This is a genomic window from Nocardiopsis xinjiangensis YIM 90004 (assembly GCF_000341145.1).
In the GTDB taxonomy this organism is placed as follows: domain Bacteria; phylum Actinomycetota; class Actinomycetes; order Streptosporangiales; family Streptosporangiaceae; genus Nocardiopsis; species Nocardiopsis xinjiangensis.
In genome coordinates this window covers 57,672-115,342 of sequence record NZ_ANBE01000011.1, presented here as the reverse complement: position 1 = coordinate 115,342, position 57,671 = coordinate 57,672, and the positions used below count along the sequence as shown (strand labels likewise).

49 protein-coding genes, 2 pseudogenes and 1 riboswitch (2 of these 52 cut by a window edge) are annotated in these 57,671 nt (G+C 70.0%); of the genes and pseudogenes, 32 read left to right on the top strand and 19 right to left on the bottom strand.

Features of this window, described 5'->3' with window-relative positions; all coding sequences use genetic code 11:
* From D473_RS0107805 to D473_RS28010, 8 genes and pseudogenes are all read left to right on the top strand, one after another.
* Window positions 1–180, top strand: the 3' end of a protein-coding gene (locus D473_RS0107805) for a hypothetical protein (protein WP_017608520.1). The gene continues 783 nt to the left of window position 1, outside the view; only the last 180 of its 963 coding nucleotides appear in the window; its start codon lies off the left edge, out of view; the stop codon is at window positions 178–180.
* 98 nt (window positions 181–278) lie between these two features.
* Window positions 279–2,105, top strand: a complete 1,827-nt coding sequence (locus D473_RS0107800; protein WP_241474727.1) for a DNA/RNA helicase domain-containing protein — start codon at window positions 279–281, stop codon at window positions 2,103–2,105.
* 191 nt (window positions 2,106–2,296) lie between these two features.
* A complete protein-coding gene (locus D473_RS0107795) occupies window positions 2,297–2,728 on the top strand; it encodes a hypothetical protein (protein ID WP_017608518.1) in 432 nt (143 codons plus the stop codon).
* A pseudogene (locus D473_RS28030) lies at window positions 2,728–3,216 on the top strand (caspase family protein); the annotation flags it as partial. The gene D473_RS0107795 and the pseudogene D473_RS28030, both read left to right, overlap by 1 nt.
* A 19-nt stretch (window positions 3,217–3,235) precedes the next feature.
* The gene (locus tag D473_RS28025; RefSeq protein ID WP_026126714.1) at window positions 3,236–4,144 is read left to right on the top strand and encodes a hypothetical protein; all 909 of its coding nucleotides are present in this window, start codon (window positions 3,236–3,238) and stop codon (window positions 4,142–4,144) included.
* 274 nt (window positions 4,145–4,418) lie between these two features.
* Window positions 4,419–4,661, top strand: a pseudogene (locus tag D473_RS28020) (AAA domain-containing protein); the annotation flags it as partial.
* A 293-nt stretch (window positions 4,662–4,954) separates the two neighbouring features.
* Entirely contained in the window at window positions 4,955–5,347 is a 393-nt protein-coding gene (locus tag D473_RS28015; RefSeq protein ID WP_026126713.1) for a hypothetical protein, read from the top strand.
* Window positions 5,308–6,453, top strand: coding sequence for a DEAD/DEAH box helicase (locus tag D473_RS28010; protein ID WP_026126712.1), 1,146 nt, complete (start codon window positions 5,308–5,310; stop codon window positions 6,451–6,453). Before D473_RS28015 ends, D473_RS28010 begins: the two co-directional genes overlap by 40 nt.
* Before the next feature lie 178 nt (window positions 6,454–6,631).
* Here D473_RS28010 and D473_RS27625 read toward each other — a convergent pair whose 3' ends face one another.
* Window positions 6,632–8,068, bottom strand: a complete 1,437-nt coding sequence (locus tag D473_RS27625; RefSeq protein ID WP_026126711.1) for an MOSC domain-containing protein — start codon at window positions 8,066–8,068, stop codon at window positions 6,632–6,634.
* Between the two features lie 268 nt (window positions 8,069–8,336).
* Here D473_RS27625 and D473_RS0107765 point away from each other — a divergent pair, with 268 nt between their 5' ends.
* A complete protein-coding gene (locus tag D473_RS0107765; RefSeq protein ID WP_017608515.1) occupies window positions 8,337–10,511 on the top strand; it encodes a WD40 repeat domain-containing protein in 2,175 nt (724 codons plus the stop codon).
* Window positions 10,512–10,626: 115 nt separating this feature from the next.
* Here the strand turns inward: D473_RS0107765 and D473_RS0107760 are convergent, their stop codons facing one another.
* Together D473_RS0107760 and D473_RS0107755 are read right to left on the bottom strand one after the other, a co-directional pair.
* On the bottom strand, window positions 10,627–11,340 hold the full coding sequence (locus tag D473_RS0107760; protein WP_017608514.1) for an SWIM zinc finger family protein: 714 nt from the start codon (window positions 11,338–11,340) through the stop codon (window positions 10,627–10,629).
* A 101-nt stretch (window positions 11,341–11,441) separates the two neighbouring features.
* Window positions 11,442–12,173 (bottom strand): TetR/AcrR family transcriptional regulator, encoded by a 732-nt coding sequence (locus tag D473_RS0107755; protein ID WP_017608513.1) that lies wholly within the window; start codon window positions 12,171–12,173, stop codon window positions 11,442–11,444.
* Between the two features lie 247 nt (window positions 12,174–12,420).
* Here D473_RS0107755 and D473_RS28005 point away from each other — a divergent pair, with 247 nt between their 5' ends.
* Genes D473_RS28005 through D473_RS0107745 form a run of 3 tightly spaced genes read left to right on the top strand, consistent with a single transcriptional unit; the run spans window position 12,421 to window position 14,202 of the window.
* On the top strand, window positions 12,421–13,047 hold the full coding sequence (locus D473_RS28005; RefSeq protein WP_241474726.1) for an ATP-binding cassette domain-containing protein: 627 nt from the start codon (window positions 12,421–12,423) through the stop codon (window positions 13,045–13,047).
* Complete coding sequence (locus tag D473_RS28000; protein WP_241474725.1) at window positions 13,044–13,412, top strand: hypothetical protein; 369 nt, start codon at window positions 13,044–13,046, stop codon at window positions 13,410–13,412. Before D473_RS28005 ends, D473_RS28000 begins: the two co-directional genes overlap by 4 nt.
* The gene (locus D473_RS0107745) at window positions 13,405–14,202 is read left to right on the top strand and encodes an ABC transporter permease (protein ID WP_033352929.1); all 798 of its coding nucleotides are present in this window, start codon (window positions 13,405–13,407) and stop codon (window positions 14,200–14,202) included. Before D473_RS28000 ends, D473_RS0107745 begins: the two co-directional genes overlap by 8 nt.
* Before the next feature lie 255 nt (window positions 14,203–14,457).
* Here D473_RS0107745 and D473_RS0107740 read toward each other — a convergent pair whose 3' ends face one another.
* The gene (locus D473_RS0107740) at window positions 14,458–15,603 is read right to left on the bottom strand and encodes a hypothetical protein (RefSeq protein WP_017608511.1); all 1,146 of its coding nucleotides are present in this window, start codon (window positions 15,601–15,603) and stop codon (window positions 14,458–14,460) included.
* Window positions 15,604–15,965: 362 nt separating this feature from the next.
* Window positions 15,966–17,243, bottom strand: a complete 1,278-nt coding sequence (locus tag D473_RS0107735; RefSeq protein WP_017608510.1) for a cation:proton antiporter domain-containing protein — start codon at window positions 17,241–17,243, stop codon at window positions 15,966–15,968.
* A gap of 208 nt (window positions 17,244–17,451) precedes the next feature.
* Here D473_RS0107735 and D473_RS0107730 point away from each other — a divergent pair, with 208 nt between their 5' ends.
* Together D473_RS0107730 and D473_RS0107725 are read left to right on the top strand one after the other, a co-directional pair.
* On the top strand, window positions 17,452–17,820 hold the full coding sequence (locus tag D473_RS0107730; protein WP_017608509.1) for a cupin domain-containing protein: 369 nt from the start codon (window positions 17,452–17,454) through the stop codon (window positions 17,818–17,820).
* Window positions 17,821–17,860: 40 nt separating this feature from the next.
* A complete protein-coding gene (locus D473_RS0107725) occupies window positions 17,861–18,550 on the top strand; it encodes a DUF1028 domain-containing protein (protein WP_017608508.1) in 690 nt (229 codons plus the stop codon).
* A 6-nt stretch (window positions 18,551–18,556) separates the two neighbouring features.
* Here the strand turns inward: D473_RS0107725 and D473_RS0107720 are convergent, their stop codons facing one another.
* The gene (locus D473_RS0107720) at window positions 18,557–19,453 is read right to left on the bottom strand and encodes a GntR family transcriptional regulator (protein WP_026126710.1); all 897 of its coding nucleotides are present in this window, start codon (window positions 19,451–19,453) and stop codon (window positions 18,557–18,559) included.
* A gap of 136 nt (window positions 19,454–19,589) precedes the next feature.
* Between D473_RS0107720 and D473_RS0107715 the strand changes: the two genes are divergently transcribed.
* A complete protein-coding gene (locus D473_RS0107715; protein ID WP_017608506.1) occupies window positions 19,590–20,375 on the top strand; it encodes a MerR family transcriptional regulator in 786 nt (261 codons plus the stop codon).
* 292 nt (window positions 20,376–20,667) lie between these two features.
* Here the strand turns inward: D473_RS0107715 and pdxA are convergent, their stop codons facing one another.
* The 4 genes from pdxA to D473_RS0107695 form a co-directional block, all read right to left on the bottom strand.
* Window positions 20,668–21,708 (bottom strand): 4-hydroxythreonine-4-phosphate dehydrogenase PdxA, encoded by a 1,041-nt coding sequence (pdxA, locus tag D473_RS0107710; protein WP_017608505.1) that lies wholly within the window; start codon window positions 21,706–21,708, stop codon window positions 20,668–20,670.
* Window positions 21,705–22,895: a four-carbon acid sugar kinase family protein gene (locus D473_RS0107705; RefSeq protein WP_017608504.1), complete on the bottom strand. Its 1,191-nt coding sequence runs from the start codon at window positions 22,893–22,895 to the stop codon at window positions 21,705–21,707. Before D473_RS0107705 ends, pdxA begins: the two co-directional genes overlap by 4 nt.
* Window positions 22,892–23,926 (bottom strand): 2-keto-3-deoxygluconate permease, encoded by a 1,035-nt coding sequence (locus D473_RS0107700; protein ID WP_017608503.1) that lies wholly within the window; start codon window positions 23,924–23,926, stop codon window positions 22,892–22,894. Before D473_RS0107700 ends, D473_RS0107705 begins: the two co-directional genes overlap by 4 nt.
* A 201-nt stretch (window positions 23,927–24,127) precedes the next feature.
* Window positions 24,128–26,440: a HelD family protein gene (locus tag D473_RS0107695; RefSeq protein ID WP_017608502.1), complete on the bottom strand. Its 2,313-nt coding sequence runs from the start codon at window positions 26,438–26,440 to the stop codon at window positions 24,128–24,130.
* Window positions 26,441–26,793: 353 nt separating this feature from the next.
* Between D473_RS0107695 and D473_RS0107690 the strand changes: the two genes are divergently transcribed.
* The 5 genes from D473_RS0107690 (at window position 26,794) to D473_RS0107670 (ending at window position 33,021) form a co-directional block, all read left to right on the top strand.
* On the top strand, window positions 26,794–29,052 hold the full coding sequence (locus D473_RS0107690) for an anthranilate synthase component I (protein ID WP_017608501.1): 2,259 nt from the start codon (window positions 26,794–26,796) through the stop codon (window positions 29,050–29,052).
* Between the two features lie 29 nt (window positions 29,053–29,081).
* Complete coding sequence (locus tag D473_RS27620; protein ID WP_017608500.1) at window positions 29,082–29,222, top strand: GPGG-motif small membrane protein; 141 nt, start codon at window positions 29,082–29,084, stop codon at window positions 29,220–29,222.
* Between the two features lie 174 nt (window positions 29,223–29,396).
* Window positions 29,397–30,194, top strand: a complete 798-nt coding sequence (thyX, locus tag D473_RS0107680; protein ID WP_017608499.1) for an FAD-dependent thymidylate synthase — start codon at window positions 29,397–29,399, stop codon at window positions 30,192–30,194.
* A 263-nt stretch (window positions 30,195–30,457) separates the two neighbouring features.
* Window positions 30,458–31,519, top strand: coding sequence for a DUF2382 domain-containing protein (locus D473_RS0107675; protein ID WP_017608498.1), 1,062 nt, complete (start codon window positions 30,458–30,460; stop codon window positions 31,517–31,519).
* Window positions 31,520–31,635: 116 nt separating this feature from the next.
* Window positions 31,636–33,021 (top strand): flavin monoamine oxidase family protein, encoded by a 1,386-nt coding sequence (locus D473_RS0107670; RefSeq protein WP_017608497.1) that lies wholly within the window; start codon window positions 31,636–31,638, stop codon window positions 33,019–33,021.
* A 25-nt stretch (window positions 33,022–33,046) separates the two neighbouring features.
* On the opposite strand, the gene D473_RS0107665 is transcribed toward D473_RS0107670, so the two are convergent.
* Window positions 33,047–33,847, bottom strand: a complete 801-nt coding sequence (locus D473_RS0107665) for a hypothetical protein (protein WP_017608496.1) — start codon at window positions 33,845–33,847, stop codon at window positions 33,047–33,049.
* A gap of 128 nt (window positions 33,848–33,975) precedes the next feature.
* Between D473_RS0107665 and D473_RS0107660 the strand changes: the two genes are divergently transcribed.
* The 3 genes from D473_RS0107660 (at window position 33,976) to D473_RS0107650 (ending at window position 37,112) form a co-directional block, all read left to right on the top strand.
* Window positions 33,976–35,841 (top strand): carbon starvation CstA family protein, encoded by a 1,866-nt coding sequence (locus D473_RS0107660; protein ID WP_017608495.1) that lies wholly within the window; start codon window positions 33,976–33,978, stop codon window positions 35,839–35,841.
* Window positions 35,842–35,943: 102 nt separating this feature from the next.
* Complete coding sequence (locus D473_RS0107655; RefSeq protein WP_033352958.1) at window positions 35,944–36,195, top strand: cory-CC-star protein; 252 nt, start codon at window positions 35,944–35,946, stop codon at window positions 36,193–36,195.
* Complete coding sequence (locus D473_RS0107650; protein WP_017608493.1) at window positions 36,186–37,112, top strand: ArsA family ATPase; 927 nt, start codon at window positions 36,186–36,188, stop codon at window positions 37,110–37,112. Before D473_RS0107655 ends, D473_RS0107650 begins: the two co-directional genes overlap by 10 nt.
* Window positions 37,113–37,180: 68 nt before the next feature.
* Here D473_RS0107650 and D473_RS0107645 read toward each other — a convergent pair whose 3' ends face one another.
* Complete coding sequence (locus D473_RS0107645) at window positions 37,181–38,347, bottom strand: RNA-guided endonuclease InsQ/TnpB family protein (protein ID WP_017608492.1); 1,167 nt, start codon at window positions 38,345–38,347, stop codon at window positions 37,181–37,183.
* Window positions 38,348–38,560: 213 nt separating this feature from the next.
* On the opposite strand from D473_RS0107645, the gene D473_RS0107640 reads away from it, so the two are divergent.
* From D473_RS0107640 to D473_RS0107610, 7 genes are all read left to right on the top strand, one after another.
* Window positions 38,561–39,289, top strand: coding sequence for a CDP-alcohol phosphatidyltransferase family protein (locus D473_RS0107640; protein ID WP_051042986.1), 729 nt, complete (start codon window positions 38,561–38,563; stop codon window positions 39,287–39,289).
* 153 nt (window positions 39,290–39,442) lie between these two features.
* Window positions 39,443–42,001 carry a mannose-1-phosphate guanyltransferase gene (locus D473_RS0107635; RefSeq protein WP_017608490.1) on the top strand — a complete coding sequence of 853 codons (2,559 nt, stop codon included), beginning with the start codon at window positions 39,443–39,445 and terminating at the stop codon, window positions 41,999–42,001.
* A 617-nt stretch (window positions 42,002–42,618) separates the two neighbouring features.
* A complete protein-coding gene (locus D473_RS0107630) occupies window positions 42,619–43,161 on the top strand; it encodes an FHA domain-containing protein (RefSeq protein ID WP_017608489.1) in 543 nt (180 codons plus the stop codon).
* 159 nt (window positions 43,162–43,320) lie between these two features.
* The gene (locus D473_RS0107625) at window positions 43,321–43,791 is read left to right on the top strand and encodes a bifunctional nuclease family protein (RefSeq protein ID WP_026126708.1); all 471 of its coding nucleotides are present in this window, start codon (window positions 43,321–43,323) and stop codon (window positions 43,789–43,791) included.
* A gap of 431 nt (window positions 43,792–44,222) precedes the next feature.
* Entirely contained in the window at window positions 44,223–44,711 is a 489-nt protein-coding gene (locus D473_RS0107620; RefSeq protein WP_083917926.1) for a MerR family transcriptional regulator, read from the top strand.
* Between the two features lie 166 nt (window positions 44,712–44,877).
* Window positions 44,878–44,968: riboswitch (glycine riboswitch) on the top strand.
* Window positions 44,969–45,062: 94 nt separating this feature from the next.
* The gene (gene gcvP, locus D473_RS0107615) at window positions 45,063–47,957 is read left to right on the top strand and encodes an aminomethyl-transferring glycine dehydrogenase (protein WP_026126706.1); all 2,895 of its coding nucleotides are present in this window, start codon (window positions 45,063–45,065) and stop codon (window positions 47,955–47,957) included.
* A gap of 151 nt (window positions 47,958–48,108) precedes the next feature.
* Entirely contained in the window at window positions 48,109–49,365 is a 1,257-nt protein-coding gene (locus tag D473_RS0107610) for a tetratricopeptide repeat protein (protein ID WP_017608485.1), read from the top strand.
* A gap of 63 nt (window positions 49,366–49,428) precedes the next feature.
* On the opposite strand, the gene D473_RS0107605 is transcribed toward D473_RS0107610, so the two are convergent.
* From D473_RS0107605 to D473_RS0107590, 4 genes are all read right to left on the bottom strand, one after another.
* On the bottom strand, window positions 49,429–49,617 hold the full coding sequence (locus D473_RS0107605) for a DUF5999 family protein (protein ID WP_017608484.1): 189 nt from the start codon (window positions 49,615–49,617) through the stop codon (window positions 49,429–49,431).
* A 214-nt stretch (window positions 49,618–49,831) separates the two neighbouring features.
* Window positions 49,832–51,199 carry a threonine/serine exporter family protein gene (locus D473_RS0107600; RefSeq protein ID WP_017608483.1) on the bottom strand — a complete coding sequence of 456 codons (1,368 nt, stop codon included), beginning with the start codon at window positions 51,197–51,199 and terminating at the stop codon, window positions 49,832–49,834.
* A 493-nt stretch (window positions 51,200–51,692) separates the two neighbouring features.
* Window positions 51,693–52,388, bottom strand: a complete 696-nt coding sequence (locus tag D473_RS0107595; RefSeq protein WP_026126704.1) for a LuxR C-terminal-related transcriptional regulator — start codon at window positions 52,386–52,388, stop codon at window positions 51,693–51,695.
* 88 nt (window positions 52,389–52,476) lie between these two features.
* Window positions 52,477–53,280: a RecB family exonuclease gene (locus D473_RS0107590; protein WP_017608481.1), complete on the bottom strand. Its 804-nt coding sequence runs from the start codon at window positions 53,278–53,280 to the stop codon at window positions 52,477–52,479.
* Between the two features lie 139 nt (window positions 53,281–53,419).
* Here D473_RS0107590 and D473_RS0107585 point away from each other — a divergent pair, with 139 nt between their 5' ends.
* Window positions 53,420–54,553, top strand: a complete 1,134-nt coding sequence (locus tag D473_RS0107585; protein ID WP_017608480.1) for a site-2 protease family protein — start codon at window positions 53,420–53,422, stop codon at window positions 54,551–54,553.
* Window positions 54,554–54,572: 19 nt separating this feature from the next.
* On the opposite strand, the gene D473_RS0107580 is transcribed toward D473_RS0107585, so the two are convergent.
* Together D473_RS0107580 and D473_RS0107575 are read right to left on the bottom strand one after the other, a co-directional pair.
* Window positions 54,573–55,046 (bottom strand): hypothetical protein, encoded by a 474-nt coding sequence (locus D473_RS0107580; RefSeq protein ID WP_017608479.1) that lies wholly within the window; start codon window positions 55,044–55,046, stop codon window positions 54,573–54,575.
* 27 nt (window positions 55,047–55,073) lie between these two features.
* A complete protein-coding gene (locus D473_RS0107575) occupies window positions 55,074–56,345 on the bottom strand; it encodes a helix-turn-helix domain-containing protein (RefSeq protein WP_017608478.1) in 1,272 nt (423 codons plus the stop codon).
* Between the two features lie 251 nt (window positions 56,346–56,596).
* On the opposite strand from D473_RS0107575, the gene D473_RS0107570 reads away from it, so the two are divergent.
* Complete coding sequence (locus tag D473_RS0107570) at window positions 56,597–56,902, top strand: hypothetical protein (protein WP_017608477.1); 306 nt, start codon at window positions 56,597–56,599, stop codon at window positions 56,900–56,902.
* A 24-nt stretch (window positions 56,903–56,926) separates the two neighbouring features.
* On the opposite strand, the gene ppgK is transcribed toward D473_RS0107570, so the two are convergent.
* Window positions 56,927–57,671, bottom strand: partial view of a polyphosphate--glucose phosphotransferase gene (gene ppgK, locus D473_RS0107565; RefSeq protein WP_026126703.1) — the 3' portion only. 5 nt of this gene lie beyond the right edge of the window; 745 of the gene's 750 nt are visible here — the last part of the coding sequence; its start codon lies beyond the right edge, outside the window; it ends in the stop codon at window positions 56,927–56,929.

Here is a 57,671-nt window from a genome sequence, read left to right as displayed (position 1 = left end):
GAGCATGGTTACGTCTACGTGGACGTAGAAGGCCACATCCATGCCTCGAACAAAGCTGCCGGCCTGGATCTGACTACGGCGGCCCAACGGATCAGCGGGTGTTGCTCCGCGTTCTCGGGCAAGAGCGCTGAGTACTTCGCCTGGCACCAGTACAACATCGCCGGCATGGAAGAGAGCTGATGCCGGAAGCCTCCGGAACACCTCTGAGGTATGTCCATTCCGGTCGTGTGGGGGAGGTGGCTGGAGAACTTCAGCGACCCGACTTCATCAACTGTTGTGTGGCCGCTTACCATCGGGCGGGTTTTGGTCATCCGGGAGAAGCAGAGGTCCGTAGCTGGAACAGAAGTTGGCCTCCGCTCCTGGACGCTCTGGTTCGTGCAGGGTTGCAGGACCTGTGGATCTACCTGGAATTCGTTACCCCGTCCGGGGACAACCGATTCGATGCTCTCCTGCTCGGGCAACGTGGAGAGAAGGATCTCGTCTCCTTGGTCGTGGAACTCAAACAGTGGACCGAAGCCCGTCCCCTCTCCGGCGGCCGTGTCCGCTTACCCTGGGACGGAAGTGTCAAGCCCCATCCCGTTGTGCAGGTCGCCGGCTACACCGGCTTCCTCACACGCTGGTTCGCGTCGGAAGAACTGGAACTGGATGTCCGGGGGCTGGTCTACCTCCACGAAGCCGATGAGGGACAGGCCGAGGTCTTTCGTGGGCTCAGCCACGGGCCGTACGGTTGTCCCGTTCTCAGCGGTGAGCAGCTCTCCGAGAGCACGAGTGAGGACGAGCTTCGAGCACTGCTGCTCTGCTCCGATGTTCGGGCACCCGGCGATGAGGCCGTGAAAACTTTCGAGGCCTCGCCGTGGCGTCCGGACCGAGAGCTCCTCACCACGGTGGCCGACACCATCGAGCGTCGGCCCTCGTTCGCTCTCATAGGAGACCAACAGGCGGCGTTCCTCGAAATCAGAGCACGAGTGGCTGAAGCATCTTCCAGCGACCGTAGGAGTATTGTCCTGGTTCAAGGCGGGCCCGGCAGTGGCAAGACCGTCTTGGCGGTGAGATTGCTCGGTAGCTTCTTCGAGAGCGGTGAACACACGGCTCTTTACCGGACGCAGTCAGGAACACTCACAGGAAATCTCCGCAAGGTCACGAAGAGCGTGCACGGGGCGCAGCAGATCTTCGGAGCACCGTGGACAGGGGTGCCCAAAGAGGTGGATCTCGTCATCCTCGACGAAGCGCACCGTCTGGAACGAAGCCGTGGTGGGTTCGCAAGCTTGGTCAACGGAAATTATCGCAATGCTTCGGTCGTGGTGGTTTTCCTGGACGAGCGGCAGCAAGTACGCCCCTACGAAGGTTTGGAGGCCGCTGAGGTCCAACAGGTCGCTGAACGGTCAGGGATCGATCTCATCACCCATGAACTGCGTGGGAGTTTTCGCTGCAACGGATCCAGGAGGTTCGCCACATGGGTGGACGACCTGTTGTACAGCGACCCTGAACCCTGGCAGGGTGACGACTACGATCTCGGTTCCGTCGGCGACCCCTCACAGATGGAGCAGTGGCTGCAAGAGTGCCTCCAGAATCACCATTCCGCACGTATCAGCGCGGGATACTGCTGGAGCTGGTCGCGGCCGGCACCAGGCCTGAACCTTCCGGGTGTGAACATCGAATGGTTCGACCCGCGAACCGGAGAGAAGCGTCATTTCGCGAAGCCGTGGAACCTGAGGAAGGAGCAGCACGGGGAGAACGGGGAACCCCTCGCTCCGGCCAGCCAGTTCTGGGCCACCGACCCGGGCGGTGTTCACCAGATCGGTTGTGTCTACACCGCACAGGGGTTGGAGTATCAAGGGGCAGGTGTCATCTTCGGACCGGACCTCGTCCGGCGCGAAGGTCAGTGGATTGCCGACCCGAGACAGAGCCAGGACCCAGTAATGCGCTCGCTGAATTCCCAGGAGTATCTCCCGTTGGCCAAGAACATCTACCGGGTGCTCATGACTCGTGGGATGAGCTCGTGCCGGTTGTACTCCACGGACGAAGAGACCCAAGCTTTCCTGGCTTCATTGGTTCCCATGGCATCCACGTGGCCTCAGGGAGGTGTGCCAGGCAGCTCCCAGTAGATACTCGTGCATGTCCGTGACCCCGTTTTCCTCTCCGAGCTTCCTTCAGGGGCAGTTGACGACAGTGGCCGGAAACGGCCACACAACGACGAAACGGCCCGTGGGTCAGGGGCTTTTGGTAGAACCGGCGGTGCGAAATGTCGGTAGGCAGCGCAGCTGACGACCGTGCTGCCAGGGCGGAAAGTGCACAGGTGGATCCGGTGGGCGAACTGGTGGCCAGAGTCGAGTTCGAGGACGACGTCACAGCAGGCGAGGCCGACCGGCACACCAGGGACCTGGTCCGACAACTCGAACGCCTCGATGTCGACGATGTGCGTATGGGCGAGGCCGAAGCCGATCCAGGGACCCGTACCGGTGGCCTCACGGCGATCGCTGGGCTGGTACTCGTCTCGGGGCTCGCGATCCGTCACGTACTCACCCCTCTGGTCAGGCTGATCGGGGTCTGGCTCGAGAGCTCCGGCCGGAAGTCGGTCACGATCGAGAAGGACGGGGCCAGGATCACGGTGGCTGGCCCGGTGAAGGCCGAGGACGTGCAGGCCTACGTGCGCGCGCTCGACGAGTCGGCCGAGCCCGAACGTGCCTGTCGAAGCCAAGAACTGAGCGACAGCGGGGACGGGCGCTGATGCGTACCGCGATCCTGTTCGGAGTCAACGACTATGAAGACCTCGAGAACCTGACCTCGTCCGCAGCCGACACCACGAAGATGGAGAAGGCCCTCCGGGCCAACGGCCACTTCGACGACGTCATCGTGCGCATTAATCCCGGCCGCACCGATGCGATGAAGGAGCTGGAGGGCGCCCTCGACGCGGGGAAGCCGAGTGACCTCCTGTTCGTGGCCTTCTCCGGGCATGGGCTCAAGGACAAGCGTGGCCGCCTCCATCTCGCCTTTCGGGACACACGCCACAAGCACCTGGAGAGCACGGGGATCTCCTCGGAGGCCCTCAAACGGATGCTCGAGGACTCCCGGATGGACAACAAGGTGCTGCTCCTCGACTGCTGCCATGGGGATGCTTTCGCCGACGGGTTCGCAACCCGGTCGGGGCAGGACGAGGGCCTGGACTTCGAACGGCAGCTCGACAACGGTGAGGGAACCTACGTGCTCGCCGCCTCCGGGGCCCTGGAGAAAGCCCGTGAGGGGGGACAACAGCAACGGCGTGCGTCCCTCGCCGTTCAGCGCCGCTGTGGTCCGGGGGCTCTCGGGCGCGGCATCCGATGCCAACGGCGACGGGTGGATCGACGAGCTCGACCTCTACCAGTACGTCCACCGGGAGGTGGACCAGCTCGGCACCCAGCGGATCATGGGATTCGGCTTGGGGCTCAGGGGACCGCTGGTCCTGGCACGGCACACCGGGTCGGCCACGGCGGCCGCCCTTCTGGGACAGATCCAGGACGCACAGGACCGCAACACCGGCACGGATGCCGTGAACGAGGGGAACGCAAGGGACGGTAACCGTTCCTACAGGGCCGGCCGGGCGTACGGAACGAACGCGGATGAGGACGACGGGACCTGGCGATGGGACGCGCTACTGGACTACTACCGTGACTGTCTCCGGCGCCAGAGCGTGCTGCAACAGCTGCCCGACGCCGATGGCCGCGAGGTGGCGGCCTGCAACATGGGATCGGAACGCCTGCTCAGTGGCGCGTCGGAACGCTGGGCCCTGCACGGGGTGGCGGACACCTTGGCGCGGGCGGCCGAGAGGGAAGGAAAGCCCCTGCGCTACGGCTACCCCGCTGTGGTGTTCTCTCCCGCTTCGTCAGGCAAGAGGAAAGCGCGCACCAAGGTGGCGCCGCTCTTCGTCATGGACGTAGAGGTCACCGAGAAGGAAGGGCAGCGTTCCCTCACCCCGGTCGGCGAATCCGAATTGAATCGCGAACTGCTGGTATCGGCCGAGGAATTGGACGAGAGCGCCATCGAGGACCTGGTCGACTGGTTCCGGGCCGATTGGGGGCGGCAGTGGTGTCTCCGGGCTGGCCGACAAGGCACGGTCGGTCTGCGAGCTGGTGGCACTGGACCGCGTCGACGACCTGGTGGCCGGTGAACTGAACGACAGCTTGGACGTAGGGCGTGCGGCCCGCAAGAGTGCCCAGAACACAGCGGTGTTGTACAAGGCAGACACCGCCGCTGCCGCTGTCAAACAGCTCCTCGGCGATCTGGACCATCGAAGCAGAACGGGTATCGCCGTCGACAAGATCCGTGAGACCGCATTGGGCAGTTTCTCCGCCCCGCTGCCCGCGGATGCTTCCGCCGCCCCCGCGTTGCCCGTAGTGACCGGTCGCAGCAACACGGCCCAGGAAGAGGTCCTCGACTCGGCCATGAGCCGAACGCTGACCGTGGCCACCGGCGCCCCTGGCACCGGTAAGAGCGAATTGATCACCTCCGTGGTCACCACAGCGATCGCCGACGGGCAGTCGGTCCTCGTGGCTTCCACCAACAACACCGCTGTGGACGAGGTCGTCCGAAGAGCCAACGAGCTGCACGCCGACGCAGACCTGGTCATCCGCACCGGTAACAGAGAGGAACGAGGAAAGGAACCGGCGATCCTCGACCGCCTCCTCTCGGCTCGCTGGGAGCACACCGATCCCACAACCTCGAAGGAGAACCTCGCCATGCACCGCAGGCGCCTGGAGCGAGCACAGGGCGAGCTGCACAGCATCGGTGAGTCCGAGCGCCGTCTGGCGGTCCTGGCGGGGCCGCGGGCCAAGGAGATCGACACCTGCCCAGCGGGATCGGACCCGGCAGTTTCGCAGGCGGGCCCGGGCTCCGTTCCTGGGCACACAGGGCCGAGCGCGCTTTGGAGAGCCGGTGGACGGGCTGGTGGCACCGATGGCGCATCCGCCGGAGCCTGGGTGTGGAGGGCACTCGCGCCGAGCTGTCCGCCCTGCTCTCCTTTCTCACCACTGAGCAGGAGTGGCGCACGCTGCGGTCCGGGCTCGAGGGCAAGGACGCCCCGGAGCAGATCAGTGAACGTATGCGGCAGGTACGCGAACAGCGCCGAGAGGACAGCCGCGCCTACCTCGTGTCCCGGGTGGCCCAGGTGCTTGGGGTGGGACGCTCGGTCCTGGATCAGCGCCTGCGCAACCTGGAGGCCGGGGGCACCGGTTGGAAAGGCATGCGCCGGCTCGTGCGGGTGGCGCGTGCCTGGGGCACCACATCCCGTTCGGTCCGAGGGGTTTCCCGCCCGATGCGGCCCTGTTCGACCTGGTGGTCGACGAGGCCAGCCAGTGCACCGTCTCCGATCTGATCCCGCTGCTCTACCGAGCCAAGCGTGCGCTGGTCATCGGCGACCCGAACCAGCTCCAGCCGGTGCATCCGCTCGACCCCGACGAGGACCGCAGGATCCGAGCGACCCACCAGTTGAGGGAACAATGGCTCGAAGACCGTTCCTTGATCCACAGCGGCTCCTCGGCCTACCACGCAGCTGCTTCGGCACTGGCCGGCTCCGGGGGAGAGGTGCTCTGGTTGGACGAGCACTACCGTTGCCACCCCGACATCGTCACCCCGGTCAACCGGCGCTTCTACGCAGGGCGTCTGGCGGTGTGCACCTGGACCGCCGACCTGGCCGTGGCCCCCGATCGGGCGGTCCGGTGGCTCGACGTCCAGGGTCGTCCTGAACGTCCCGACGGCCGTTCCTGCAGTAATCCCGAGGAGGTCGACCAGGTCGCCGAGCTGGTGGACGAACTGGATCGCACGTTGCCCGAAAATGCCGACATCGGTGTCGTCTCGCCCTTCAGAGCTCAGGTCAGAGAGATCGAGCGCAGGCTGGGTACCCGAGTGGGAGACCGTATCCGAGTGGGGACGGCCTACACGTCCCAAGGCGGTGAGCGCGACGTCATCGTGATCTCGCCGGCCGCCGCGCAGGGGGTCAAGCGTACGACCGGTGACTGGGCGGCCCGGCAGCAGAACCTGTGGAACGTCGCGGCCACACGGGCCTGGGCCGGGCTCTATGTGGTGGGTGACCGGGAATACTGGAGTGAGCGGGACGGGCTGCTTCGCGACCTGGCACATGGTGCCGACAGGGCGGACGGGCCGGGCCTGGCCGAGCCCCGTGCGCGGCTGTTCGAGGCACTCGGTGACGCGGGGGCACAGCCGCGGGTGCGGGTAACTCGGGGCGGCTACACCTGCGACCTGCAGATCAGTACCCCGTACGGGGACACGGCCGTCTTCGTGGACACGGCGGGTGGCGGCGACCCCGGCGCCCTCGATCCGGGGCGGACTTTGCAGCGCTCCGTCGATGAGGCGGTCCTGTTCGAGCAGATGTCGGGTCTACGGACGGTGATGAGGGTTCCCGCTTGGCGCTGCTTGGCCGAACCCAAGGCGGTGTGCGACGAGTTGCGCGTCGGCGGGTGAGAGGGCCCGGTCCCCTCCATATGCCATGCGAACACCGCTGGGGCGGGCTCTCTGTGTCCGGGCTCCCCTGAGCGTACGAGAGGCATGGTTTGTGAGACAGACACACGGGTCTGCGGTCACAGGCGGTGCTCGGCACCCATCTCCGCTCGAGGTCGATTCGCATTGGATTTTCGCCGGCTCAGGACGTTCGGCCGGAGCGGGCGGCTTCTGCGGGGTCGGTGTGGAGTACGTGGACGCCCTCTACGGAGGAGATCACGATCGTGCCGTCGGTGGTCACCTGCAGGTCGTGTACCCGGAGAGGCACCGGCCAGGGAAGGACGACCTTCTCGGGGGTCTCCGTGTCCAGGAACAGATAACCCAACTGTCCCGGGACCTCGGGGGAGTGCTCTGGCTTTCGGGCCAGGACGGCGACCGGGCGGCCGCCCCACTCGGTCACCCGAGACACGACCGTCAGCACTTCCTCCACACCCCAAACGTCCCGTGAAAAGACCGGCTCCATCTCGGGCAGGGTGAGGATGCTCCCGGCCTCGGCGAGGTAGGTACGTCCGGCCGCGCGGGCGATCTCGACGTTCCGATCCTCGGGGACCCCGTTATGGAGACGGATCTTCCCCACCCAGGATCCGTCCTCCGCGCTGTAGACGTAGACGAAGGGCGCGTTGATGACGGAGAAGTCCTCGGTTCCGAATTCGACGACCTCCTCGGTGCTGGCATGGGCCAGATAGCCGTGCCGCAAAGTGAGGCGTTCGCTGACCTCTGTGTAGCGGAAGTGTGCATCGACGAGACCATCCCCGACCGGTTCGCCGGTGGCCAGATCCACCGCCCACCACTCACATTCGTAACCGATCCCGTCCTCGTGCAGGAAGAGCAGGTCACGGCCGCCGTAGCGGCCCAGAGCCAGCTCACAATCGTCGAGGCGCAGCCTCTCGCCCGCGTGGGGCAAGGGGAAGGTCTGCAGAACGGAACCGTCGCGCAGGTCGGCGATCTTCAGGGCCCCGATCACGGTGAACGCCAGGACCGGTTCGGGGCCGAGCGCGGGGAGGTCGCTCAAGTGGACCGGGTGGTCGAAGGAGTGCACGGGACTCAGAGCCCGGCAGGTCCTCAGATCGAAGGCGATCGCCCGGTAGAGGTCACGAGCCGGACCGGTTCCGCGTTCGGTCTCGAACGTGACCAGCAAAATGTCCTGGACCCGTTGGAGGCGCGCCTCACCCCGATCCGCGCCGAGCAGACGCATCTCCCGGATCGTGCTCCCCCGGTCTGCTTCGGTTCTCCGGCACATCGGTCTCCCGCCCTTCTCCTCGTTCTGGGGCAAAGGCCCAGGGGGACCGAAGAGCCCTTGGCCCGAAGGCACCCGGCCCATCGAGGACAGGCCCAACTCCTCCCGCCGGCGCGGGTGGTGCTCGGACGGGTGGACGGACACGGCCTTGTCCGGACCGCCGTGATGAGGCCGATCAGCCTGTTCATCGCCGGTGACGTGGTGTTGCTCGACCCGGACCGGTTCGCTGAGGGCGGTCTTGCCGCTCGCGCCGGACCAAGAGTCTCCGGTGTCGTCGTCGAAACGCTGGACCGGGCCGACGTGCACCGAAACCACCCGGGCGCGGGGCAGGGGATCGGCCATGGTCACCGATCGCCGTCACGAACACAGGAACGAGGCCATGGTGCTACACACGAGATCACCGCCTCGCACCAGGCCCGGTGTATCGCCTCCACCTAGCTCTTCACCGCAGCCCTTCTCGCCCAGGGGAGCGGACAGATGGTACCCGGAAAGCGGCGACAACGGTGAACCGAACCGGGAGAAACCGGCAGAACAACCGTGGGTGGCCGGAATCGGCCACCGAGCCGGGGATTCGTGGTCTCCTGTGACCGTTAACGTGCCGAATGTGGACATGCCCGAACACGCTCACGACCACGCCGCCCGGATCAGGGACTACGCCACCCTGGTGGAGCAGGTCGCCACCCGGGGCCCGCAGACGGTGGCCGACGAGATCGAAGCCCAGGTGCCCGGAGGAAGCGACCTCTCCTCCCCGCCGGGGCATCTGCGGTGGCTGTTGCTGAGCCACGCCCACCTGCTCGTGCGCCCCCACGGCCGGGACGAGGTGGCCTGTGTCCTGTACGACCTCCTCGCTCCACGGCCCTCGGTGTTCGCGTGGCTGACCGGTGTGGAAGAGGCGTTGCCCCCGGTGCGATTGAGCGCCCGGGGGCCGACGGGGGTACCGGACGACACCCGTCTCGTACGGATGCTCACCGGTCACCGCGCCCCGGTGCGCTCGCTCGCGTGGTCCCCCGACGGCGGACGCCTGGCGACCGTCGGCGCCCACGACGCCTCCGTGTGGATCTGGGACCCGCACGACTGGAGCCGGCAGGAGCGGCTCGACATCACCGGTGCCGCCCTTGACCGGGCAGTGTGGAGCCCCGACGGACGACGGCTCGCGGTGCTGGGCGAGAGCGACCGCTTCCCCGACGTGGGCGAGACCGAGGCGGACGACATCCACGGATGGAAGAGCCGCGTCGAGCACGTACGCATGGTGCTGGTCTTCGACACCGAGACCTGGAAAGAGATCGCCGCCACCCCCACCGCGCCACGGTGGGGGGCCGGGGACCGTCCGGTCATCGCCTGGTCACCCGACTCCCGAACGCTCGCCATCGGAGAGGACATCGGCGTACGCCTGTGGGCGGTGCAAGCACGAGAGCAACCGGCCTGGCTCGGCCCGGTGCCGGACGTACGCAAGATCCTCGACCTCGACTGGCATCAGGACGGGACCCTGATGGCACTGGCGCAGAGGGAACAGCACCTGGACGCGGGGAGACCGTCGGTACCGGCGAGCATGGTCGTGACCTGGCCGGCCCCGCACACCGATCCGGAGTTTCGGAGCTGGCACGAGGGCTTGCCCGGACGTCCGTACACGGGGCTGCGCCGACACCCCGACGGCGTGCGGGCCTGCCTGTTCGCCGGGCGGGGACCGGACCTGTGCGAACCCGACGGCCCAGGAATGCTGTGGCAGCGCAGCCGTCTCGGCCATCTGGGTCCCCAGACCAAGGCGGTGGAGTGGTCCCCCGACGGGCGCAGGCTGGCCGAGTTGCGCTCCCGCCACCAGGGATGGGCCGACATCGTCCTCTGGGACACCGACCGGGACCAAGAGCCGTCCGTGTCCGCACGGATCGACTGCGCTCCCGAGGAGACGACGGCGCTGGCGTGGTCACCCGGGGGAGACCTGTTGGCCACGGGCGGGGTCGGCGGGGTACGCCTGTGGAGACCGGAAGCGGGAAAGCGCCATCATGGTGGTTTCGACACGCGGGTCACCACACCCGTGTGGAGCCCCGACAGCGCCCACGTGGCGGTCTTCTCCCCGGTCACCGACGAATGGTTCGTGCTCGACGCCCGCGACCCGATCGATGCGGCACCGCTCGGCCGGGAGTGCCCCTTCCCCCGCCGCGACCCCGGGACGGAGAAGGAACTGATCGAGGTCGCGCGCCATGAGGGAAGGGACTACGACCTCTACACGAGCATGTACGGCCGCCATGTCCCCGATGCGATCAGCCCCGGGCAGGAGCTGTACGCCCTGGCGGGGACCGGCGCCCCCATCAGGGTCTTCGACCTGCTGGCCGGCGGTAGCCGCCAGTTGGGGGAGGAGGGGCCCGGGGGCCGGTGGGTGCTGCTCCGGTTCTCCCCGGGAGCGGACCGGTTGGTCAGCCTCCATCGGCGGACCCTGGACCGCGAAAGCGGCGGGGCGTGGGAAGAAGAGATCGTGCTGACCCTGTGGGACGTGGCCACGGGTCGGTGGAGGGCCCGTGAACGGATGCGGCAGGACCGCGGGTCGCAGACCCGGCGGGTGGATCACCCACGCGCCCTCGCCGTCAGCCGTACACACCTGGCCTGGTGCGGAGGGGACGGAACGATCGCCCTGCACGACTTGGCGACCTTGAAACCCCTGAGCCGCACGAGGACCACCGGGGCCACGACAGGTCTGGCGTTCTCACCCGACGAGAGCTCGCTCGCGGTGGTCGGCGAAGGCGGGGTGCGTGTGGTCGACCTGATCGGGGGCGAGGGCCGGCGCCAATGACTCCGCCCGGGGCGGCAGAACGAGGGCGGGAAGCCGGATCACCGAGGGCCGGCTCAGCGCCCGGCCGGGCCCTCGGCCGGGCGCAGACATGCCTCATCCGGAGATCAGAGGTGCCTCACTGGGCGATGGGAGCGCCGACAACGCTGTTTGCTCCCGCCTCGCTCTCGTACAGCTGGTCCAGGGCGGCGGCGATCTCACCCTCCAGGTCCTCGACGAAGTCTTCCGCGTCCTCGGTGTAGGCGCACACGGCCTCGAAGAGCTCAGCGGCGGCCTCGGCCCGGCCGCCCTCCTCCAGCATGCGCACCGTGTCGGCGGCGGTGTGCACGGCACGGGCGTAATCGGCCGCCTGTTCCTGGGGTACCGGTTCGGACACCTCCAACGCGCTCTCGAACAGAGTGGTCAGCGTGCCCGTGTCCCCGGACGCCACTGCGGCCCGGACCTCCAGGTCCAGGGTCAGGGCGGGGGAGTGCTCGGTCTCGGCCAGCAGGAGCCCCACGAGGCTCTCCTGGTCCAAGGAACGCAGGTGGGCGGCGATCTCGGGTACCTGGGGAGCCCGCTCACCGTGCTCGCGCTCGAAGAGGTGCACCAACCCCACCGCGACGACGTGTTTGCAGCAGTGGCCCTCCAGAGCCCAAGGGCAGTCGCAGCCCCAGGAGAAGTCGCCTTCATCGGTGATCTGGACGCGGTAGCGGGCCGTCCCGCTCACGGTGGCGTGTACCCGGCCCTGGCTGAAGCGTCGGCCGCACACACGGTCGAGGTAATCCAGCGCGCGGTCGAAGGAGGGCTGTCCGGCGATGTCGAGCAGGTGTTCACGCGAGAGTTCAGGCATGGCCGAAGTCAACCAGAAGTCCCGGGCCGCACCGAACGGGAGCCGTTGCTCAACCCTCGCCCGGGCACGCTCGCCGAAGGCCAGGCCTGTTCCGGGCGGGTCTACTCGGAGGCATCGGTCTCCACCGAGCTGTCGTCGAGCAGGCGTTGTACCTGTTCCACGGTAGGCAGTAGTGAGGTGTCGCCGGGCCGGCCCGTGTCGCCGGTCGAGTCACCGAGGAGCCGTCGCATCCCCAGGCGCAGCAGGGACCCGTCCACCGAAGCGACACCGCTGAGCGCGAGGACGGACACACCCTGCTCGAGCGCGGCCATGAGCTGGGCGACCTCATCGCCCGCCAGTGCTTCGTCCGGTGCTCGGTGGTCGCTTGCGACACGCTCGTAGGCATCGAGCAGTGTCCGGATCCGGATGCGCAGCGCAGGGACGAGCGTGTCGTCCCGGGCGGCGGTGGTGATGAATTCCAGCGTTGCCAGTTCGAACCCGCGCACCAGTTGCTCAGCCCGGTCCCGGTCACCGGCGACCTCTGCCGGAAGGGGGGCCCTGTCGGCCCCGGTGCTCCCGGCGGGGGCCAGAGGATCCCAGTCCTCACCACGCAGCGTGCTCAGGTTGTGGTCCAGCACTGCGAGAAACAGTTCGGCCTTGCCACCGAAGTTCGAGTAGACCGCTCCTTTGGAGAAACCGGCTGTGTCGGCGATCTCCTCCAACGAAGCGCCGTGGTAACCATCACGGCTGAAGTTCATCAACCCCGCCTCGATCAGAGCGTTGCGGGTCTGCAGCTTCTGCTCGGCACGAGTCCGTCGTCTCCGTCGTGCGGGCGTCTGCCGATGTTGGTCCATGCCCCGCAGCCTAGTACCGCACCAGCCAAGGTTCGCTCCGCCGCGGTCCTGACCGACACAGCACCGGCTCTCGGCGCGATGCTGCTCAGCGATGCCTCAGCTCAGTACACCCGCTTCGAGGCCCCCGCAGGGCCTTTCCGTACTGAGCGACCCGTCCATTTACGTACTTCCGGCATAGGGATACTTTTGTCATCTGGATACTGCTGGTATCTCAAATCTGGGCAGCGAAGCAGCTACGGAGATCACGATGGGTGACGCGATACTCGAGGTCGAAGACGTGACGCGGCGGTTCGGCCCGGTCCGTGCGAACGACGCAGTCAGCTTGCAAGCCAGGCCCGGCGAGGTGGTCGGACTGCTCGGACACAACGGCGCCGGCAAGACCACCCTGGTTTCCCAGCTGGTCGGGCTGCTTCGGCCCGACAGCGGGTCCATCCGGGTCGTGGGGGTCGACGCTGATGAACACCCTGCTACGGTGCGCCGCTGCGTGGGGCTGCAGGCTCAAGCGCAGGCGCCTTTGGACGGGCTGACGCCGAGAGAGGCGATCGAGATCGCCGGGCGGCTGCGCGGCATGTCCCGCGTGGCCGCCCGGGAGGCCGCCGAGCGCATGGCCGATGAACTGGACATCGGAGAGTGGTTCCACCGGAGGGCCGGGCCGGACGGTGGGGGGATCTCCGGAGGGGTTCGTCGCTTGACGGCGTTCGCCATGGCAGCGGTCGCCCCCGTGCCGCTGGTCATCCTCGACGAGCCGACCAACGACGTGGACGCGGCNCCGCGCCCCGCCGTAGGCGGCTGTGGAGCATGGTCCGCCGGCTCGGGGACGAGGGTGCCGGGGTCCTCCTGGTCACCCATAATGTCGCCGAGGCCGCACATGTGATGGACGAGCTGGCGGTACTCGACCGCGGTCGGGTGGTCGCTTCGGGAACACCGGCCCAGTTGCGCGCGGCCGAGGGCGGGGAGCTGCGCCTCGAACTCTCCCTGCCGCCGGAGGGTGAAGATCCGTCCGAGCTCCTCGGCGAACTGCCCGTCCGGTTCGCTCGCCGTGCCCGAACAGGGCATCGGGTGTTGTTGACCCTTGCCGCCTCCGATGCCGCGCGCGCGGTCGCCTGGGCCACCGCGCTTCGCACCGCCGACCGAATCGAGGGATACGCCCTCTCACCGATCACGCTCGAGGACGCCTATCTCGCAGCCACGGCTGAGGGTGGGGCGGCTCCGAGCCGTGAGGAGCCCGCCCATGCCTGAAACGAGCGTGCGTACGCAACCCGAACATCGGATGCTCACTGTTCCTGCGCGCGCCGGTATGGGGACGACGGTCTGGACCCTGCTGCGTTGGACGATGGCCCAGACCGGGGCGATGCTGCCGCTCTTCATCGTGGTCCAAGCGGCCATCGCGGGAGCTGTCGTCGTCGGGTTCGGTCTCCTCATCCCCGATATCGACACGCCCACGGCGGAACTGTTGTCCACCGGGGCCCCCACGATCCTGATCCTGGTGATCGGCTTGGTCCTGTGCCCGTGGGGCGTGGCCGCTGCCCGCACCAGCGGCACCCTCACCTACCAACGGGCGCTACCCGTGCCGCGACCACTGCTGCTGGTGTCCGATCTGATCGTCTGGCTGGTCATCGCACTTCCGAGCATCCCGGTCACGGTGCTGGTGGCGCGCCTGCGCTATGGGATCGAGTATTCGATCGATGGGCCGTTGCTGGTGGGAGCGTTCGTGCTCTCCACGGTCATGGCCGTATCGGTGGGGTATGCAACAGCGATGCTGCTGTCGCCGATGCTGTCGCAATTGGTCAGCCAGGTGATGGTGTTCTTCGTCATGCTCTTCTCACCGGTCACCTTTCCGAAGGACCAGCTTCCCGACTGGTTCCGGGCCGTCCATGAGGTACTCCCCTTCCAGGCCGCTGCCGATCTGCTGCGCGCCGGCCTGCTGTCGGACGGATTCGAGCCGAGCGGTCAGGCCTTGGTGGTCCTTCTCGTTTGGTGCCTGGTGGGGTTGACCATCAGTGTTCGAGCCATCATCCGGCGTGCTTAGGGGGCCTTCGACGCGTCGTTGGCCGGCGCTGGAGGAGGACGAAGCTCTGGCGAGGACCGACAGCGCGAACCGGAACGGCCGCTGGTCCAACCCCTGAGTGCGAAGCTTCCGGCAAGCGTGAACGGGAACGTGCCACCGGGGCCGGAGGGGCACTCGGAGCGTCTCACGGACGACCGAGCCACTCCGCCCCGCAGGGCGGCACCGGCATGGACGGTTGCTGGACGGGACACCACGACCGGTCACGTCCAGCGCCCCTCACCGCTCCGGGTAGCCGGCCCAGAAGAGCAGTTCCTCCGGCGGATCCAGGGGCGGCAACGCCGGATCTGCGGCACCGTTGTGCCAGTCGTGCGCCCGGACCGCCTCGAAGCACAGGCGCCACCAGCGCCCACGCTTCTCGGCTTCGGAAACGTCGGGCAGCCCGCGGGTCAACTCCCGGGCCACATCAGAGACGACGGCGAGGTTGTGCGCATGCGCGGCCTCGGCGCTGCCCTCCTGTCCGAGCACGGAATAGGGCCGCCCGACCTGCCCGTGCCCGCGTTCCTCGCCCCACCTCAGGCAGGGCTCGCAGCAGCACCGTCCCAGGCCTTCCAGATGCACGGTCGCCGTCGGCCCGGCCAGGTAGGTGAGCAGGCGCCGGTGCAGGATCCCGGGCCGGACGGGAGAGGCCGGCGGGAACGGCTCACCGGGGTAGGGCTTCGCGTCGACGGCGGTCGTGGTCTCGTCGAAGGAGACGAAGGAGGCGCCGTGGGCCAGGGCATCGAGCGCCGCCAGGCCGGGGCCGAGTACGGCGGTGTCCGGGCTCTCGGTGACAACGCAGCGCAGCGCCCGGAGCCGCTCGACCGAGTCCACGGGGCTGTGTTCGGCATCCAGGACCAGGGCCTTGGGGATCCGTACCGAGTCCAACAGCGCCGCCAGGACCTGCGCGCCCGTCGCCGTCAACCAGCCCGGTCCCAGGGGGACGGCGAGCACCAGACGGTGCGTGCGGACGTCCTCCACCAGGCGCACCGCTTCCATGAGCGCCTGAATCCCGGCCTTGTCGCAGGTCAGGAGTCCGGTCGGGGTCAGAACGAGATCGAAGGGAGCGGACCACCGGTCGAGCTCGGCCAAAGCCCGCGGGGGATCCCCTTCGGGGTTGAACAGGCTCGGCGGGGTGAAACGGAACGGGTGTCGGGGGGTGGCCGTCTCCGTCCGGTACCGCGCCGGGTCCAGGACCAGTGGGCGAGGACGCCCCGACCCCACGGTCCAGCGGTGCTGGGGCGGGACCGGACCCGCGGGCAGAACGGCGCCCGCAGCGGACTCGGGCACATGTTCCAGGAGTGTGCTCGTGCTCTCGCGCAGGTGGAGCAGGACACGGGAGAGGGGATCGGACGAACGCGGTAGTGGGTCGGGGGAGCGCGGCACCGCTTCACCTCGTGGGTCGCTCTGTGGCTGTGTGGAGAGGCATTCCCCTTTCGGTGCGCTTCTGTGGTCGATTGTCCGCTTGTGGTCACGCACGGAGTCGATGTGTGTTCCTCGGGTAGGCCCATCCGGGCCCAGGTCCTGAAACCGCCGGAACCGAGTCGCACGCCCGTGGCCGCAGTCCTCTCACGGACACACGACGGACCGACCCTCAGAACCGACCGGTGGCTGACCCGGCTCAGCCACCGAAGACCTTCGCGGGGCCGGTTCGACAGGGCCGGTTCGAACAGAGCCGGTACCGCGGGGCCGTCCGTGGCGTCCGGCCCGAACGCTCGTTCCAGCTCCGGCCGACTTCGGCACACCTCCTACCGCTCCGGGGGAGGGCCCGGATCAGGCCAACGGCGGGGGTGCTCGGTGACCTCCGCGTTCTCGGGGGCCGAGGAGGGCAGGTCCTGCGCACGACGGGCGTAGGACCGGGTCCAGGGCGTGTCGGTGATGCCGTGCGCGTACACGCTGAGCAGCACCGTCACCCCGACGGCCACCAGGATCCGGTCACTGACCGCGGTGTCGAACTGCTCGACCACCATCAGCGCGAACACGATCGAGGCCAACCCGCGCGGCCCGAACCAGCCCAGGAAGAGCACCGTCTCCAGACGCAGCCGGGTACCGAGCGTGGCCACAGCCACAGCCAGCGGACGCACCACCACAAGACTCAGCACGGCGTACACCACGATCCGCCAGTCGACGTCACCGAGCCGGGGACCGATGACCAACGCGCCGAAGAGCAGGAAGGTGAGCATGCTGACCAGTTCCCCCTCGCGTTCGGTGAACTGGTGCACGAACCTGCGATCGCTGCGGGCGGCCGTACCGAACAGGAGCCCGGCGGCGAACGCGGACAACAGGCCGTTGCCCTGAATCGTCTCGGCCGCGGTGTAGGCCACGGCGGCCAGCGCCAGGGGGAACAGGCGCCGGTAGGTCCCGTTGATCCATCCGGCGGTGTCGGCCAGGACCAGCGCCCGGCCCCCCAGACCGCCGACGGCCAACCCCATCAGCAGCCCCAGAGCAACCTCCTGCGCGGTCATGAACACCCAGTCCGGGGCCGAATCGGCCGCATCCTCCAGGTTGCCCGCCATCGCGGACAGGACCACCACCACGGGCAGGACGAGGCCGCCGTTGAGACCGCTCTCCACGTTCAAGCCCTGCTTGATGCGCCCCGGTAGACGCTCGTCGGCCACCACGGACTCACCCAGGGCTGCATCGGTCGGAATCAGCACCGCCGAGAGCAGCACCGCCCCGAGCAGCCCGAGGGTGGGCAGCAGGCCCCATGCCAACAAGGCGCCCAGGGCCGCACCGAGCGGCAGGCCCGCGCCCAGCAGCCGGAGCGGGAGGTGGTAGTCCCGGCGCAGAGCGCGCAGGTCGATCCGGACGGCGTCGCTGAAGAGCACCAGCACGAGAGTGGCCTCGGTCAGGATCCGTACCACCTGGCCGGGCACCGTGCCGTCCAGGACCCCGGTGCCGGCCGGACCCAGCACCAGGCCGCCGGTGACGAAGACCATCGGAGCCGTCAACCAGGCACCCCGTGTCCACCCGGAGATGAGCGCATAACCCAGGAACAAAACCGAGATCGCCAGGACGACGGCCAACGGGTTCGACCTTCCTCTCCGTGCCGCTCGGGGCTCCGCCGGACCGGACACAGAGCTGTTCCGGCAGTGGGAGCGATCGTGTCAGCACGAAGACGGACAAGCCAGAGGACGCTCGCGGGCACGCCGAGGCGAGGATGGGCGCCCTGCGGCAACGGACCGTGAAAAGCTCGACGAAGGTCGAGCCGAGTCGAGCCCAGGGAGAACCGCCATGGCGCACGAGAACCCGCAGTTCAACCTCGTCAGCACCGGCATCGAACAGCTGCAGGAGAGCAACCCGGGCCAAGAGGGGCGAGTGTCCCCCGAACGCCTGTACTCCGGGCAGGACGTACGCATCATGCACCTGGTACTGGACGCGGAGATGGCCGAACACCGCGCCCCCTCACCGACCGTGGTGCAGGTGCTCCAAGGCCGCGTGCGCTTCGACATCGAGGGCGAGGGCCACGATCTGGGGGCCGGTGGTATCGTCCACGTCGCCGCCGGGGTCCCGCACGCACTCACCCCGGTCGGGGGCGCGGCCCGCATCCTCATCCACCTGCTCCACCCGGTACACCGAGGCCCGGGCGAGTACGGACAGTGAGCCCGGGTCGGCCCACGCTCCGAACCGAAAGCGAGGCCGGTTGTACGCAGGGACCTTCACGCTCGTGGCCCATGACCCCGCCACGGGCACGTGCGGCGTCGCCATCAGCAGTCGGATGCCGGCGATCGGTGCGTTCACCGTGTTCGCCCACGCGCGGGCCGGTGCCGTGGCCACCCAGGCGCTGATCAACCCCTTGCTGGGCGCCGACGCCCTGGAGCTGCTGCGGTCCGGCCCCGCAGAAGACGCGCTGGAGCAGGTCCTGGCCACCGACCCGGACGTGGACTCGCGCCAGGTCGCCCTGGTCGACACCGAGGGCCGCCCGGCCGCCCATACCGGTGAACAGACCCACCCGTGGAGCGGCCACCGGCTGGGTGAGGGCTACGCCGTGGCAGGCAACATCCTCACCGGGGCCGACACGCTCGACGCGATGGCCGCCCGATTCGAGGCGACGGCGGAGGAACCCATGGACGAACGGTTGCTCAGCGCCCTGGAGGCCGGGCAACAGGCGGGGGGCGATCGTCGGGGACGACAGAGTGCCGCACTGTACGTGCACACCGGCAACCCCTACCCCTACCTGGACCTGAGGGTGGACGAGCACCCCGACCCCGTGGCCGAACTGCGCCGGGTGCACGGGGTCGCCCAGCACGAACTCCTGCCGTTCGTGGAGGCCCTGCCCACACGCGCGCGCCCGGGTGGTTCCTTCGAACGGCTGCTGGAGTTCGGCGACTGATGGCCCTCAGCCCCGTCGGCGCAGGTGCGCCAGCTCGGTGCGCAGCTCCTCCACCAGGTCCCAGGCGCGTTCCAGGGGCCGGTCCTGGCAGCGCTCCTCCTCCGGCGGGGCGGGCACCGGCGCGGAGGAGGCCGCTCCCGCCGGGGGAGCGAGGCTGACCCGGTCCACGCCGTCCTGGGCCTCGATGTCGAAGACCACACGGTCGGAACGGTGCCAGCTCTCGAACCACTCCAAGGGGGAACCGTCCTGGTCGAAAGTGCCGCCCTCCAGCAACAACAGCGGCGACTGGGCGGGCACGTCGAGGCCGCGGGCGATACGCGGGTCGGCCGGCACCGCACGGATCTGGCGCCGGCCGCTCGTGGGGGAGGCGCCGAAGGAATCGCGCATGACCCGGTGCAGGGAGGCGTCGTCCAGCATCCGGTCGGTCAGCCCGGCGAACCGGCGGCGGGGCAACCACGTACGCACGTGCGAGAGGGGCTCGCCGCCGACCGAACGCAGGCGTTCCAGACGCAGCAGCTCGTCCGTGCCCAGATGGCGGGTGGCCGCGGGCGGAGCGGTACGGACGTGGACGAGCGAGACCACCGCTGTGGACAGGCGCAGCCCCTCCGAGGAGAACTGGTCGTGCAGCCCGGTGACCCGCTGCACCAGCCGGTGGTGTTCGGTGGGAGCGGCCGCCACGGGGGCGCGCCCGCGCGCACGGTGCACCGTGCCCTCGTCGATGAGGGTGCCCAGGGCCTGGCGGACCACGCTGCGCGAGACCCCGTAGCGCTCGCGCAGGGCGGCCTCGCTGGGCAGGGTCTCACCCGGGGGTATCGACCGGTCCCGGATCTCCGCGCGAAGGGCGTCGGCCACCTGGGCGTGCAGGGGGCGGGTCTCGGAGCGGTCGACAGGCATGGGCGCCATTTTAGGGCTCCTGGCGCGGTCACGGGCCTCACGGGCCCCGCGGCGGGCCGGGTCTTGCACCTCACGCGACGTCAGGAAATAACGTGCTCCTCCAGTGCCGCGACGAGCGGCGCAGCAGCGACGAGGAGGGGCGGACATGGGGAGCGGCGCAGACCCGGGCGGGCCGGGTGGACAGGCCTGGAAGGTGGGCGAACTGGCCCGCCGGACCGGGTTGACGGTGCGTACCCTGCACCACTACGAGCAGGTCGGACTGGTGCTGCCCGCCCGGCGCAACGGTGCGGGCCACCGCCTCTACGGCACGGAGGAGGTGGAGCGCCTCTACCAGGTGCTCGCCCTGCGTGAGCTGGGCCTGTCCTTGGAACGCATCCGCGGACTGCTCGATGCCGCTCCGTCCACCGCAGGCTCGCTCCCGCCCTTGGGAGATCTGCTCGCCGAGCAACTCGCCCAGGTGGAACACCGCCTGCGGGTCCTGCACGACCTGCGCGGCACACTCACCGCCCTGGTCGCCACGGCCCGGACCGGACCCGGACTGGACGCCCCCGCGCTGCTGGAACTCATCGAAGGGATGACCACCGTGAACGAGACCTTCAACGCCCATTTCACACCGGAACAGATCGCGGAGCTGGAGCGGAGGCGGGCCACGCACAGCGATGCCGTCACCGACGTCATCGACGCCTGGCCGGCGCTCCTGGCCGACGTCGGGTCCGCCGTTGCCGCCGGCACCGACCCGGCCTCCGCGGAGGCCGCTGAACTGGCGCGGCGCTGGGCCGAACTCCTGCACGGCTTCCACCGGGGCGACGCCGACATGCGCGACTCCCTGTACCGGATGCGTGAGGAACACGCCGAGGAGGTCCAGTCCCACGGCGGGCCCTCACAGGAGGCGATCGACTTCATCACCCGCGCCCAGCAGGCACATTCCTGACCGGCGCGCTCTGCGGACCCGACCCGGGCGGACAGGCCGGGAAGGCGCTGAGTCGGCCCGACCGGGAGCCGGCTCAGCGGCCCCTCTTTCTGAGACCGCCGAGCTCCTTCTCCGCCGGCGACTTGACCTTCTTCTTCACCTGTCGGGGCGGACGCGGGCTGGGCGTCGTGGTCAGCAACGCTGGGCCAACTACCGCATCCCGGCCCGCTCGAGCGCGGTCTCGTTGCGGAAGGACGACGGATCACCGTTTCCCGAGGGGATGGTGCATCCGTCGTCCTTCCTCGGCCCCCGGTCAGGTGCCGGAATTGGTCGCCCTCCACACGTGGCGCCAGCCGGGGGCCAGCTCTGCGGCGCGGCGCATCGCCAGTACCAGGCTCGCCTCGCGGGCGATGCCCTGCCCGGCGATGTCGAAGGCGGTCCCGTGGTCCACGGAGACCCGAACGACGGGCAGGCCGGCGGTGATGTTGACGCCGTCGTCGCCGTAGACCGCCTTGAAGGGCGCGTGGCCCTGGTCGTGGTAGCAGACCGCGACCAACTTCCACTTGCCGTTGACGGCGGCGGGCACGAGCGCGTCGGCGGGCAGCGGGCCGTGGGCGTTGATGCCCTCGGCGCGGGCGCGTTCGATCGCGGGCTCCAGTACGTCGGCGTCCTCGTCGCCGAACAGGCGGTTCTCCCCGGCGTGCGGGTTGAGCCCGGCCACACCGATGGGTTCGTCCGCCTCGCCCTGGGCCTTGGCGAAGGCGCTCATCAGGCGCAGGACCTCCAGGGTCCGCTCCTGGGTGATGTCCCCGATGGCCTGGCGCAGCGACACGTGCGTGGTCAGGTGGAAGAAGGACAGCTCACCGGCGGACAGCACGAGGCTGTAGTCGCTCACACCGAACTCGTGGGCGAGCAGCTCGGTGTGCCCGGGCCAGGGGTGGCCGCCCATGTGCATGGCGGCCTTGTTCAGCGGCGGGGTGACGATGCCGTCGACCAGGCCGCGCTTGGCCAGGTCGACCGCTTCGATGACAAAACGTGCGGCCCCGTCGCCGGCCTCGGCGCTGAGCTCGCCCAGGGCCACGTGCCCCAGGGAAGGACCGGTCTGGACGAGGTCGATGACCCCGGGCTCGTCGGCGGCGTCCTCGGGGCTGCTCACCGGGTTGACGACGGCCGGATCGGCGCCGATCGCGGTCACCGCCCGGCGCAGGGCGTCGGCGTCACCGACGACGACGGGCCGGGCGTACTCGCGTACCTCGGGATGGTTGAGCAAGGACTTGGCGGTGATCTCCGGGCCGATACCGGCCACGTCCCCGAGAGTGATGGCAAGCGTGGGGCGTTCGGTGGGACGGCTCATGCGTTCTGGCCTTTCGTGTGGCGGACGGTGTCGGCGGCGTCCAGGAGTGCGGTGGGAGAGCCGAAGCCCCCCGCCTTGGTGACGATGGCGAGCCCGTGCCGGGGACCGCCGGAGACGGTCCCGATCGGGATCCCGGGTGCGACCTCGCCGGTGAGGGCGATCGCGCGGGCCTGCATCTGGGTGGTCAGGGCCCGGGCCCCGTCCCCGCCGGTGACGACCAGGCCGGCGATTGTGTGTTCCTCGGCGATGTGTGCGGCCAGGCCGCCGAGGCGGCGGGCCACGTCCGCGGGGGACAGGGCTCCGTCACGGTCCTCGGGGGCCACCAGGGCCAGGCGCGGCGCGTGCGGGTCGAAACGCTCCAGGACGGTGCGGCTCCAGGCCTGCCACGCCTCTTCGTCGGCGAGGTCGGCCGCGCCGGGCCGCTCCACCCGGGTTCCGGGCTCGGCGGCCAGGCACGCGACCTGTTCGCGGGTGTTGCTGTGCAGCGAGGTGACCACCACCAGGGAGGGCCCGTGCGGCTGCTGGAGCGCCCAGGCGTGGGCCAGCTGGGCGGCGAGCCCGGCCGAACCCACGGGTACCGCGTCGGGACCCAGGGCGGCCACGGCGGCGGCCACGCGCCCCAGGTCGGCCTCGGTCTCGGCGTCCACGACCGCCACGGGCCCGGCAGCGCGCAGGAGTTCGGCATCCCGCCGGGTGTCGGTGCCGGTCAGGCGTACGTACTTCGCCCCCAGCAGCTCGTCCACACGGCTCTCGGTGACCGGGGTGACCGGGTCCTGTCCCACGGCGGTGCGGTGGACCTCGGTCCCCTCGACGAGCAGGACCCCGTCGCGGACGGTACGGCCGTTGGCGGGGAAGGCGGGGCAGACCACGGCGACCGCGTCGGGGCCCCAGACCTGCAGGACGCCGTCGATCTCGGCACGGATGGGACCGCGCAGAGTGGAGTCGACCTTCTTGTAGAGCAGGTCGACCCCGGCGGCGCGCAGGTCCCGCACCGCCTCGCCGGCGGCCTGTGCGGCATCGCCGACGGGCAGGGCACGCGAGTCGGTGGTCACGGACACGACCTCGGCGGCGGTCCCGGAGGCCGAGAGCTGGAGCTCGGTCCGCCACCCGGCGCGCACGAATTGGACGGCGGTGTCTCCCGCGCCGGTCAGGTCGTCGGCGACCACGGCGATGTGCGGGCCGGTCATGAGCGCTCCTCCCCTGTGTTGCTCTCGGCCTCGACCGGGGCCTCTTCGTTCTTTTCGGCCTGGGCCGGTTGGGCTCCGGCGCGGCGCAGCACCCACGTGGTGACCACCGGGGCGAGCAGTGCGGTGACCAGGACACTGGCCGCGACCTGGGAGGTGGCGGTGCCGACGTAGGAAGCGAAGGAGGGGTCGGCGGCGGCGACGATGGCCGGGGTCGCCACGGCGTTGCCCGAGGCGGTACCGGCGGCGAAGCCGATGCCGGACTCCTTGCCGCGGCGCAGCAGGAAGCGGTAGCCGAGGTAGACGAACCCGCCGGTGATCAGGGTGATGACCGCGCCGAGGAGGATGCCGGTCAGGCCGCCCTGGGCGACGTCGGCGAGGTTGATGTCGGTGCCGAGCGCGAACGCGAAGAACGGGATCACGATCGAGGGGACCGGCTTGAGGGCCTGGCTCCACTGGTGGTCGATGTTGCCGATCAGGACGCCCAGCAGGAACGGCACGATCGCGGCGAGCAGGGTCACGAAGGGGATCTGTCCCAGCCCGGAGGCGCCGATGAACAGCAGGGCGAAGAAGGGGCCGTCGTTGACGGCGCCGGCGATGTAGGCACCGCGGTCCTTGGCGCGTCCGTACTGGCCGGTGATGGCCAGCCAGAGGCCGCCGTTGGCGTTGGTGGCGGCGGCCATCATCGCCAGCACGGAGATACCCAGGACACCCTCGGGCCCGGTGAGCATGGCCAGGGCGATGACGAGCAGGCCGGGGACGAGGCTCTTGCCGAGCAGGACCACACCGGTGGTGGCCAGGACGGGCCCGCTGGTGCGCAGGCTGACCTGGGTCCCGGTGGCGAAGATCAGCAGCGCGATGAGCGGCATGGCGCTGTCCTTGAACAACGCGGTGGTGAAGCTGCCGATGTCGAGGGCGGCCGGGGCGAAGGTACCGATGACCGAACCCAGGACCAGGGGAATGAGCATGGCCCCGCCGGGGATCTTGTTCATCCAATGGAAGAGCGGGACCGGTGACCCGTGGTTGTCGCGCATGAGTGTCCGTTCGCAGGGGCCCCGGGCGTGGCTGTACCCGGGGCGTGACGCATATTGTCCGTACAGATTGTACGTACAGAATCGTGCTCTGCCAACGCCCGTGCACATAAGTTCACAGGCCAGAGCCGTGCCAGAGCCCTGAGAGCGCCCCGGAGTCCCGTACACGCAGGGCTTTCCGGAGCGCTCCGGCCTGTTCGTGGATCACACTTCCGCTCTCTCCCGCAACCGGTTCAACACCGAGGGCAGTCCATCCGAGTGCGCCACTGTCAGACGCCGCGTGGCACGGGTGACACCCACGTACAGGTCGTTGGCCCCGCGCGGCTGCTCCAGCACCGTCCCCGGCTCGACCACGATCACCGAATCGAACTCGAGCCCCTTGGCCTCGGTCGCGGTCAGGGCCACCACCTCCTGGGACAGCGCATCGCGCCCCGGCGCCGGACGAGCCGCGCCGGGCACGGCCATGGCGACCCCCTCGACCAGCCGGTCCGCGGTGATCAGCGCCAGACGCCCCTCACCGAGCTCGGCGAGCTCCTCCTCGACCAACCCCGGAAGTGCCTCCGCCCAGGGGCCTTCCAACGCGACGGCGCGAGGGGCCTCCCCCTCGGTCCGTACCGACTCGGGCGGCTCCTGCCCCGGTTCGGCCCGGGCCAGCACGTCCGCGGCCACCGCCATGATCGGAGCGGGGGTGCGGTAGTTGACGCGCAGGTGCTCCACGTGCACCTTGCCCGGGGCGTGGTGCTCCAACGCCTGGGTCCAGGAGCCCGCCCCGCCCGCGCCACCGGTCTGGGCCAGGTCGCCCACCACCGTCAACGACCGGGTCGGCACCCGCCGCACGACGGCGCGCCAGCCCATCGCGGACAGCTCCTGGGCCTCGTCGACCACGGCGTGCCCGTAGGCCCACTCACGATCGGCCCCGGCCCGCTCTGCGGTGGTGCGCTCGGGGCCGCCGCCGTGGTGGAAAGCGGCGAAGTCGGCGACCTCGATCCGGTTGTCCTCGTGCATCCCGGTGGCCTCCAGGGCGCCCTGGGCGTAACGGATCTCCTCCTCCTGCTCTGCCCGCCTGCGCCGCTCGGCCGCCTGCTCGGCGCTGTTGTCCTCGCCCAACAGTTCGGCCGCCTCGTCCAGGAGCGGAACGTCCTCGACGGTGAAGGGCGCTCCGCTCTCCCGGGCCAGCAGCACACGCTCGTGTGCCGAGAGCCCAGCGCTTTCGCCCGCACGTTCCAGGGCCCGGGCATCGCTCCAGAGACCGTCGAGCAACTGCTGCGCCGTCAAGTACGGCCACAGGGCCTCCAACGCCGTGTGGACCGGGTCCTCGAACCAGAGCCGCTCGGCCAGGAACGGCAGGTCCTCCTCGTCCACCGGCCGTTCGAGCAGGTGCGACTCGGCGCGGGCGAGCTCCTGCAGCAGGGTGGTGACCACGTACTTGCGGGCGACGTTGTGCGCCAGGCCCAGGCCGCGCGCGGTCTCCAACACGTGTGTGCAGGTGGCGCCGGGCACGGTCACCGTGCCGGCGTCGGTGGCCACGTGCAGGTCCCCGGTGCCGAAGGCCTGCTCGGGGGTGCGCTGATGGTCCCGGACCGCCGCCCGCACCAGGTCGACCATCCGCACCGACCCCTTGACCCGGGCACGCTCGTGGTCCTCGTGTTCGGTGGCGCTCACCCCGGGCACGAGCTCGCCGAGGGTGCGCATGACCGCCTCGCTCTCGCCCAGGGCGGGCAGGACGTCGCCGATGTAGCGCAGGAACGCCGGGTTGGGCCCCAGCACCAGCACACCGCGCCGCTCCAGGACCCTGCGATGGGTGTAGAGCAGGTAGGCGGCACGGTGCAGGGCCGCCACGGTCTTGCCGGTGCCCGGGCCGCCCTGGACCACCATGATCCCCGACAGCGGAGCACGGATGACCCGGTCCTGCTCGGCCTGGATGGTCGCCACGATGTCGCCCATGCGCCCGGTGCGCCCGCGCTGCAACGAGTCCAGCAAGGCGGCCTCGCCGACCAGCCCGTTGCGTTCGGACTCCGAGAGCCGCTCGGGGTCGAGCACGTCGTCGTCCAGGCCCACCACCCGGCGCCGGCGCACCCGCAGGCTGCGGCGGCGGGTCACGCCCTGGGTGTCGAACGGGGTCGCCGCGTAGAAGGGGCGCGCGGCGGGGGCGCGCCAGTCCACCAGGATCGTCTCGTACTCGGAATCACGCAGGCCGATGCGGCCCACGTAACGGGCCTCGGTCTCGTCCTCGCCGGGGTGGGCCAGGTCGATGCGGCCGAAGCACAGCCCTTCCTCGACCGAACCGAGCTGTGCGCGGCGCCGGCTCTGCTCGAAGACGCGGGTCTCGCGCTCCTCCAGTGCTGCGTACCCGGTGCGATCCTGGGCGTGGGCCTCGGCGAGCCGGCCCTCGGTGTTCTCCCGCAGCTCGTCCAGGCGCCGGTACATCCGGTCGACCCGGGCCTGTTCGGTGGCCAGGGCCGTGTGTTCCGCGGAGGCGCTGACGGTGCTCTCGGCGTCTGATTGACCGTGGTTCATGAGCGTGATATCCTGACCGTGGAATAGATGTGAAATCATCTCTTCTGAGCTGAAGAGCTCCGTATTCTAGCACGGAGCTCTCCTTTTTATGTGCCCTGTGCCCAGGTCCGTGCTCTGTGTGCTCGCCCTGCCCGCGCGACTCACGCCCGCGCCCCTCTCCCCACCACTGCGCACAGCGGTTACACTCGTGGCCATGGCAAACGTGAACCCCACCCAGTGGTGGCGCCGCCTCTAGGCGGCGCTCGAGGAGTTCGCGTACACCCGAGACAGCGACCGCCCCGTACCGGCGGTCGTTCTTCGTGTCCACGGCCCCGGTCGCGCGGTCCCCGACCAGCTTCCGCAAAGGACCGCCCGTGAAGCCCAGCCACGAGCACACCAGCACCCACCGCACCCGGGGCGGGGTCACCGTCCACCGCCACGCCGCCCCGTGCGAGCCCGACGTCCTCACCCAGCTCGTACAGGACGTCGAGCACCGCCGAGGGGGCGTCCTCTCCTCCGGCATGGAGTATCCGGGCCGCTACGACCGCTGGCACCTGGGCTACGTCGACCCCTGCGTCGAGGTCTCCACCCGCGACCGCGACGTCACCGTCGAGGCCCTCAACGAACGCGGCCGGGTCCTGCTGCCCGTCCTGGCCCAGGCGCTGACCACCGTCGCCCCGCTGCACACCAGCACCGAGGACCGGGCCGCACTCACCGTCCCCGAGCCCGACCCCGGCGCCTTCTTCACCGAGGAGGAGCGCAGCCGCCGCCCCAGCGTCTTCACCGCCGTGCGCGCCCTGATCGAGGCCATGTCCAGCCCCCAGGACCCCAACCTCGGGCTCTACGGTGCCTTCGGATACGACCTCGCCTTCCAGTTCGAACCGGTCGAGCGCCACATCGCCCGCGACCCCGGGGACCGCGACCTCGTCCTGCACCTGCCCGACGCGATCGTGGTCCGCGACCGCAAGCGCGAGACGTGTGTGCGCTACACATACGAGTTCACCGTCCCCGGCGAGGGCACCCGCGCCGAGGCGAGCACCGAGGGCCTGGCCAGGCACACCGGCCCCACACCGCCCGTGCGCGCCGCCCAGGTCCCGGCCGGTCCCGAACCCGGCTCCTACGCCCGGGTGGTCGCCCGCGCCAAGGAACGTTTCCGCCGCGGCGACCTGTTCGAGGTCGTGCCCGGCCACCGCAACTACGCCCGCTGCTCCTCGCCCGCCCGCTTCTACGAAATGCTGCGCGAGCGCAACCCTGCCCCCTACGAGTTCTTCTTCAACCTCGGCGCGGGCGAGTACCTGGTCGGGGCCTCCCCGGAGATGTTCGTGCGCGTCAGCGGGCGGCCCGGAGAAGGACAGCGGGTGGAGACCTGCCCGATCTCGGGAACCATCCGCCGCGGCGAGGACGCCCTGGGCGATGCCGAGAACATCCAGGAACTGCTGTCCTCGGACAAGGAGAAGTCCGAGCTGACCATGTGCACCGACGTCGACCGCAACGACAAGTCCCGGGTGTGCGAACCGGGCAGCGTGCGTGTCATCGGACGCCGGCAGATCGAGATGTACTCGCGCCTGATCCACACCGTCGACCACATCGAGGGCACCCTGCGCCGCGACTTCGACGCCCTGGACGCCTTCCTCACCCACATGTGGGCGGTAACCGTCACCGGGGCCCCCAAGACCTGGGCGATGCGCTTCATCGAACAGAACGAGTCCAGCCCCCGGCGCTGGTACGGGGGCGCGGTCGGTGCCCTCAACTTCGACGGTTCCATGAACACCGGCCTGACCCTGCGCACTGCCCACATCCGCGACGGGGTCGCTTCGGTGCGCACCGGCGCCACCCTGCTCTACGACTCCGACCCCGAGGCCGAGGAACGGGAGACCCTCCTCAAGGCCAGGGCGCTCATGGAGACCCTCGCCCTGGGGGAGGAGGCCGACCGCGACCCCGCGCAGGCCGCACCCGCACAGGCCGTGCCCGAACCCGCCCCGGCGCCTGCGGGCGAGGGGATGCGGGTCCTGCTCGTCGACCACGAGGACTCCTTCGTCAACACCCTTGCCGACTACGTGCGCCGCCACGGGGCCGAGGTCACGACCGTGCGCTACGGGCTCGGCCCCGAGCTCCTGGACCGGCTGGACCCCGACCTGGTGGTGCTCTCCCCGGGACCGGGACTGCCGAGCGATTTCGGCATGAACGAGCTGCTCGACGCGCTGGCCGCCCGAGAACTGCCGGTCCTGGGCGTGTGCCTGGGCCTGCAGGGCATGGTCGAGCACGCCGGCGGCGAGCTGCGCACCCTGGAGGAACCGGTGCACGGCAAACCCGGGCAGGTCCGGGTCTCCGGCGGGACGCTGCTGAGCGGACTGGGCGAGGACGAGCGCTTCCCCGCCGCGCGCTACCACTCCACCTACACGCTTCCCGATCTGGTCAAGGGCTATGAGGTCACCGCCGTGCTGGAGGGCGGGGCCGGGGAGGGGCCGATCGTCATGGGGATCGAGGACCCGGCCACCGGATGGTCCGCGGTGCAGTTCCACCCCGAGTCGATCCTCACCGCCGGGGTGGGCGAGGAGATCGTGGCCCGCACCCTGCGTTCGGCGCGCCGGCGAGGGCCGACAGCACGTTTTCCGACCTCGGGCCGTGTTTGATCGCCCCGTGACCCGGACAGAGGGCGGGCATGGGACTCCTGCTGACGATTCTCGGAATCATCGTTCTCGTCTCCGGCGTGCTCGGGGTGATCCGAGGACAACTCCTGTGGGGCATCGTCCTCATCGTCATCGGACTCGCCCTCACCCCGGGCTACTTCTACGGCTTCTGAGGCCCTGTCGGCCCCGGGCCCACGATCGGGCGGGGCGGGCCCGGGGCCGCAGCCGTGTACCCTCGTACGTGGCTGTTCAGCCCCGCCCCACTCGTGCAACCGTGCCCTGACAAGAAGCAGGTCACGGCACTCACGCGTGCCCGGAGCGGGGGGAGTATCAACGGGAGGCAAACCGTGCAGAGGGTCGAGCCGCAGGTACGACTGGTCGCGCGTCCGCAGGTGGACTACGAGGCGATCACCGACTACCTCGAGGAGGTCGGGGGCCAAGCGTGGCTGGAGCGGTTCGACCGCGGTGAGCTCGACACCCACCTCAACGACCCGCAGAACCTCGCCGAGTTCGCGGGCCGCCTGTGCTACCGCTCCTGGGAGCCGGGCCTGAACCCCAACGTCACGCGCGTGCGCACCGACCAGGACGCCTACCTGGGCAATCTCCTGCGCAGCATGCACGGTTCGGTCCTGGAACACATCAGCTTCAGCTTCGTGCTCCACAACGTCTCCCGCGTGCTCACCCATGAGCTCATCAGGCACCGCCCCGGCGTCGCCGTCTCCCAGGAGTCGCTGCGCTTCGTGCGCCTGACCGACCTGCCGTTCTGGTTCCCCGACTGGGCCGAGGACGACCCCGAGCTCATGGAACGCGCCACCGAGATGCTCGGGAAGATGGAAGAGTTCCAGTTCTGGATGGCCGAGCACTTCGGTCTGGACGACGACGGGGTCAAATTCTCGGAGAAGAAACACAAGACCTCCTTCATGCGCCGTTTCGCCCCCGAGGGCGTGGCCACCGGCCTGGTGTGGACCGCCAACGTGCGCACCCTGCGCCACGCCCTCGAGGCCCGTACCGCTCCCGGGGCCGAAGAGGAGATCCGCCTGCTGTTCGACCGCATCGGGAGCACCCTGAAGGAGGAGGCCCCGGCGCTGTTCGGCGACTACACGGTGGAGGACGGGTCCTGGGTGCCCGAGTGGCGCAAGGTCTGAGCCTTCGTCCCACGATCCACGCGCCCGCCGCCGGCCCCCTCCGGCGGCGGGCGCGCCCGTGTGCGCGTCCGCGCCCGCCCAAGTGCGCGTCAAGGTTGGGCATGGGTTCTCCCCATACTGTGGGCCCGGCATCGTCGTTCCTGGTAGTTACGGGTATGAGACCGCCCAGTGCGGAGCGGGCGACCCCTCGGGGCGTCCGCCACCGGCGGGGGGCGACCCGCAGGCGCTCCAGTCCCGTGAACCATCCAAGAACGGGGAAGACCGTGGCACACGATCTCAGGCCGGAGAACCTCATCGGACACCAGCTCCTGGACGGAGAAGGGCACAGCGTCGGCAAGATCAACCAGGTCTACCTGGACGACCGCACCAACGAACCCAGCTGGGTCTCGGTGCACACCGGGTTGTTCGGGCGCAAGGAGACCCTGGTGCCGCTGCAGGGCGCCCAACCGCAACAGGAGGACCTTCAGGTCCCCTACGACAAGGCCACCGTCAAGGACGCGCCGCACGTCGAATCGGGGAGCCACATCTCACCGGAGACCGAAGCAGAGGTCAGGGACTACTACGCAGAACGCGGCATGGCCCCCGACCAGCGGGGCGGACGGCACGAGAGAGAGCAGTCCGCGGCCCGCGAGAGCGAAGACAGCAGGGCGCCCGGAACCGGGTACTCCGAGGCCGATGTCTCGATGCCCGAGGGCGACGAACACGCGGAGACGGCCCCGCCGATGGCCGCCACCGAACCGGACACCGAGGCCACCGGGACCGAGGACCAGATCACCGAGTCGGGCACGCCCGGGGTCATGTCCCCGGACGGCTCGAGAACCGGTACCGGGATGCCCGGTGAGACCGAGGCCGGGACCGCACGGCGTCCCGACACCGTCCCTCTGACCGGGCACACGGAGGCCGAGCAGGGCCCCGGGACCGCAACCGTGCCTTCCCAGTCCGACTCCGTCGACGACATCGCGATGACCCGTTCCGAGGAGCAGGTCGACCTCGGTGTCGAACGTGTGGAGACCGGCCGGGCCCGCCTGCACAAGTACGTCGACAACGAGAACTTCGAGGAGACGGTGACCCTGCGCCACGAGGAGCTGGACATCGAGCGCCGGCCCGTGGAGGAGGGCGAGGACTTCGAGGCCGACATCGCCGAGGACGAAGAGGTCTTCACTCTCTACGAGGAACGGGTCGTGGTCTCCAAACACCAGGTCCCCGTCGAACGCGTCCACGTGCGCAAGCGCATGGTCAGCCATGAGGAGCGCGTGCAGGGCACGCGTCTGAGCGAACGCATCGAGCTGGAGGACGAGGAAGGCAACTCGCCCGCACAGGCATGACCGGGGCCCGGGCCGGTGGGGTGGGCACGCCCCACCGGCCGGGTGTGTCTTCCGGACGCAGCACACGGGGCGCGCTTAGGGTCGCACCGTCGGTCACGAGCACGGAGGGGGAGCGTATGGCTGACCGGGAGGACGCCAGCGAGGACAGCACCGAGGAGGAGGTCGCCGGCGACCGACCGGGGCACACCGAACCCGACCCGCGCGGCCGGGAGGCCGCCCCGGGGCACGGACACACCCTCGTCGTCGGCGCCGGTATGGCCGGCCTGGCCGCCGCGGACCGTCTGGCCGAGGGCGGTGAGCGTGTCACCGTGATCGAGGGACGGGACCGCACCGGCGGACGCATCCACTCCGTGCGCGACTGGGAGGGAACCGTCCTGGACGCCGGGGCCTCCTGGATGCACGGCGAGGAGAGCAACCCGCTCTCGAACCTGGTCCGGGAGACGGGGGCGCGCACCTCCGTCTTCAACCGCTCCACCGAGACCGCCTACGACCCCAAGGGGCGGCGACTGCTCTTCGACCGGCACCGGCGCAACATGGAGGACGTCAACCTCCTGCAGGAACACATGTACTGGACCACCGTCGGCGCCGGCAGACGCGAGTCCATGGCCGAGGGCATCGACCAGGCCCTCCTGGACGCCAACCTCTTCCGCGGGCGTGCCCGCGACGCCAAGGAGATCGCCCACCGCTTCATCGAGTCCGACCACGGGGCCCAGCCCGAGGAGGTCACCTTCTCCGCGATGGGCGCCATGAGTGAGTTCAGCGGCGACGACGTGGTCTTTCCCGACGGGATGGACCAGCTGACCGATCATCTCGCACGCGGCCTCGACGTGCGCCTGGAACACACGGTCACCTCGGTCTCCCACGACGGTGACGGTGTCCGTGTGGGTGTGGAGGGTCCCGCAGGTGAGGAGACCCTGACCGGTGACCGGGTCCTGCTCACCCTGCCGCTGGGTGTGCTCAAGGCCGGGCAGGTCGACTTCGAACCGGGGTTGCCGGGGGAGAAGAGCGGCGCGATCGAACGTCTGGGCAACGGGCGCCTGGAGAAACTCTTCCTGCGCTTCGACCAGGTCTTCTGGGGCGACGCCGAGGTTCTGGTGCACCTGGGTACCGAAGCGGGTACCTGGTTCCATTGGTACGCCGCCCAACGTGTGCTGGGCGCACCCGTCCTGATCTGCCGCAACGGCGGGCGCGCGGCCCGATTCCTGGAGGGGATGGAGGAGGGCGAGGCCGTCGAGCACGCCATGGCCTCGATCCGCAAGATGTTCCGCAAGGCACCCGACCCGGTCGATCACCTGATCACCGACTGGATGGCGGACCCCTTCGCCCGGGGGAGCTTCTCCTACACGGCCGTCGGGGCCTCCGACGCCGACCGCACGATGCTGGCCGAGCCGATCGGTGAGCGGGTCTTCTTCGCGGGAGAGGCCACCGAGGTCGAGCACTCCGCCACCGTGTACGGGGCGATGCTCTCGGGCCTGCGCGAGGCCACCCACATCCTGGGGTGAGGAAGGCCGGCACGTGCCCGACAGCTCAGAGCCGCTCGCGGCGTTCCACCTCCTTCACCCCGGCCGTGCAGGCCCGCCCGACCTCGCGGTGGTTGCGCAGCCGCTCCAGCAGCCCGAACGGCCCGGGGGAGGGGTCGGGTCCACCGTCGGAACCGGTCACGGCCAACTCCTGGCCGTTGAGCCGGCCCCGGCGGGTCCAACGCTCCCAGCGTTCGAAGTCGGGACTGGCCTGGTGGCCGAAGACCAGCACCGGCTCGCCGCGCCCCTCGAGCGCGGAGCCGTCGCGGTCCTCCACCCGCAGGGACGGGCCGCCACGCAGTGACCAGTCGGGGGAGGAGACCACCCGTACCGCCGCGTCACCGCGTTCCTCGCGCACCAACAGCGCGTGGCCGGCCGAAGCCCGCGGTCTCACTGTGTGGACGGCCTCGGCCTCGGAAAGGGTGACCACGGCGCGGCCCATCCACCACCAATTCTCGTTGCGCGCCAGAAGGCTGCCCGCGCGGAGCCGGGTGGGTGGATGTTTGCTCGCTTCCTGTTCCACGAGTTCTCCGCCGAAAATCTTTCCGCGCGGATCCTGACGCACCTGGACCGGGCCTGTGGCCACCTGCCCGGGGCGGTCGGGGGCGGAGAGACCCGGGACGGTCACGCTGAGCGCGGCACGCCCAGGCAGGGAGTCGATCTCGGCCAACAGGGACAGCGGCAGGGCGGCGCACGGGCGGCCCTTGTCCTCCAACGGCACCACGGGAATGCCGCACGGTCCGCCGGGGGTGAGCCAACTCAGTTCGGCGACCGAGGACCGTCGCCACAGATCATGAAAGTCCTGCACAAGGCGTCCCTTTCGGAGGGGTATCACGCATGTTAACTTCTGTGGCACCTTAAAGGACCGGCCCCCACCTGGGCACCTTTTCCACGTCCCAGCATTCGGGACAGCTAGCAGTGAGGACGTCTCCCCCTATGCCCGCAGCAGCGGTACTCCTCGGTACCCTGGCGCTCTTCGCCCTGGGATACCGCTTCTACTCCGTCTACCTGGCCAAACGGGTCTACGCGTTGGAACCGTCCTTCGTCACCCCGGCGCACGCCTACAACGACGGTGTGGACTTCGTTCCGACGAACAAGCACATCGTGCTGGCCCACCACTTCATCTCCGTGGCCGGCGCGGCCCCGATCGTGGGCCCCGCGATCGCGGTCTTCTGGGGGTGGGGGCCTGCTCTGCTGTGGGTGGTGCTGGGAACCGTCTTCGCCGCCGGGGCCCACGACTTCGGTTCCATCGCCGTCTCGGTCCGCCACAAGGGCCGCAGCATCGGCACCCTGGCCGGCGACGTCATCAGCCGGCGCGCGCGAGTGCTGTTCCTGCTGATCATCTTCTTCCTGGTCACGATGGTCAACGCGGTCTTCGCCATCGTCGTGGCCGGTCTGCTGGAACAGCACCCCGAGGCCGTCCTGCCGACCGCTGTCAGCCTGCCGCTGGCCGTCGCCGTCGGCCAGCTCGTCTACCGCAGGCGCAGCGCCGCGCTCCTGCCCTCCCTGGTCGCGCTGGTCGCGCTCTACGCCTGCATCCCGCTGGGCCAGGCCCTGCCCCTCACTCTGGACCCGGTCGCCCAGGCCACCGGTATCAGCACCACCGTGATGTGGATCCTCATCCTGTTCCTGTACGCCTACATCGCCTCCCGCCTGCCGGTGTGGATGCTGCTGCAGCCGCGCGACTACATCAACCAGCACCAGATGGTGGTGGCGCTGGTCGTGATCGCCGTCGGTGTGCTCGTGGGCATGAACACCATCGCCGCCCCGCTCCTGCGCGAGGACGTCCCGGCCGATTCGCCCTCGATCTTCCCGCTGCTGTTCGTCACCATCGCCTGCGGCGCGGTCTCGGGCTTCCACAGCCTGGTCGCCTCGGGTACCACCTCCAAACAGATCGAGAAGGAGACCGACTCCCGCTACGTGGGTTACATGGCCGCGCTCGGGGAGGGATCCCTGGCCCTGGCCTCGATCCTGGCCTGCACCGCCGGTGTGATGCTCTTCAGCGGGAACCAGGGCCTGGAGTGGTCCGGTCTCTACGCCACCTGGGCCGACGCCGGGGCCGACCCGCAGGGCATGTTCGTCGACGGTGTGGCGGGCTTCGCCGGCAACATCGGTGTCCCCGAGGGCACCGCGCAGGTCTTCGGCGCGCTCATCATCGTCAGCTTCGCCGTGACCACCCTGGACACCGCGGTCCGGCTCAAGCGCTACATCCTGCAGGAGATGTCGCTCCTGGCGGCGGACCGGTTCGAGGCCGGCAGCACCGCGAACCGCGCCTTCCGGGGCTTTTCCCGCAACCTGAACATCACCACCCTGGTCGCGGTGGCCCTGCCCTTCGGCCTTGCCATGGTGCCCGGCGACTTCGCGCTGGGCACGCTGTGGGTGCTCTTCGGTACCACCAACCAGCTCACCGCCGGGCTGGCCCTGGCGGTCATCGCGGTCTGGGTGGCCAAGCGCCGCCGCAACCCGGTCATGATCGTCATTCCGCTGGTGTTCCTGCTGTTCATGACGGTCTGGGCGCTCATCGACCAGCTCATCGGTTTCATCGACACCGAAAGCGCCCTGGACACGTTCCTGCTGGCGCCGCTGGACACGATCATCCTGCTCCTGGCGCTGTGGATGATCGTGGAGTCCTTCATCGCCCTGCGCAGCGCATTCAAGGGCACCGCCGACCCCATCGACCCCTCCGCCGAGACCGACCAGATCGCCGTCGAGAGCAGCACCGTCGTCGGCTCCCGCAAGGAGACCCCGGAGGCCGGGGCCGGCGGATCCGCCGGCCAGGACGGCCCGGCGGAGGAGAAGTAAGATGCGCCGCACCGATCAGGACCGCACGCGGGCGTGCACCGCGTGAGCGTCGAGGACCGAGGCGCCGGGCCCGGCCGACCGAGCCGGACCTGGCGCCGCCTCATGAGGGCCTGGCGCCGTTTCGAGGACTTCCACCAGCAGGTCTTCGAGGCGCGCTGGGGCCGCGCCCGCACACGCGAGGCCCGCACTCAGCAGGACACCCTGCGTGCCCTGCTGCTCACCGAGACCCTGGGTGTGGACAACCCTGTCGCCTACGAAACACTGGACCTGATCCCGTACATGGTTGCCGACCTGCACGAGTGGCACCAGCGCATGGGGCGGGACGACTTCGGGGGACCGGGAGGATGCTGTTGAGCGCGCCCATCACCTTCGTCGGCGGCAAGGGCGGCGTCGGCAAGACGACGCTGGCCGCCGCCCGCGCTCTGACCCTTGCCGGGCAGGGCCACCGGACCCTGGTGCTCTCCACCGACCCGGCGCACTCCCTGGGCGATGCCCTGGAACACGGCCTGGGCGATACGCCCGTCCAGGTGGCCCCGGACCTGTGGGCGGCCGAACCCGACGCCGACGCGGCCGTCCGGCGCCGGATCGCCCAGGTCGCCGACGACGCCCAGGATGCGGTGCCGCACGAGATCATGCCGGCGGTGCACCGGCACCTGAAGCAGGCCGGGTCCAGCCCGGGCATGGCCGAGTCGGCCCTGGCCGACCTGCTCGTGGACCGGATGGAGGAGGTCGGCAGCCGCTGGGACGCCCTGGTCGTGGACAGCGCCCCCACTGGCCACCTGCTGCGCCTGCTCAACCTGCCGACCCTGCTCACACCGTGGGTGATGGGGCTGACCCGCCAGCGCGAGAAGGCCGCTCGGGCCGAGGCCTTCGCCGACGTGGTCTCCGACCGCGGTCCGGACATGGCCGAGGACCCGCTCCTCAGGCGCCTCAACGAACGGCGCCACCGTCTGGAACGCGCCGCCGTACTGCTGCGCCAGGACTCCCGCGTGATGCTGGTGACCCTGGCCCGGCGCATGGTCCTGGCCGAGACCGCACGCACCGTCGAGCAGCTCTCCGAGGCCGGGTTCGGGCTGGCGCCGGTGGTGGTCAACCAGATCCCCGGCCCCGGTACGGCGGGCCCCGACACCGCCGAGGCGCTGCGGGCCACCCGCGAGCGTTTCGACGCACTGGGCGTGGTCGAGCTGGGCCTGCGTGAGAGCGAGCCGACCGGCACCAAAGCCCTGCGAGAGCTCGGTGCGGCCCTGCCCGAGTCAACTACCCGTGGCTGATAGCTACGGGCTTGCGGACAGGCGCCCACCTGGCCGGTAGGTCTCTCCTTCCGCGTCCAGCACCTTCCTCAGGTGGAGGGTGCTGGGGCGGTTGACCGGCGCCCCGCGTTCCACGCGGCCCGGCCCCTGCGGGCCAGGTTACGGGAAGCATGCACATCGGCATGCAGCACCACACCACAGCCCCGACAGACGAACCAGGCCCGAGAAGCCCGGTTACCTCTGTCGGTGTGCCCACACGCCGAGCAGGTCTGCGAGGAATAGGCCGGATCCACGACCACGACCGCCACCCCTGCCCTGCGAGCCTTGTAGACGATGAAGTCCCGCAACTGAGCGAAACTCCACGCATGCAACACGGAGCGTTGTTGTTTGGCCTGCCGTACCCGGCCACGGATCCCCCGAAGGTCCTCCAGGGCGATCCCGTGGCCGGTGCGTTCGGCCCGCTCCACGATGTGCTTGGAAATCCGGTGGTTCACATCCCGCGCCCGCCGCGCCTGGCGACGACGCCGGCGTTTGAGCACACGCTTGGCGCTCTTGGTGCCCTTCTTCTGAAGCTTGGCGCGCAACCGGTTCTGACGACGCCGGTACCTGTTCAGCCCCCGTCCGGCATACCGATCCCCCTCGGAGGTGGTGGCGATCTCCACGATGCCCGGATCCACCCCGACAAAGCCTTCCGGTTCGGTGTTGAGTGGCTGTTCGGGCACCTGGCAGGTGGCGGACAGAAACCACTGCCCGTCCTGGCAGAGCAGGTCGCTCTCACCTTGGCGGCAGGTGGCCAGGAGCTTGAGCTGCTCGGGGGAGCCGACAAAGGGCAGGTTCTTCATCCGCCCCCGGGTGGTCCAGATGGAGCCGGTGCGCGCATCCATCTGCCAGGACAGACACCGCGCATCAAACGGTTGGGCCGCATCACGGCGGAAGGTGATCGCACGGGCCTGGGCCCGTGCGCGGCGCTGTGAGCCCTTGCGCCCCAGGTTGCCGTTCTTCAGGTTCGCTTCCCTGGTGGTGTAGGCGTCGGCGACCTTGCCCAGCACCCGTACTGCCGGTTGGGCCGACAAACCGAAGTCGGCCTTCACCTCGTGGTAGAGCGCTTCCTGCAGGGCGTACTTGTGTCGGGCCCCGGTGGTCTGGGCGACCCGTGAGGCGTGGTCGGCCGCCCGGTTACAGGCATCCAGGGTCGCCGCAAGGGCCCTGGCCTGCTCCGGCGAGGGCACCAGCTTGACGCGCACGGTCACCTTCATGATCGAACACGTTAGCGAACCACCACCGGTGACGGGGCGTGAACGGGAAAACTTCTTCCGTTTCCTGTGGCTTGGGCCGCCAACTCACAGGTGTGGTGAGTGGGGCGTTTCCTGCCGGGCGTGAACGCCCGGGCTTCCACGCCCAAAAACAGGTGAAGCCGGTGTTGACCGCCCTGGCTGTCCGCCGGGTGCCCGGCGGTTATCGTTGGCGCCATGGGGAGATCGGATCACGACGGCAGTCTCGAAGCGGGGGGCGATGTGGGCAACCCGGCGGTCAGTGACCGCATCTGGACGGTTCCCAACCTCCTGAGCATGCTCCGGTTGTTGGGTGTGCCGCTGTTCCTGTGGCTCGTCCTTGTTCCCAGGGCCGACGTCCTGGCCCTGATCGTGCTGGCCCTGGCCGGGCTCAGCGACTGGCTCGACGGCAAGATCGCCCGCGCCTGGAACCAGGCCACCAAGCTGGGACAGATCCTCGATCCCCTGGCAGACCGGCTCTACATCTTCGCTGCGCTGCTGGGTCTGGTCGTACGCGGGATCGTGCCGTGGTGGCTCATGGCCATCCTCGTGCTGCGTGATGTCCTCATCCTCGGTGCCCTGCCGTTGCTGCGCCACTTCGGTTACGGCCCGCTCCCGGTCAACTTCGCCGGCAAGGCCGCGACCCTGTGCCTGCTCTACGCCTTCCCACTGTTGTTCCTGGCCGGATATCCGGGGGTCGTGGGAGACGGCGCCCGAATCATGGGTTGGGCCTTCGCGCTGTGGGGAACGGCTCTTTACTGGTGGGCCGGACTGCTCTACGCCGTGCAGGGGCTGCGTCTGATCGCTCGGACCCGACGCGAGGAACGCGCCGATCGAACGGGGTCTTCCCATGAGGTCTCCGACAGCGACGCCTCGGGCCACGGCCGGGCCGGTTCGACCCGGCCCGGAGACGTCGGAGACCGCTGACGCAGCGCGGGACGGCTCACCCCGAGTCCATCCGGATGAAAGGGAGTGTCGTCTCCGCATGAGCACATGTCCCGCTGCGCGCGACGGTGCACGTCGCCTGCCGCACGAACCCACCAGAGCCCCCGCACGCGTGTCCGTACGGAGGTTCAGGCGATGAGCAGCCCGACCGAGCCCGGGGCCGCTCCCACCGAGGACCCCGCACCTGCCATGAAGGCCGTCGTGATGGCCGGCGGCGAAGGCACACGCCTGCGGCCCATGACCGCCAACCAGCCCAAACCGCTGCTCCCGGTGGTCAACAAGCCCATCATGGAGCACGTTCTGCGCCTGCTCCGACGGCACGGTTTCTCCGAGACCGTCGTGACCGTGCAGTTCCTCGCCACCCTGATCCGCAACTACTTCGGTGACGGCGAGGAACTCGGGATGGAACTGAACTACGTCGCCGAGGAGGTACCGCTGGGTACCGCCGGCAGCGTGAAGAACGCCGAGGAGTACCTGCGTGGCGAACCCTTCATGGTCATCTCCGGTGACGCGCTCACCGACATCGACCTCACCGACATGGTCCGCTTCCACCGCGAGAGCGGCGCCAAGGTCACCATCGCCCTCAAGCGGGTACCCAACCCGCTCGAGTTCGGCATCATCATCGTCGACGAGCAAGGGCGTATCCAGCGTTTCCTGGAAAAACCCACCTGGGGCCAGGTCTTCTCCGACACCGTCAACACCGGCATCTACATCATGGAGCCCGAGGTCCTCGAAAGAGTGGCCGAGAACGAGGTCGTGGACTGGTCCGGTGACGTCTTTCCCGAACTGCTGGCCGAGGGCGAGCCCCTTTACGGGTACGTCGCCGACGGCTACTGGGAGGACGTGGGTACCCACGAGAGTTACCTGAGCGCCCAGGCCGACGTCCTCTCCGGCAAGGTCGACGTCGAGATCGACGGGTTCGAGGTCTCCCCCGGGGTCTGGGTCGGGGAGGGGGCCGAGGTCGCCCGCAGCGCCGTCCTCAAGGGCCCGCTCTACGTCGGCGATTACGCCAAGATCGAGGCCGGCGCGGAGCTGCGCGAGTACACCGTCGTGGGCAGCAACGCCGTGGTGCGCGCGGAGGCCTTCGCCCACCGCACCGTCCTGCACGACAACGTCTTCATCGGACGCGGCGCCAATCTGCGTGGCACGGTGGTCGGAAAGAACACCGACATCATGTCCGCGGTGCGTGTGGAGGAGGGCGCGGTCGTGGGCGAGGACTGCGTCATCGAGTCCGAGGCCTACGTGCACAACGACGTCAAGGTCTACCCGTTCAAGACCATCGAGGCCGGGGCGGTGGTCAATTCCAACGTCGTCTGGGAGTCGAGGGGCCAGCGGTCCCTGTTCGGTCCCCGCGGCGTCTCGGGTCTGATCAACGTGGAGATCACCCCGGAGCTGGCCGTGCGCCTGGCCAACGCCTACGCCACCACGCTCAAGAAGGGCGCGATCGTCACCACCTCGCGTGACGTCTCCCGTGGTGCGCGCACCCTCAAGCGCGCCATCATCAGCGCCCTGACGGCCGCCGCCATCGAGGTGCGCGACCTGGAGGTGGCGGCGCTGCCGGTGGCCCGTTTCCTCACCGCCAAGACCGAGGTCGCCGGCGGTATCGCCGTGCGCACCAGCCCCGGGGACCCGGAGTCGGTCGACATCGTCTTCCTCGACGGGGACGGGGCCGACCTGTCGCCGGGTGCCCAGCGCAAGCTCGACCGCGTCTTCTCCCGCGCGGAGTACCGGCGGGCCTTCCCCGGCGAGATCGGGGAGCTCTCCTTCCCCTCACGCAACGTGGAGACCTACGCGCACGACCTGCTGCGCTCGGTGGACACCTCCGGGGTGGCCGAGGCCGAGCTCAAGGTCGTGGTCGATTGTGCGGGCGGTACCAGCTCGCTCATCCTGCCCTCCTTGCTCGGCCGGATGGGGGTGGACGTGCTCACCGTCAATAACCGGTTGGACGAGGACTCGCCCACCGACACCGACGTCAAGAAGACGCGCGACCTGGACCGCTTGGGCGAGCTCGTGGCCGGATCCAACGCGGACTTCGGGGTTCGGTTCGACCCGGTGGCCGAGCGGCTCTCCATCGTCGACGAGAACGGTTCTCCGATCGACAACGACCGTGCGCTGCTGGCGGTGCTGGACCTGGTGGCGGCCGAGCGCGGCCGCGGCACCGTGGCGCTGCCGGTGACCACCACCCGCGTCGCCGAGACCGTCGCCGATTCGCACGGTCTCCGGGTGAGCTGGACCCCAACGGCCACGCACGAGCTCACCAAGGCGGTGCGGGCCGGCGGCGAGGACATCGTCTTCGCCGGGGACGGGCGCGGCGGTTTCGTCGTGCCCGAGTTCGGACCCACCAGCGACGGCATCGCCGCGTTCGTGCGGCTCCTGGGACTGGTGGCGCGCTCCCGCCGCTCGGTCGGCCAGATCGACCGGCGCATCCCTCAGGCGCACCTGCTGCGCCGTTCGGTACCCACGCCGTGGGCGGTCAAGGGCAGTGTCATGCGCTCGGTCGTGGAGGCCGCAGGGGAACGGGAACTGGACACTACCGACGGTGTGCGTGTGGTCGAGCCCGACGGGAGTTGGGCACTGGTGCTCCCGGACACCGCCGAGGCCGTCACCCATCTTTGGGCCGAAGGTCCCGACTCCGACATCGCGCACCGCCTGCTCGACGAATGGGCCGCGGTCGTGGAGCGGGCCGAGGGCTGACCCCGCCGGTGGGGCGGGGCCCGTCACCCGGTGACAGGCCCCGCCCCGGTCGGCCCGCGGCGTTCGTACGAAGCCTCGCACCCGGGCGAAAGCGGGCGATTTCCGGGGCGAAGCCGCAGTTCAGGGCCCTGCCGGGAAGAATTTCGGCAATTCCTCGGTTGAGGGGAGAACCAAACGCCTCCCGGCCGCATCAGCACCAGCACAGGTGTCCACCCGCAAAGCCGTGTCGTTCCGGCCCCCGGCCCGGGATCCGGCCCTCGTCCGTGCGGCGGTCCCGGGCCGGCCCGGAACCGGCTGTCCCCGGCAGGCCTGGGAGGAGCAAAGCCCTGTCTGGACAGGGATATGGTTTAAAGTCGAGTGTTCCCTGAGCGCCGAGTCACCGCCCGCTCGGGGGGGTTCCGCAATGGTGGAGACACCTCCCGGAGAGTGACAAGGAGTACAACATGGGGGAAAAGACCTAGCGACCGACCGTGCGAGGTGTCCTCGCCGCAGTGACGGCGAACCGCCTCGCCTCGTTCCCGGCGGTGTGCGGGCCAGGCGTCCGCACCGGCTCGGGGGCGTGTCACCGATCAGCCGAATCAAGCACCGCCCCGTGCGGTAGGAGGCCGAGCCGACCTATGTCGAGCGTTTACTGCACGCAGTGCGGTCACGCCGTTGCGGATGATGCCCGTTTCTGCTCCCACTGTGGAACCCCCGTCCGCAGGGCCGAACAGGAGAGCCCTCGGCCCCAAGGGGGAGGGGACTCCGCCGGAGATGTCACGTCCACCATCTCGATCTCCGGTATCCAGGTCCTGGACGAGGAGGAATCAGGGGAGGATCCCGGGGGCGAGGACCAGAGCAGCGCCGACGCGCTTCCTCCCGGAACGGCCCTGCTCGTGGTCCGGCGCGGCCCCAACGCCGGGAGCCGTTTCCTGCTGGACAGCGACGTGACCACCGCCGGCCGCCACCCCAACAGCGACATCTTCCTGGACGACGTGACCGTGTCGCGCCGCCACGTGGAATTCTTCCGCCGCGGCAACGGCTTCGGTGTGCGCGACGTCGGTAGCCTCAACGGCACCTACGTCAACCGTGAGCCGGTCGACGAGGCCGAACTGGGCGGTGGTGACGAGATCCAGATCGGTAAGTTCCGGATGGTCCTGTTGACCAAACCGCGTCGTTGAGCGGATCCTGCCGTGCGGTGGTGGGCCGGGAGGTTTGCGGCCCCCCGCCGCCGGAGAGCTTTGTAACGAAGGGTGCCGATTTCGCCTTCGGGGCCTGCACTCGATGACGAGCAGGCAAGAGCGCCCATCCGGCATGACGACTCGTGGGACGGAGACGCTGTGAAACACATGGAGGTCGTCGGCGTCCGGGTTGAGATGCCTTCGAACCAACCGATCGTCCTACTCAAGGAAGTGGACGGCGAGCGCTACTTGCCGATCTGGATCGGCGGGGTCGAGGCGACCGCCATCGCCTTGGCGCAACAGGGTGTGGCGCCCGCGCGGCCGCTGACGCACGATCTGTTCCGCGACGTGCTCGACGCGCTCGGCACCGGTCTGGAGGCGGTCCGCGTCACCGGCTTGTCCGACGGCATCTTCTATGCCGAGCTCGTCTTCGACAACGGGGTGGAGGTCAGCGCGCGTCCCTCGGACTCCATCGCTCTGGCACTGCGTACCGGTACCCCGATCTACGCGCACGAGGACGTGATCGAAGAGGCCGGCATGCCCATCCCCGATGAGCAGGAGGACCAGGTCGAGGCTTTCCGCGAGTTCCTGGACAACATCTCGCCCGAGGACTTCGGCCGCAAGACGTGAACACTGCCGCCGGTGCCGGGCCCGTACGCGGGTCCGGCACTCGTGTGCCTGCCCGACACAGTCGTGACCTGCGAAGACGCATGATTCGGCAATGATAGATTGGTCGGAGGACATGACTTTGGGAACCGGAGCCGATGCCTGTGGGCCCAGGGCGGGCCGGTGAACCCGCACCTTCTGCCCGCTCGCGCTGCGACGCGCCGTGTGGCGTCGTTGACGCTGCCTTTGCCTCGCCCTACCGTCGGTGCAGTGGAACCCACGGCGCATCCGTTCCCTCAAGCGGAGATCCCCTGTCGAGGCCGCCGTGGGACGAGAAGCCGGAGGTCGGCGTGGCGGTAGCGGGCGGCAAGCAGGATCCCCAGGACCGGAGGTCCGCGCTGCGACTGGCGGGGCAGCGGGGCCTACTCGGCGAAGAGGACGTGGTGGCGCTGCCTATGGACGTCGGTTATCGGGGCCCGGCGGCGTGTACAGCTGCCGGAGTGACCTACCGCCAACTGGACTACTGGGCCAGAACAGGCCTGGTGGAACCGAGTGTGCGCAACGGTGCCCAGAACGCCCCTCTCTACAGCCTCCCCGACATCCTTCTGCTCAAGGTGGCCAAGCGTTTGCTGGACACCGGTATCTCCCTGCAGCAGATCCGCACGGCCGTGGACCATCTGCGCGGGCGGGCCGCCCAGGACCTGGCCCGCATCACGCTGATGAGCGACGGCGTCAGCGTCTACGAGTGCACCTCGCCCGACGAGGTCGTCGACCTCATGCAGCGCGGCCAGGGCATGTTCGGGTTGGCGTTGGCCCATGTCTGGCGCGAGCTGGAGGAAGCGCTCGGTGTCGTCCCGCCCGAGGAGCGCGCCGATCTGCCGGAAGCCGCGCCGCAGGCCGTGGACGAGCTGGCCCGGCGCCGGCGCGAACGCCGCACCGGCTGAGGCGCCCGGGGCCCGTACGAGCCCCGGGCCGGCGCCCTGCACCCGGACGCGCTCGAGTGCCGGGTGGGCTGGGTGTTGTGAGGCACCATCGAGTACGGTCGTGGTCACAACAGGGAGAAAGCAGACATTTCCCTGTCCGTACGAGAAGACAGACTCAAGAGGCCGTCAATACCGCGCGGGAGAGACCTCGACATCGGGGCGCCGACGGGGCAATACTCCCCAGTAACCTCTCAGGCACCACGGACCGCGCGGAGGAGGCCACTCTGGAGCCGGAGCCCCGCGCCCGGCGACAGAGGGGGAGACCGTAAGGAACACCGCCGACCCGTTCGGCCCTGTCACCAGGAGGTCTCCGTGCCAGAACAGCCGCCCCACGTCCATGGCACCCCCGCGAGGGTGTTCGCCGACCGGCACATCGGCCCCGACCCGGCCGAGACCGAGGAGATGCTCAAGACGGTCGGCCACGGTTCCACCGCCGAGCTGATGGCCGCAGCCGTCCCCGAGTCCATCCTCACCGGTCCCGGGCGTCAGGCTCCACTGGACCTTCCCGAACCGGCCGGAGAGGCCGAAGCCCTCACTGAGCTGCGTGGCCTTGCCGAACGCAACCAGGTCACGACCTCGCTGATCGGGCGCGGCTACTACGGCACCCACGTCCCGCCGGTCATCCTGCGCAACATCCTGGAGAATCCGGCCTGGTACACCGCCTACACCCCTTACCAGCCCGAGATCTCCCAGGGCCGCCTCGAAGCGTTGCTGAACTTCCAGACCGCGGTCTCGGACCTGACCGGGTTGCCGGTCACGGGCGCCTCCCTGCTCGACGAGTCCACCGCCGCGGCCGAGGCCATGACGCTGGCCCGCCGCGCCACCAAGGTCAAGAGCAACGTCTTCGTCGTGGACTCCGACCTCTTTCCCCAGACCCTGCAGGTCCTGCGCACCCGGGCCGAACCCCTCGGCATCGAGGTCGTGGTCGCCGACCTCTCCAAGGGTCTGCCCGACGGTGAGGCCTTCGGTGTACTGGTGCAGTACCCGGCCTCCTCCGGTGCGGTACGCGATCCCTCCGAGATCATCGCTGCAGCGCACGAGCGCGGAGCCCTGGCCGTCGTGGCGGCCGACATCCTCGCCCTGACGCTCCTGCGCAGCCCCGGCGACCTCGGCGCGGACATCGCGGTCGGCTCCACCCAGCGTTTCGGTGTCCCGCTCGGCTTCGGTGGACCCCACGCCGGCTACATGTCCGTCGGGGAGAAGCTGCGACGCCAGCTCCCGGGCCGCCTCGTGGGTGTGTCCGTCGACAACAGCGGTCGCCCCGCTTACCGCCTGGCCCTGCAGACCCGCGAGCAGCACATCCGCAGGGAGAAGGCCACCAGCAACATCTGCACCGCCCAGGTGCTGCTGGCCGTCATGGCCGGCATGTATGCGGTCCACCACGGCCCCGATGGCCTGCGCGCCATCGCCCGCCAGGTCCACACCCACGCCGCCGCGCTGGCCGACGCCCTCACGGACCGCGGTTTCGAGGTCGTGCACGAGGCCTTCTTCGATACCCTGCGCGTGCGCGTGCCCAGCTCGGTCCAGGTCGTGGAGTCGGCTCTGGAGCGCGGCTACAACCTCTTGGCCGCCGACGACCGCACCGTCGGTATCAGTATCGACGAGACCACCACGGCCGCCGACCTCGAACAGGTCGTGGCTGCCTTCGGCGAGGCCGACCGCGCCGCCGCCAAGGCCGCCCCGGTCGTGGACGAGAGCGCCGACCGCGTCCCCGACCCCCTGGCCCGGGGCGTGGACTACCTGACCCATCCGGTCTTCAACACCCACCGCAGCGAGACGGCGCTCCTGCGGTACATGCGCCGCCTCTCCGACCGGGACCTGGCACTGGACCGCACGATGATCCCGCTGGGTTCGTGCACCATGAAGCTCAACTCCACCACGGAGATGGAGCCGATCACCTGGCCCGAGTTCGGGTCGCTGCACCCCTTCGCCCCGCTCGACCAGGCCGACGGCAGCGTCCAGATCGTCCGCGACCTGGAGGCCTGGCTGGCGGAGGTCACCGGCTACGACGCGGTCTCCCTGCAGCCCAACGCCGGTTCCCAGGGCGAGCTGGCCGGGCTCCTGGCCATCCGCGGATACCACCGCTCCCGGGACCAGGCCCACCGCGACGTGTGCCTGATCCCCAGTTCCGCGCACGGCACCAACGCCGCCAGCGCCGTCATGGCCGGTATGCGCGTGTCCGTGGTCGCCTGCGACGACGGCGGCAACGTCGACCTGGACGACCTCGCGGCCAAGACCACCGAACACGCCGACGACCTCGCCGCGATCATGGTCACCTACCCGTCCACGCACGGGGTGTTCGAGGGCACCATCACCGAGGTGTGCCGCATGGTCCACGAGGCCGGCGGTCAGGTCTACATCGACGGCGCCAACTTCAACGCCCTCCTGGGCTGGGCCAAGCCCGGCGAGTTCGGCGCCGACGTCAGCCACCTCAACCTGCACAAGACCTTCTGCATCCCGCACGGGGGCGGCGGCCCCGGGGTGGGCCCGGTCGCGGTCCGCTCCCACCTGGCCGGGTTCCTGCCCAACCACCCCGGCCAGCCCGACGCCGGCCCGCACACCGGGGTCGGCCCGGTCTCGGGCGCCCCGTTCGGTTCGGCCGGGATCCTGCCGATCTCCTGGGCCTACGTGCGGATGATGGGGGAGGAGGGCCTGCGCTCGGCCACCGAGATCGCGGTGCTGTCCGCCAACTACCTGGCCAAGCGCCTGGAGCCCTACTTCCCGGTCCTCTACACCGGGGCCGGCGGCCTGGTCGCGCACGAGTGCATCATCGACCTGCGCCCGTTGCAGAAGGCCACCGGCATCAGCAACGAGGACGTGTCCAAGCGCCTGATGGACTACGGCTTCCACGCGCCGACCATGTCCTTCCCGGTCAACGGCACGCTCATGGTCGAGCCCACCGAGAGTGAGGACCTCGCCGAGCTCGAGCGTTTCGTGCAGGCGATGGTCGAGATCCGCCACGAGATCGACAAGGTCGCTTCGGACGAGTGGGACCGTGAGGACAACCCGCTGGTCAACGCCCCGCACACCGCGGAGATGCTCACCGCCGAGACCTGGGAGCACGGTTACAGCCGTGCCGAGGCCGCCTACCCGCTGCCGTCCCTGCGCCAGGACAAGTACTGGCCGCCGGTGGGCCGCATCGACCAGGCCTACGGCGACCGCAACCTGGTCTGCTCCTGCCCGCCGCCCGAGGCCTTCGAGATCTAGGCCCTGACCGGTTGACGCAGCACCGGCCCGAACCACAGGGGGCCGCCCACCCGGGCGGCCCCCGTCGTGTGTCCGCGGACGCCGGGGGCGCCCGCGTTACAGTGGGCCCCACACCCGCGCTCCCGACGAGCCCCCATCGAAAGCGGTAGGAATGACCACCACGCCCGGATCACACGCGCGTTCCGGCGCCCCCGAGCCGCCCGAGGCCTCCGACCCGGAGGACCACCCCGCCGACAGCCCCGCACCGGGCACCGAGGACGCAGCGGACCTGTGCGACCAGGCCCAGGACCTGGCCGAGAACGGGCACCTCAAACGCGCCGCCGAACTCTACGAGCGCGCCGTGGCCGCCGACCCCCGCCCCCGCGTGCAGGCCCGGTCCCTGCTGGGGCTGGCCGTGGTCCAGGACCAGCGCGGCGACCTGGCCGCCGCACGCGAGGCCGCACGCCGCGCGGTCTCCACCGGTGACGACCGTTTCGCCCCGCGCGCCGCCCACCATCTGGCCCTGTCCCTGGAACTGGAGGGCCACCACACCGAGGCCGAACGCGCCTGGCGCAGTCTGCTGGAGATCGGCGGCCCCGCCCACACCGCCGTCGCGCACTACGGGCTGGCGCGTGAGGCGGAGGGCAGAGGAGAGCACGACAGGGCCGAGGAACACTGGGAGGCGGTGCTGACCCTGCCTGCCGTCTCCGCCCCCATCAGCCGTCTGCAGGCCGACACCGTGGTCGAGGCCGCCCGGGATCTGGCCGGACGGCTGCTGGAACGCGGACTGCCGGGGGCCGCGGCCGCAGCGGTCGAACGCGGGCTCTCCCTGGCCGACGACCCCGCACTGCGCCTGCTGCGGGCCGCCGCCCACCTGGAACACGCCATCGCGGACACGGGCGCGATCGTCGACGCGGCCGACACCACGGACCCGGACGTGCCGCGGCCCGGGGCAGACACCTCGGGTGCTGCGGTGGAACTCCTGGCCGGTCTGCTGGCGCTGCGCGGCGACCCCGAGGCCTCCGCCCGGGCCTGGCGGGTGGGTCTGGACAATCGTGACGCCGAGACCGTCGACCACGTACGGCACCGCTTGCGCCGGGGGTTCGCGATCCCGGAGGAGGAACAGGAGGAGGGCACCGGCAAGCCCTGGTGGGAGCCCTATCTGGAGGAGGCCGTGGCCACCGACAGCGCCCCTGCCTTGGCAGGAGAACTCTTCGCCGTCCTGACCCAGATGCACAACACCATCGGGGTCCCGGTGGCCGAAGGAGAGGTACGTCCCGCCACGTTGCGCGAGGCGATGGAGGGGGCACTGCGCGCCCCCAGCGACCTGGTGTGGGGGCAGGACGTGCACGCCGACTTCCGGCGCAGGCTCACGGAGGCGATGGGCGGCCAGGACGTGCTGCCCGAGGGCTGGCCCGACCGGGCCTGACCCCGGGCAGCGGTACGGCAGATGCCGGACATCCCGGGGCGGGGTGTCCGGCGGTCTCCTCCCTCAGGCCGCGACGCGGGGGCGGTGGGGGGCCACCACGGCCCCGTCCGGCAGCAGCTCCCCGGTGTCGTCGAACTGGACGACACCGTTGCAGAGCAGGCTCCAGCCCTGCTCCGGGCGGCTGACGACGACCCGAGCGGCCTCGCGGTCGACGTCCTCGAAAGAGGGACAGGCAGGTTCGTGGCTGCACATGGGAACGCCTTTCGGTCAGGTGCTCTTCTTCGAGCTGACGCCAAGAGTAGTGGTTCACATCACAGGCTTGGGCGGGTTTGGGATCGAATGCAGCGGCACCATGGCTGTCGTTCGCTCTCACCCGGTGAGACGGTGCAGGTCACGGCCTGGTTCTGGCCCGATGCGGACAGAGAGAACACGCCGCTTCGCACCCGCTCCGAAGACGTGTGGGGCCTCAGTGGCCGCCGCGCGTCCGGCGGGCCGCCGGACGGCTGCGCATGCCCGCACCGGCCAGACCGCCACGCTGGAAGGCCCGCATGAGTTCACCACCGAGGTTGACGCCCGCACCCAGGGCCAGGCCCACGGCGACCGCCTCCACCAGGCTCAGCAGTCCGGCGACCATGGTGCCCTGCGTGATCTCGATCAGCCCCCGGTACAGGATGCTCCCGGGCAGCAACGGGGCGATGGAGGGGATCAGGTACGGCAGGACCGGCCGCCTGGTGCGCCGCGCCAACCAGTGCCCGACCACACCCACCGCCACGGCCCCGGCGACCGTGCCCATCAGCTGCGGCACATCGAAGATCGAACGCATACCCGCGTAGATCACCCAGATCATCACACCCATGATCCCGATCGCGGGCAGCATCCGGGGCGGCACCGCCAGCGAGATCGCGAAGGTCATCGCGATGCCCGCGGCGCCCACCAGCACCCAGGGATCCATCGACGTGCCGGCCGTGGGCAGCTCGTCCAGGTTCACGCCCAGCCCCAGCCGCGCCGCGATGTAGGCCACCGCACCCACGCCGGAGACGATCGCGCCCAGGGTGAAGAAGGTTTCCAGCAGGCGTGCGGTCGCGGAGACGTAACTGCCGCTGACCCCGTCCTGGAGACTGGCCACCAGCGGGCGGCCCGGCAGGAGCGCCATGATGTTACCGGTGATGATCGCCCCGGCCTGGAGCCCCAGATCCAGTTCGATACTCACCCACAGCAGCCCGATACCGATCGTGGCGGCCACCACGGCCGCACCGACCATCTGGTAGAACTCCGCCACCCCGCGCCTGGCCATGACTACCGAAGTGCGGTCGCCCAGCACCGCGGCCATGAAGGCCACCGCCGCGACGATCAGCCCGCCTCCCATCATCACACTGGCGCTGGTGGCGATGAGCCCGAACCCGACCACGATGCCCCAGTTGGGGTAAGGCATACGTGCACGCTGGATCTGCTTGAGCCGCGCGGTGGCGTCCTCCACCTCCAGCAGCCCCAGGGCCGACTGCTCCACCAGCGTGTGCAGTTCGTTGACGCGGAAGTAGTCCAGGGTGCGCCGACGCACCACCCGCTCACCGGTGATCGGTGGCTGGTCCCCGCCCGGGTGTGTGGACAGGGAGATGTTGGTGAAGGTGACCGAGACCTCCGAACTGGGCAGTTCGAAGGCCACCGACAGGCTGAGCATCGCCTCGCTGACGGCCTCGGTGCTCTCACCGCTGGCCAGCATGAGCTCGCCCACCCGCAACACGAGGCTGATCACCCGTGCGTCGGGCAGGTCGGGGGTCTCGTCCAACCCGTCCGGCGACAGTTCGCTCTCGTGCGCCGCCCGCCAGTCCCGCATCCTGCTGAGCAAGCGGTCCTCACTCGGCGGCAGCGGCCTGCCACGCCTGTTCGGCATGCCCGTCTTCTCCGTTCCCTCCTCGCCTGTACCCCCGCGGTGGTCAGAGCGATCTTCACAGCCCCTGAGGGGACGCCACAAGTACGGCACGGGTTCGCCGACCGCGGGGGCAGGCGCGGGTGAGTTCGATCACGGGTCCGTCCTGCCGAGGTCCGTGGGCCCCGACAGCGACTCGCCATGTGTTCAGCCGAGTCTAGCGAGGAACCCCGGGCGTGGACTTCAGGCCCGGGAGAAAACGCTTCTCGAGGCTTGCAATGTATTCCCCGACCACGCCGAGCGGAACGCTTCCCACGACCTCGCCACCCGCGGCGAGAGTGTGGAACGCGGGGCGCGGGCCATAGGTCCCTGCCATCCCGTGCTCAGGGGTGGTCGGACGGAGGAGTCCACCCGGAAGCCGCTCGGGCGCCACCTCCGAGCCCGGCCCTTCAAGGCCGGGTCAAGGCGACCGATGGTCGGCGTGTCCCTCACCAGGGCGTACGAGCCCCGTCTCGTAGGCATGGATGACCGCCTGCACGCGGTCGCGCAGCCCCAGTTTGGTCAGGATGCTGCCCACGTGCGACTTGACCGTGGTCGAACCCACGAACAAGTGCGCGGCGATCTCGGCGTTGGACCACCCCCGCGCCAGCAGACGCAACACCTCCCGCTCGCGCCCGCTCAACGGGTCCCGCGGGGCGGGCCCCTGCGGCTGGTTCGAGGGCAGCAGGGGGACGAACTCGTCCAACAGACGGTGCAGGAGCAGAGGCGGCAGTACGGCCCCGCCCCCGGCCACCACACGTACGGCCCACACCAGGTCCTCCGGAGGGGCGTCCTTGAACAGGAAGCCGATCGCACCCGCGCGCAACGCACCGTGCAGATGCTCCTCCAACGCGTGCGAACCCAGCACCAGGACCCCAACACTGTGTCCGAGCGGCCGCACCCCTTCGAGGACCCCGCGGATCGCCCGGGCCCCGGCAGGCCCGCCCATGAGGTCCATGAGCACCACGTCCGGTATCAGGGAACGGGCCTCCCTCGAAGCCTCACGGGGGCCGGAGGCCTCACCCACCACGGTCATGTCGGGCGCCGACTCCAGGATCATCCGCAGACCGGCGCGCACGAGGGGTTGGTCATCGACCAACAGAACAGAGACGGACACACGGCGATTGTGCCGCATCACGGGCTCCGCCGGGACCGATTCGCCCCTGGACCGGTGCATAGTGCCGTATCAGCCCTGCCCGGCCCGCTCAGGCCGTGGGCAAGGGGGGAGGGGTGCCACCGAACTCCGGGCACAGAGCCTGGTGCTCGCACCAGCCGCACAACTTGCTGGGCTTGGGCGACCACTGGCCGGTGCGCCCGGCCTCCTCGATGCGCGCCCAGATGTCGGAGATCTCCGCCTCCGCCGCGCGCAACTCCTCCTCGGTGGGGTCGTACCAGCGCACGGCGCCGTTCCCGCCCAGGTAGACCAGCTGCAGCCGGCTCGGCACCACACCCAGGTCACGCCAGATCATGACCGCGTAGAAGAAGATCTGGAACTTGGCCTTGTCCTCGAACCGCGGGTGCGGCGACTTACCGGTCTTGTAGTCCACCACCCGGATCTGCCCACCGGGGGCCACGTCGAGCCGGTCGACGTAACCGCGCAGCCGCAACCCTGTGGGCAACGACACCTGCAGCCGCATCTCCTTCTCGCGCGGCTCCAGGGAACCCGGGTTCTCCAGCTCGAAGTAGCGCCGCACCAGCGCCCGCGCCGACTCCAGCCACTCCTCGAGCTCCTGCTCGCCCTCGAAGAGCGCCTCCACCTCGGGATCGGACTCGCGCAGCTTCTTCCATTGCGGGTCCACCAGTCCCACCGCCGTGCGCGGGGTCCGGCTCTCGGCCGGCAGTTCGTACAGGCGCTCCAGGCACGCGTGCACCAGAGTGCCCCGCAGCGCCGCAGGGCTCGGCGACTCGGGCAGCCGGTCGATGGTGCGGAACCGGAACAGCAGCGGGCACTGCAGGAAGTCGGAGGCGCGCGAGGGAGACAGGGCGCTCGGCAGCGGCACGGTCGTCATGGTTCCAGCCTAGGCCGGGCCCGGAGCGGGGCGAGCCGTGCGGGGCCGCACCGGGGGCCTCATACCCTGGAACCCGAGAACCACGGCGGCGGGGGGAACACACAGTGCGAGCGGTCACCGACGACGCGGGGGAGCGGCGATGAGCGCGAGGTCCTCGGCGGCCCGGGGCGGTCCCGGTGTGGTCCTCTTCCGGCCCTTCGGCATCCCGGTACACGTGACCGCCTCCTGGCTCATCGTGGCCGTCCTCATCACCCTGGTCTACGGCCAGCTCGTGGAGGGCCGCCTCTTCCTGGGGGCCGGTTCCTACGTGCTCGCGTTCGTCTTCTCGGTCCTGCTGTACGTCTCGGTCCTGGTGCACGAGCTCGCCCACTCGGTCGTGGCCCGCGCCTACGGGCTCCCCGTGCGGCGCATCGTGCTCTACGTTCTGGGCGGGGTCTCCGAGATCGAACGCGAGGCGCCCACCCCCGGGCGTGAGTTCTGGATCGCCTTCGCCGGCCCGGCCCTGTCCCTGCTGCTGGCGGTCGGTTTCTTCGGCCTGTCACTGCTCACCGATCCCTTCAGCGTGACCGGTGAACTGCTCTTCCAACTGTGGCTGGCCAACATGCTCGTGGGGGCGTTCAACCTCCTGCCCGGGCTGCCGCTGGACGGCGGCCGGCTGCTGCGCGCCGGCGTGTGGAAACTGACCGGGCGCCCCTTCACCGGGAGCGTGGCCGCCGCCTGGGGCGGGCGGATCCTGGCCCTGTTCGTGGTCGCCCTGCCGCTGCTCGCAGCTTGGTCGGCCGGGGGATCGCCGAGCCCGTGGGCCCTCGTCTGGGGGCTGGTCCTGGGCGGTTTCATGTGGATGGGCGCCGGTGAGTCCCTGCGCGCCGCCCGCGTGCGCGCCCGCGTCCCGGGCCTGCGGGCCAGAGCCCTGGCCCGGCCCGCCGTGCTGGTACAGACCGAGACACCCCTGGCCGAGGCAGAACGCCGTGCCGAGCAGGAGAGCGCCGAGGCGATCGTGGCCGTGGACTCCGCCGGTGTGCCCGTGTCGATCGTGCACCCCTCCGCCGCCGAGGCCATCACCGCCGCCCGCCGCGCCTGGGTGCCCGTGTCCAGCCTGGCCCGGGCCGTGACCGAGGACTCCGTGGTCCGGGCCGACCTGGAGGGCGAGGAGCTGCTCACCGCCCTGACCTCGCACCCCAGGTCCGAGTACTTGGTGGCCGGCCCCGAAGGCACCGTCCTGGGCGTGCTGCGTGCGCGCGACGTCAACGACGCCATGGGCGGACGCGCCTGAGCGAGCGGGCCCACCGTGCTCAGCGGTGGGCGCCCTCGGGCCAGAGCACACTGACCGGCCTCGACAGCGCACGCGCGTGCGCGACCACGTCCGCGGTACCGCCCGGGCCGCGCGCGGGTTCGCCGTCCCAGACCGCCACCAGCCGGTCGCAGCGCTCCACCAACAACCGCCCCGCGCTCATGTGCGCTTCCGAGGTCGATTCCCGGTGCTCCAGCTCGTGCACGAGTACCGCACGCGAGAACAACCGGTCGTAGACGGGGTGGTGCTCCCGCGGAAGGGCTTCGCGGTACCCCCGGGCCGGGACGATCACCTCCAAGGGGGCACCCGCTGCGACCACGGCCTCGGCGAAAGCGGTGTCGGGGCCGTCGGCCAGGCAGGAGAGCCCCACCATCTCGCAACCGTGCGGTCCCAGGTGTTCACGCACCATCGCGGCCGCGGCCGCGTCGACGTCGGGGGGCAGATGCCGGTGACCGGTGATACCGATACGGATCACATGATCTCCTCGGGGGTTGCGGATCTTCTACCCAGCGGCGGTACCCCTTACGAGGGCTTGCATCCGCCGGTCGAACTCGCGCACGCAGCGTGCACCCGGCCCGTGGTAGGCGCGCCGGAACGAGCGCACCCGGGCCACCAGCCGGCGCGAATCGAAACGTAGCCCGGTCGAGAGCGCCTCGTCCACCAACCGGAAGGCCTCCTCGACCTCACCGGCGTCCACGTGCGCCGAGGCAAGCTCCACCTGCAGCAGGGCCGACTGCTTCGCGCTGGCCGGGCGCCGGGCGTGGGCCTCCTCGAAAGCCTTGCGTGCCTCCTCGGGCCGGTGCAGGCGTACCTCCACCTTGGCCCGGGTACCGGCGACCTTGGCGTGGTCGAAGGCGAACACCCATGGCCAGGGCGGATCGGTGTTGCCGGGGCGGTCGACCTCTTGGCCCGCGCGCCGGACCGCCCGTGCCGCCGCTGCCCGGTCGCCCACCCCCGCGTACGCCAGCGCTCCCGTGCACGACAGCCAGGCCCGCGCGGTCGGGTGGGCACTGCGTCCGAGCACGTGTTCGGCCTCGTGCACCAGCGCCAACCCGAGCTCGGGGTCCTGGGCCACCTCGATCTCGAAGGCCGCCAGTGACCCGAGCATGTACACGTCCAACAGGCGTATGCGGGCCTGTCGTGCGCGGACGACGGCGTTGCGGTAATGCGTGCGGGCCGTCTCGGTCGCCCCCTGGTCGGCGTGCAGCCACGCGACGAACCCGGAGGCCTCGCTCGCGGCCGCGCTCAGGTCCGTGCGGAACGGTGTCCCGTGCGCGTTCACGAGCATTTGCTCGGACAGATGCACGTGCGCGGCAGCACCGGGCAACAGGTGCCGGGCGGAGGACGAGGCGTCCATCCGCCGCTGCCCACTGGTGATGGTGCGCAACGCCGGCGCGGTCGACTCGTCCACGGCGCTCTGCTCTTCGGCCCCCGACGGCCCTCCGACCGTCAGGAGCGCGCCCGCGGCCACGGCACGACCGAAATCACGGCGTCTCGTGAGGTCCACCCCCTTCGTCCCGCCCGCTCCGAACACGGCCGGGCCTTCCCCCGAGGGAGCGCCGCCGAAGCGCAGCAGATGCAACGGAACACCCAGGCGTCCGGCCACGTCCTGGATCTGGTCGACGGTCAGCGACTGTTGGCCGTTGATCACACGCGAGACCCAGCTCTGGGAATAACCGGCGGCGCGGGCCAGGTCGCCCTGCGACCACCCGCGTGCCGTGCGCACGCCCTCGAGGACCGCGGCCATGTCGCAGGTGGCCAGGGCGGCCGCCATCGAGGGACGTGACCACAAGTCCGTCGGAAGAACGCTGTCTGGTTGGGGCATGAGCTTAGATTAGGGATTCCGGGCGGCCTCGGTGGCTATGAGTAAAAAATAAATCCCGATGCATGATCCGCATAGCCGGGTGTTCGGGTGCTCACTGTGCGAGAGAATAAGTGGTGAGGCCGGTTCCGTTCGGTGTGCCGGCCGCGACAACGACAGCACCCAGTCCGGCACGGCCGGACCGACCACCGCGGGAGGCCTCCGTGAGTGCCCAGATCTCGGACCCGGCCGGGCACGCCCTGCGCGGGCTCGCCGTCGAACTGCGCTCTCGCGGTGTGGAGGCCACCGAGGACGGGGAGCGCGGCCTGGTCGTGGTCCCCGGGGCCCCCGCCGGTCACAGCAGCGCCCTGCTGCGGCCCCACCGGGGCGACCTGTGGTGGTGGATCCGCCGACCGATCCAGGACGGTGTCCCCCCGGCACCGTCGGGGATCCCGTTGGCGCCGGCGCACCGCACCTCCCACGTCGCCGGGAGGATCGCGGGCGCTCCGGCGTCCGGCGGTGCTGTCTGAGCGCGCCCCCTTTCCCCGCGCTCGTCATCCGACCGCGAGCACGGCACCGATGATCCCGGCGGTGTTGCGCAGCTGAGCGGGCACGATGGGGGTGCGCAGCTCCAAGTACGGCAAGAATTCGGAGGCCTTGCGGCTGACCCCGCCGCCGACCACGATCAGGTCCGGCCACAGCAGGTCCTCCATCATCCGGTAGTAGCGCTGGAGGCGTTCGGTGGCCCAGGCGCGGTAGCTCAACCCGTCCCGGTTCCTCGCTCCGGAGGAGGCCCGCGTCTCGGCGTCGTGGCCGTCGATCTCCAGGTGACCGAACTCGGTGTTGGGGATCAAGCGCCCGTCCACGACCAACGCGGTGCCGATGCCGGTGCCCAGCGTCGTCAGCAGCACGACCCCGGACGTGGTGCGTGCGGCCCCGTGGTGTGCCTCGGCCAGAGCGGCCGCGTCGGCGTCGTTGAGCATGCGCACCGGCCGTTCCAGGAGCCGGGAGAACAGGGTCGCGGCGTCGGTGTCCACCCACGAGCGGTCGACGTTGGCGGCCGTGCGCACCACGCCGTTCTGCACCACACCGGGGAAGGTGATCCCCACGGGTCCGCCCGCCGCCTCGGGGAAATGCCCCGCGATCTCCCCGACCACCTCGGCCACCGCCCGGGGAGTGGAGTGCGCCGGGGTGGCGTACCTGACCCGCTCGGCGAGGAACGCGCCGGTGTCCGGATCCACCGGCGCACCCTTGATCCCGCTGCCGCCGATGTCGATGCCCAACCGGGGCCTGCGCTCT

What these genes read in the sequence shown, in the direction of transcription:
- D473_RS0107755 (WP_017608513.1), bottom strand. Translation starts at nt 12,173, where the DNA reads ATGGACCAACATCGGCAGACGCCCGCACGACGGAGACGACGGACTCGT.
- D473_RS0107605 (WP_017608484.1), bottom strand. Translation starts at nt 49,617, where the DNA reads ATGTGCAGCCACGAACCTGCCTGTCCCTCTTTCGAGGACGTCGACCGC.
- D473_RS0107660 (WP_017608495.1), top strand. Translation starts at nt 33,976, where the DNA reads ATGCCCGCAGCAGCGGTACTCCTCGGTACCCTGGCGCTCTTCGCCCTG.
- D473_RS0107700 (WP_017608503.1), bottom strand. Translation starts at nt 23,926, where the DNA reads ATGCGCGACAACCACGGGTCACCGGTCCCGCTCTTCCATTGGATGAAC.
- D473_RS0107670 (WP_017608497.1), top strand. Translation starts at nt 31,636, where the DNA reads ATGGCTGACCGGGAGGACGCCAGCGAGGACAGCACCGAGGAGGAGGTC.
- D473_RS27625 (WP_026126711.1), bottom strand. Translation starts at nt 8,068, where the DNA reads ATGGCCGATCCCCTGCCCCGCGCCCGGGTGGTTTCGGTGCACGTCGGC.
- D473_RS27620 (WP_017608500.1), top strand. Translation starts at nt 29,082, where the DNA reads ATGGGACTCCTGCTGACGATTCTCGGAATCATCGTTCTCGTCTCCGGC.
- pdxA (WP_017608505.1), bottom strand. Translation starts at nt 21,708, where the DNA reads ATGAGCCGTCCCACCGAACGCCCCACGCTTGCCATCACTCTCGGGGAC.
- D473_RS0107585 (WP_017608480.1), top strand. Translation starts at nt 53,420, where the DNA reads ATGAGCGCGAGGTCCTCGGCGGCCCGGGGCGGTCCCGGTGTGGTCCTC.
- D473_RS0107695 (WP_017608502.1), bottom strand. Translation starts at nt 26,440, where the DNA reads ATGAACCACGGTCAATCAGACGCCGAGAGCACCGTCAGCGCCTCCGCG.
- D473_RS0107705 (WP_017608504.1), bottom strand. Translation starts at nt 22,895, where the DNA reads ATGACCGGCCCGCACATCGCCGTGGTCGCCGACGACCTGACCGGCGCG.
- D473_RS0107715 (WP_017608506.1), top strand. Translation starts at nt 19,590, where the DNA reads ATGGGGAGCGGCGCAGACCCGGGCGGGCCGGGTGGACAGGCCTGGAAG.
- D473_RS0107745 (WP_033352929.1), top strand. Translation starts at nt 13,405, where the DNA reads ATGCCTGAAACGAGCGTGCGTACGCAACCCGAACATCGGATGCTCACT.
- D473_RS0107765 (WP_017608515.1), top strand. Translation starts at nt 8,337, where the DNA reads ATGCCCGAACACGCTCACGACCACGCCGCCCGGATCAGGGACTACGCC.
- D473_RS0107610 (WP_017608485.1), top strand. Translation starts at nt 48,109, where the DNA reads ATGACCACCACGCCCGGATCACACGCGCGTTCCGGCGCCCCCGAGCCG.
- D473_RS0107590 (WP_017608481.1), bottom strand. Translation starts at nt 53,280, where the DNA reads ATGACGACCGTGCCGCTGCCGAGCGCCCTGTCTCCCTCGCGCGCCTCC.
- D473_RS0107730 (WP_017608509.1), top strand. Translation starts at nt 17,452, where the DNA reads ATGGCGCACGAGAACCCGCAGTTCAACCTCGTCAGCACCGGCATCGAA.
- D473_RS0107650 (WP_017608493.1), top strand. Translation starts at nt 36,186, where the DNA reads ATGCTGTTGAGCGCGCCCATCACCTTCGTCGGCGGCAAGGGCGGCGTC.
- D473_RS0107720 (WP_026126710.1), bottom strand. Translation starts at nt 19,453, where the DNA reads ATGGCGCCCATGCCTGTCGACCGCTCCGAGACCCGCCCCCTGCACGCC.
- D473_RS0107600 (WP_017608483.1), bottom strand. Translation starts at nt 51,199, where the DNA reads ATGCGGGACTGGCGGGCGGCGCACGAGAGCGAACTGTCGCCGGACGGG.
- D473_RS0107655 (WP_033352958.1), top strand. Translation starts at nt 35,944, where the DNA reads ATGAGGGCCTGGCGCCGTTTCGAGGACTTCCACCAGCAGGTCTTCGAG.
- D473_RS0107620 (WP_083917926.1), top strand. Translation starts at nt 44,223, where the DNA reads ATGGACGTCGGTTATCGGGGCCCGGCGGCGTGTACAGCTGCCGGAGTG.
- D473_RS0107630 (WP_017608489.1), top strand. Translation starts at nt 42,619, where the DNA reads ATGTCGAGCGTTTACTGCACGCAGTGCGGTCACGCCGTTGCGGATGAT.
- D473_RS0107640 (WP_051042986.1), top strand. Translation starts at nt 38,561, where the DNA reads ATGGGGAGATCGGATCACGACGGCAGTCTCGAAGCGGGGGGCGATGTG.
- D473_RS0107635 (WP_017608490.1), top strand. Translation starts at nt 39,443, where the DNA reads ATGAGCAGCCCGACCGAGCCCGGGGCCGCTCCCACCGAGGACCCCGCA.
- D473_RS0107575 (WP_017608478.1), bottom strand. Translation starts at nt 56,345, where the DNA reads ATGGCGGCCGCCCTGGCCACCTGCGACATGGCCGCGGTCCTCGAGGGC.
- D473_RS0107760 (WP_017608514.1), bottom strand. Translation starts at nt 11,340, where the DNA reads ATGCCTGAACTCTCGCGTGAACACCTGCTCGACATCGCCGGACAGCCC.
- D473_RS0107645 (WP_017608492.1), bottom strand. Translation starts at nt 38,347, where the DNA reads ATGAAGGTGACCGTGCGCGTCAAGCTGGTGCCCTCGCCGGAGCAGGCC.